This is a genomic window from Streptomyces sp. NPDC008313 (genome assembly GCF_042956125.1).
In the GTDB taxonomy this organism is placed as follows: domain Bacteria; phylum Actinomycetota; class Actinomycetes; order Streptomycetales; family Streptomycetaceae; genus Streptomyces.
Map to the genome: position 1 here is coordinate 1 of NZ_JBIBFR010000015.1, position 55384 is coordinate 55384.

The 55384-nt window shown below is 72.1% G+C and carries 52 protein-coding genes, 1 tRNA gene, 1 pseudogene and 1 riboswitch; of the genes and pseudogenes, 32 read left to right on the forward strand and 22 right to left on the reverse strand.

Annotated features, from left to right (window positions below; translation table 11 throughout):
* Positions 1-42: 42 nt before the first annotated feature.
* Entirely contained in the window at positions 43-225 is a 183-nt protein-coding gene (locus ACFY93_RS20945; RefSeq protein WP_391361112.1) for a hypothetical protein, read from the reverse strand.
* Between the two features lie 129 nt (positions 226-354).
* Between ACFY93_RS20945 and ACFY93_RS20950 the strand changes: the two genes are divergently transcribed.
* The 3 genes from ACFY93_RS20950 (at position 355) to ACFY93_RS20960 (ending at position 2263) form a co-directional block, all read left to right on the forward strand.
* Complete coding sequence (locus tag ACFY93_RS20950) at positions 355-921, forward strand: helix-turn-helix domain-containing protein (protein ID WP_391361114.1); 567 nt, start codon at positions 355-357, stop codon at positions 919-921.
* Between the two features lie 215 nt (positions 922-1136).
* On the forward strand, positions 1137-1778 hold the full coding sequence (locus ACFY93_RS20955) for a hypothetical protein (protein ID WP_391361116.1): 642 nt from the start codon (positions 1137-1139) through the stop codon (positions 1776-1778).
* A gap of 146 nt (positions 1779-1924) precedes the next feature.
* Positions 1925-2263: a DUF2516 family protein gene (locus ACFY93_RS20960; RefSeq protein ID WP_391361119.1), complete on the forward strand. Its 339-nt coding sequence runs from the start codon at positions 1925-1927 to the stop codon at positions 2261-2263.
* A 36-nt stretch (positions 2264-2299) separates the two neighbouring features.
* Here the strand turns inward: ACFY93_RS20960 and ACFY93_RS20965 are convergent, their stop codons facing one another.
* From ACFY93_RS20965 to ACFY93_RS20975, 3 genes are all read right to left on the reverse strand, one after another.
* Positions 2300-3715 (reverse strand): SpoIIE family protein phosphatase, encoded by a 1416-nt coding sequence (locus ACFY93_RS20965; protein WP_391361121.1) that lies wholly within the window; start codon positions 3713-3715, stop codon positions 2300-2302.
* Between the two features lie 280 nt (positions 3716-3995).
* Positions 3996-5096 carry an NlpC/P60 family protein gene (locus ACFY93_RS20970; RefSeq protein ID WP_391361123.1) on the reverse strand — a complete coding sequence of 367 codons (1101 nt, stop codon included), beginning with the start codon at positions 5094-5096 and terminating at the stop codon, positions 3996-3998.
* Between the two features lie 294 nt (positions 5097-5390).
* Positions 5391-6176: a class I SAM-dependent methyltransferase gene (locus ACFY93_RS20975; RefSeq protein WP_391361556.1), complete on the reverse strand. Its 786-nt coding sequence runs from the start codon at positions 6174-6176 to the stop codon at positions 5391-5393.
* Positions 6177-6575: 399 nt separating this feature from the next.
* Here ACFY93_RS20975 and mshA point away from each other — a divergent pair, with 399 nt between their 5' ends.
* Entirely contained in the window at positions 6576-7916 is a 1341-nt protein-coding gene (gene mshA / locus ACFY93_RS20980; RefSeq protein ID WP_391361559.1) for a D-inositol-3-phosphate glycosyltransferase, read from the forward strand.
* Between the two features lie 191 nt (positions 7917-8107).
* Entirely contained in the window at positions 8108-8602 is a 495-nt protein-coding gene (locus ACFY93_RS20985) for a YbjN domain-containing protein (protein ID WP_391361125.1), read from the forward strand.
* Between the two features lie 16 nt (positions 8603-8618).
* Here the strand turns inward: ACFY93_RS20985 and ACFY93_RS20990 are convergent, their stop codons facing one another.
* Entirely contained in the window at positions 8619-9560 is a 942-nt protein-coding gene (locus tag ACFY93_RS20990) for an AraC family ligand binding domain-containing protein (RefSeq protein ID WP_391361127.1), read from the reverse strand.
* Positions 9561-9780: 220 nt separating this feature from the next.
* Here ACFY93_RS20990 and ACFY93_RS20995 point away from each other — a divergent pair.
* Positions 9781-10174 (forward strand): annotated as a pseudogene (locus ACFY93_RS20995) (DUF2000 family protein).
* A gap of 94 nt (positions 10175-10268) precedes the next feature.
* On the opposite strand, the gene ACFY93_RS21000 reads toward ACFY93_RS20995, so the two are convergent.
* Positions 10269-11558 carry an MFS transporter gene (locus tag ACFY93_RS21000; protein WP_391361129.1) on the reverse strand — a complete coding sequence of 430 codons (1290 nt, stop codon included), beginning with the start codon at positions 11556-11558 and terminating at the stop codon, positions 10269-10271.
* Between the two features lie 160 nt (positions 11559-11718).
* Here ACFY93_RS21000 and ACFY93_RS21005 point away from each other — a divergent pair, with 160 nt between their 5' ends.
* Together ACFY93_RS21005 and ACFY93_RS21010 are read left to right on the forward strand one after the other, a co-directional pair.
* Entirely contained in the window at positions 11719-12480 is a 762-nt protein-coding gene (locus ACFY93_RS21005; protein WP_391361132.1) for a phosphoglyceromutase, read from the forward strand.
* A 263-nt stretch (positions 12481-12743) separates the two neighbouring features.
* On the forward strand, positions 12744-12938 hold the full coding sequence (locus ACFY93_RS21010; protein WP_391361135.1) for a hypothetical protein: 195 nt from the start codon (positions 12744-12746) through the stop codon (positions 12936-12938).
* A 75-nt stretch (positions 12939-13013) separates the two neighbouring features.
* On the opposite strand, the gene ACFY93_RS21015 is transcribed toward ACFY93_RS21010, so the two are convergent.
* Complete coding sequence (locus ACFY93_RS21015) at positions 13014-13166, reverse strand: hypothetical protein (protein WP_391361137.1); 153 nt, start codon at positions 13164-13166, stop codon at positions 13014-13016.
* A 336-nt stretch (positions 13167-13502) separates the two neighbouring features.
* Positions 13503-14192, reverse strand: a complete 690-nt coding sequence (phoU, locus tag ACFY93_RS21020; RefSeq protein WP_391361140.1) for a phosphate signaling complex protein PhoU — start codon at positions 14190-14192, stop codon at positions 13503-13505.
* Between the two features lie 203 nt (positions 14193-14395).
* On the opposite strand from phoU, the gene ACFY93_RS21025 reads away from it, so the two are divergent.
* Positions 14396-15670: an ATP-binding protein gene (locus tag ACFY93_RS21025; RefSeq protein WP_391361143.1), complete on the forward strand. Its 1275-nt coding sequence runs from the start codon at positions 14396-14398 to the stop codon at positions 15668-15670.
* Positions 15667-16347 carry a response regulator transcription factor gene (locus tag ACFY93_RS21030; protein WP_362114769.1) on the forward strand — a complete coding sequence of 227 codons (681 nt, stop codon included), beginning with the start codon at positions 15667-15669 and terminating at the stop codon, positions 16345-16347. Before ACFY93_RS21025 ends, ACFY93_RS21030 begins: the two co-directional genes overlap by 4 nt.
* Positions 16348-16482: 135 nt before the next feature.
* Here ACFY93_RS21030 and ACFY93_RS21035 read toward each other — a convergent pair whose 3' ends face one another.
* Positions 16483-17169, reverse strand: a complete 687-nt coding sequence (locus ACFY93_RS21035) for a DUF461 domain-containing protein (RefSeq protein ID WP_391361146.1) — start codon at positions 17167-17169, stop codon at positions 16483-16485.
* A gap of 785 nt (positions 17170-17954) precedes the next feature.
* On the opposite strand from ACFY93_RS21035, the gene ACFY93_RS21040 reads away from it, so the two are divergent.
* From ACFY93_RS21040 to ACFY93_RS21065, 6 genes are all read left to right on the forward strand, one after another.
* Positions 17955-18437: a CarD family transcriptional regulator gene (locus tag ACFY93_RS21040; RefSeq protein ID WP_003953493.1), complete on the forward strand. Its 483-nt coding sequence runs from the start codon at positions 17955-17957 to the stop codon at positions 18435-18437.
* Positions 18438-18892: 455 nt separating this feature from the next.
* A complete protein-coding gene (gene ispD, locus ACFY93_RS21045) occupies positions 18893-19660 on the forward strand; it encodes a 2-C-methyl-D-erythritol 4-phosphate cytidylyltransferase (protein ID WP_391361149.1) in 768 nt (255 codons plus the stop codon).
* 97 nt (positions 19661-19757) lie between these two features.
* Positions 19758-20240 carry a 2-C-methyl-D-erythritol 2,4-cyclodiphosphate synthase gene (gene ispF / locus ACFY93_RS21050; protein WP_391361561.1) on the forward strand — a complete coding sequence of 161 codons (483 nt, stop codon included), beginning with the start codon at positions 19758-19760 and terminating at the stop codon, positions 20238-20240.
* Positions 20241-20315: 75 nt separating this feature from the next.
* Positions 20316-21716 carry a cysteine--tRNA ligase gene (gene cysS, locus ACFY93_RS21055; RefSeq protein ID WP_391361152.1) on the forward strand — a complete coding sequence of 467 codons (1401 nt, stop codon included), beginning with the start codon at positions 20316-20318 and terminating at the stop codon, positions 21714-21716.
* A 123-nt stretch (positions 21717-21839) separates the two neighbouring features.
* A complete protein-coding gene (gene rlmB / locus ACFY93_RS21060) occupies positions 21840-22781 on the forward strand; it encodes a 23S rRNA (guanosine(2251)-2'-O)-methyltransferase RlmB (RefSeq protein ID WP_391361153.1) in 942 nt (313 codons plus the stop codon).
* 200 nt (positions 22782-22981) lie between these two features.
* Positions 22982-24781, forward strand: coding sequence for a DoxX family membrane protein (locus ACFY93_RS21065; protein WP_391361156.1), 1800 nt, complete (start codon positions 22982-22984; stop codon positions 24779-24781).
* A 278-nt stretch (positions 24782-25059) separates the two neighbouring features.
* Here ACFY93_RS21065 and ACFY93_RS21070 read toward each other — a convergent pair whose 3' ends face one another.
* From ACFY93_RS21070 to ACFY93_RS21080, 3 genes are all read right to left on the reverse strand, one after another.
* Entirely contained in the window at positions 25060-25791 is a 732-nt protein-coding gene (locus tag ACFY93_RS21070) for a sugar phosphate nucleotidyltransferase (RefSeq protein ID WP_391361158.1), read from the reverse strand.
* A gap of 81 nt (positions 25792-25872) precedes the next feature.
* Positions 25873-26331 carry a hypothetical protein gene (locus ACFY93_RS21075; protein ID WP_391361160.1) on the reverse strand — a complete coding sequence of 153 codons (459 nt, stop codon included), beginning with the start codon at positions 26329-26331 and terminating at the stop codon, positions 25873-25875.
* Between the two features lie 212 nt (positions 26332-26543).
* Positions 26544-27680, reverse strand: coding sequence for a sn-glycerol-3-phosphate ABC transporter ATP-binding protein UgpC (locus tag ACFY93_RS21080; RefSeq protein ID WP_391361162.1), 1137 nt, complete (start codon positions 27678-27680; stop codon positions 26544-26546).
* A 249-nt stretch (positions 27681-27929) separates the two neighbouring features.
* Between ACFY93_RS21080 and ACFY93_RS21085 the strand changes: the two genes are divergently transcribed.
* The 3 genes from ACFY93_RS21085 (at position 27930) to ACFY93_RS21095 (ending at position 30670) form a co-directional block, all read left to right on the forward strand.
* Positions 27930-28003: transfer RNA gene (locus ACFY93_RS21085), tRNA-Thr, on the forward strand.
* Between the two features lie 454 nt (positions 28004-28457).
* On the forward strand, positions 28458-29906 hold the full coding sequence (locus ACFY93_RS21090) for an FAD-dependent oxidoreductase (protein ID WP_391361165.1): 1449 nt from the start codon (positions 28458-28460) through the stop codon (positions 29904-29906).
* Positions 29907-29965: 59 nt separating this feature from the next.
* Positions 29966-30670, forward strand: coding sequence for a pentapeptide repeat-containing protein (locus ACFY93_RS21095; protein ID WP_391361167.1), 705 nt, complete (start codon positions 29966-29968; stop codon positions 30668-30670).
* 78 nt (positions 30671-30748) lie between these two features.
* On the opposite strand, the gene ACFY93_RS21100 is transcribed toward ACFY93_RS21095, so the two are convergent.
* On the reverse strand, positions 30749-31252 hold the full coding sequence (locus ACFY93_RS21100; protein WP_391361563.1) for a hypothetical protein: 504 nt from the start codon (positions 31250-31252) through the stop codon (positions 30749-30751).
* A gap of 181 nt (positions 31253-31433) precedes the next feature.
* Here ACFY93_RS21100 and ACFY93_RS21105 point away from each other — a divergent pair, with 181 nt between their 5' ends.
* Positions 31434-32861, forward strand: coding sequence for a M1 family aminopeptidase (locus ACFY93_RS21105; RefSeq protein ID WP_391361170.1), 1428 nt, complete (start codon positions 31434-31436; stop codon positions 32859-32861).
* A 35-nt stretch (positions 32862-32896) separates the two neighbouring features.
* Here ACFY93_RS21105 and ACFY93_RS21110 read toward each other — a convergent pair whose 3' ends face one another.
* Together ACFY93_RS21110 and ACFY93_RS21115 are read right to left on the reverse strand one after the other, a co-directional pair.
* Positions 32897-33991, reverse strand: coding sequence for a GNAT family N-acetyltransferase (locus ACFY93_RS21110; protein WP_391361173.1), 1095 nt, complete (start codon positions 33989-33991; stop codon positions 32897-32899).
* A gap of 211 nt (positions 33992-34202) precedes the next feature.
* Entirely contained in the window at positions 34203-34778 is a 576-nt protein-coding gene (locus ACFY93_RS21115; protein ID WP_391361176.1) for a TerD family protein, read from the reverse strand.
* A 205-nt stretch (positions 34779-34983) separates the two neighbouring features.
* Here ACFY93_RS21115 and arfB point away from each other — a divergent pair, with 205 nt between their 5' ends.
* Positions 34984-35412 (forward strand): alternative ribosome rescue aminoacyl-tRNA hydrolase ArfB, encoded by a 429-nt coding sequence (arfB, locus tag ACFY93_RS21120; RefSeq protein ID WP_391361179.1) that lies wholly within the window; start codon positions 34984-34986, stop codon positions 35410-35412.
* 49 nt (positions 35413-35461) lie between these two features.
* Here the strand turns inward: arfB and ACFY93_RS21125 are convergent, their stop codons facing one another.
* The gene (locus ACFY93_RS21125; protein WP_391361182.1) at positions 35462-36070 is read right to left on the reverse strand and encodes a flavin reductase; all 609 of its coding nucleotides are present in this window, start codon (positions 36068-36070) and stop codon (positions 35462-35464) included.
* Positions 36071-36563: 493 nt separating this feature from the next.
* Between ACFY93_RS21125 and cdgB the strand changes: the two genes are divergently transcribed.
* The gene (gene cdgB, locus ACFY93_RS21130; RefSeq protein WP_391361185.1) at positions 36564-38270 is read left to right on the forward strand and encodes a diguanylate cyclase CdgB; all 1707 of its coding nucleotides are present in this window, start codon (positions 36564-36566) and stop codon (positions 38268-38270) included.
* A 118-nt stretch (positions 38271-38388) separates the two neighbouring features.
* Positions 38389-39372: a CBM35 domain-containing protein gene (locus ACFY93_RS21135; RefSeq protein WP_391361188.1), complete on the forward strand. Its 984-nt coding sequence runs from the start codon at positions 38389-38391 to the stop codon at positions 39370-39372.
* A gap of 10 nt (positions 39373-39382) precedes the next feature.
* Here the strand turns inward: ACFY93_RS21135 and ACFY93_RS21140 are convergent, their stop codons facing one another.
* The 3 genes from ACFY93_RS21140 to ACFY93_RS21150 all read right to left on the reverse strand — a co-directional run bounded on the left by ACFY93_RS21140 (position 39383) and on the right by ACFY93_RS21150 (position 42596).
* Positions 39383-40312, reverse strand: coding sequence for a hexose kinase (locus tag ACFY93_RS21140; RefSeq protein ID WP_391361191.1), 930 nt, complete (start codon positions 40310-40312; stop codon positions 39383-39385).
* A 98-nt stretch (positions 40313-40410) separates the two neighbouring features.
* Positions 40411-41556 (reverse strand): N-acetylglucosamine-6-phosphate deacetylase, encoded by a 1146-nt coding sequence (nagA, locus tag ACFY93_RS21145; protein WP_391361194.1) that lies wholly within the window; start codon positions 41554-41556, stop codon positions 40411-40413.
* Positions 41556-42596, reverse strand: a complete 1041-nt coding sequence (locus ACFY93_RS21150; RefSeq protein ID WP_391361196.1) for an ROK family protein — start codon at positions 42594-42596, stop codon at positions 41556-41558. Before ACFY93_RS21150 ends, nagA begins: the two co-directional genes overlap by 1 nt.
* A gap of 177 nt (positions 42597-42773) precedes the next feature.
* On the opposite strand from ACFY93_RS21150, the gene ACFY93_RS21155 reads away from it, so the two are divergent.
* From ACFY93_RS21155 to otsB, 3 genes are all read left to right on the forward strand, one after another.
* Positions 42774-43994, forward strand: a complete 1221-nt coding sequence (locus tag ACFY93_RS21155; RefSeq protein WP_391361199.1) for an extracellular solute-binding protein — start codon at positions 42774-42776, stop codon at positions 43992-43994.
* A 250-nt stretch (positions 43995-44244) separates the two neighbouring features.
* Positions 44245-44466: a DUF3263 domain-containing protein gene (locus tag ACFY93_RS21160; RefSeq protein ID WP_391361565.1), complete on the forward strand. Its 222-nt coding sequence runs from the start codon at positions 44245-44247 to the stop codon at positions 44464-44466.
* Positions 44467-44516: 50 nt separating this feature from the next.
* On the forward strand, positions 44517-45383 hold the full coding sequence (gene otsB, locus ACFY93_RS21165; RefSeq protein ID WP_391361201.1) for a trehalose-phosphatase: 867 nt from the start codon (positions 44517-44519) through the stop codon (positions 45381-45383).
* Positions 45384-45456: 73 nt separating this feature from the next.
* On the opposite strand, the gene ACFY93_RS21170 is transcribed toward otsB, so the two are convergent.
* On the reverse strand, positions 45457-46851 hold the full coding sequence (locus ACFY93_RS21170; RefSeq protein ID WP_391361567.1) for a trehalose-6-phosphate synthase: 1395 nt from the start codon (positions 46849-46851) through the stop codon (positions 45457-45459).
* A gap of 188 nt (positions 46852-47039) precedes the next feature.
* Positions 47040-47984: a glucosyl-3-phosphoglycerate synthase gene (locus ACFY93_RS21175; RefSeq protein WP_391361204.1), complete on the reverse strand. Its 945-nt coding sequence runs from the start codon at positions 47982-47984 to the stop codon at positions 47040-47042.
* Positions 47985-48216: 232 nt separating this feature from the next.
* Positions 48217-48364, forward strand: a riboswitch (SAM riboswitch).
* Positions 48365-48381: 17 nt separating this feature from the next.
* Between ACFY93_RS21175 and thrC the strand changes: the two genes are divergently transcribed.
* The 4 genes from thrC (at position 48382) to groL (ending at position 52763) form a co-directional block, all read left to right on the forward strand.
* Entirely contained in the window at positions 48382-49728 is a 1347-nt protein-coding gene (thrC, locus tag ACFY93_RS21180; RefSeq protein ID WP_391361206.1) for a threonine synthase, read from the forward strand.
* A gap of 92 nt (positions 49729-49820) precedes the next feature.
* Positions 49821-50096: a MoaD/ThiS family protein gene (locus ACFY93_RS21185; protein ID WP_363247721.1), complete on the forward strand. Its 276-nt coding sequence runs from the start codon at positions 49821-49823 to the stop codon at positions 50094-50096.
* 448 nt (positions 50097-50544) lie between these two features.
* Entirely contained in the window at positions 50545-50751 is a 207-nt protein-coding gene (locus tag ACFY93_RS21190) for a cold-shock protein (protein ID WP_005486335.1), read from the forward strand.
* Positions 50752-51137: 386 nt separating this feature from the next.
* Positions 51138-52763 carry a chaperonin GroEL gene (gene groL / locus ACFY93_RS21195; protein WP_391361210.1) on the forward strand — a complete coding sequence of 542 codons (1626 nt, stop codon included), beginning with the start codon at positions 51138-51140 and terminating at the stop codon, positions 52761-52763.
* Between the two features lie 158 nt (positions 52764-52921).
* On the opposite strand, the gene ACFY93_RS21200 is transcribed toward groL, so the two are convergent.
* Positions 52922-53368: an anthrone oxygenase family protein gene (locus ACFY93_RS21200; protein WP_391361212.1), complete on the reverse strand. Its 447-nt coding sequence runs from the start codon at positions 53366-53368 to the stop codon at positions 52922-52924.
* A gap of 92 nt (positions 53369-53460) precedes the next feature.
* On the opposite strand from ACFY93_RS21200, the gene ACFY93_RS21205 reads away from it, so the two are divergent.
* Entirely contained in the window at positions 53461-54039 is a 579-nt protein-coding gene (locus ACFY93_RS21205) for a WHG domain-containing protein (protein ID WP_391361215.1), read from the forward strand.
* Positions 54040-54227: 188 nt separating this feature from the next.
* Entirely contained in the window at positions 54228-55352 is a 1125-nt protein-coding gene (locus tag ACFY93_RS21210) for an NADH:flavin oxidoreductase (protein ID WP_391361218.1), read from the forward strand.
* Positions 55353-55384 lie beyond the last annotated feature (32 nt).

Below are 55384 nucleotides of genomic sequence, written 5' to 3' on the forward strand. Positions count from 1 at the left end.
ACACCTCCACCAACGGCACGGGAGCCTTGTGCGTTGCGGTCCTCACCTCGACCTGACCGGCGTCACCCGATCAGTGGTCCCGTTGAAAACGCTCACTGCCTCGTGTTCGCGGAGGAAGTCGATGCCGCCCACTCCGGAGGCCGTCCTGTCGCGGGCGGCCAGCAACTGGTCGATGACGTCGAGAGAACGCCGGGCCGTGGCCTCGTTATGCGCAAAATCGGGCATAGCGCCAATCTGTGGCGCCGCAGACCGAAACCGCCCCACAATTTCCGACTGGACCCGGAAGGCGTGGCGTGGCGCACTTTTGCAAGCGGGTGCTTGCAAAAGTTAGCGAGGGTGAGGCAGGGTGGAGGCATGGCATCGCTCAACGTCGGCAATCTCGGTGAGTATCTGCGTGAACAGCGGCGCACGGCGCAGCTGTCCCTGCGGCAGCTCGCCGACGCCGCCGGGGTGTCCAATCCGTATCTGAGCCAGATCGAGCGCGGGCTGCGCAAGCCGAGCGCGGAGGTGCTGCAGCAGGTCGCCAAGGCGCTGCGGATCTCCGCCGAGACGCTGTACGTGCGGGCCGGCATCCTCGATGCGGAGCGGGACCGGGACGAGGTCGAGACGCGCGCCGTCCTCCTCGCCGATCCCACGCTCAACGAGCGGCAGAAGCAGGTGCTGCTCCAGATCTACGAGTCCTTCCGCAAGGAGAACGGATTCGGGGAGCACGGGCTCGGAGAGGCCGGGCCCGACGACGCTCCGGACGCGACGGACGCCCGGGACGCCGGCTCCGACGCCGTACGCGGCGGAGGCATACGCCCGGCCGGTGGCGCGTACACCGGCGACGGCGACGGCTTCGACGACGGCGGTGCTGACGGTTCCGGCGGCGACGACGGCGTCGGCGGGGAACCGTCCGAACGACCCGATCGACCCGCATGACCTGCCGTGAACCCGAATGACACGCGTGACCCGCGGTACACACACCCCCGCGGTACAAGAAGGACCGAACGACCAGTGGTCCACGAGCCGGTCGGCCGACGCTCGCGCCGGTCCGGCCCGGCGGCTGAACGCGAACCAGTCAGCCGTGCCGCGGACCGCTGAAAACCGCTGAACCCACCCTCATAGTGCAAAGCGATTCCGGGAGGACCCTCGCCATGGCCATCACCGACGACCTGCGCAAGACCCTCAGCGACCCGACCCCGCTGTACTTCGCCGCCGGCACCGCCGACCTCGCCCTTCAGCAGGCGCGGAAGGTTCCCGGCCTGGTCGAGCAGCTCCGCGCCGAGGCCCCGGCCCGTATGGAGGCCGTCCGCAACATCGATCCGAACGCCGTCCAGGAGAAGGCCGCCACCCGCGCCAAGGAGGCGCAGGTGACGCTCCAGACCAAGGTGACGGAGCTCATCGGCACCCTCGACACCGACTTCAAGAAGCTCGGCGAGTCCGCCCAGGACCTCGCTCTGCGGGGCGTCGGTGTCGCCGCCGAATACGCCGTGAAGGCCCGCGAGACCTACGAGAGGGTCGCCGAGCACGGCGAGCAGGCCGTGCGCGGCTGGCGTGGCGAGGCGGCCGAGGGCATCGAGGACCTGGCCGTCGCCGTCGAGCCGAAGGGCGAGCCGGTCGAGGTCAGGAGCGAGAAGCCCGCCGTGGTGAAGCCCGCCCCGACGCCCGTCACGAAGTCGGCCCCGGTGCCGAAGCCGGCCGCCGAGTCGAAGCCCGCCGCGCAGGCGAAGCCCGTCGCGAAGAAGGCTCCGGCCAAGAAGACCACCGCGAGGAAGACGACTCCGCCCGCCAAGTAGGCAGGGGCCGAGGACGTGGCGCGTACCGCCGGAAGGGCGGCTCGCGTGCCGAGTGAGCGGGCCGGGGCACTCTCGGAGTTCCCGGCCCGTTCTCCGGGTACGGTGGCCGTAGAGACGACTCGACCCGGGCGGTGGGCATTGTGCTGATGACGGCATTCGGCGGCTTCATGTGGCTGCTCTTCACTGCCATGCTGGTGTTCGCGGTGGTGGCACTGGTGATGGCCGCGGTCGCCCGCGAGGACGCCTACCGCGCCGCCGACAAGCAGAACAAGATGTTCTGGCTGATCATCCTGGGCATCACGGTCGCGGTGAACCTGCTGGTGCCGATGCTCTTCCTGCAGATCGCCGGCCTGATCGCCACCATCGTCTTCTTCGTGGACGTACGGCCCGCGCTCAAGCAGGTCTCCGGCGGTGGCGGCGGCTGGGGCCGTCGCGGCGGAAGCAGCAGCGACGGCCCGTACGGGCCCTACAACGGCGGCCGTTAGACACCGGCGGCCGGTTGGCGGGCCCGGCGGCGGTGGCTAGGCGGGCCTGAGGCCCGGACCCGCTGCGCGGTCGAGCAGCAGCACCGCGACGTCGTCCGTCAGCTCGCCGCCGTTGAGTTCCCGCACCTCGTTCACCGCTGCCTGGAGCAGTTCCTCGCCCTCCAGGCCCTCGGCCAGCTGGCGGCGGACCATGTCGACCATGCCGTCCTGGCCCAGCCGCTCCTTGCCCCGGCCGATGTGGCCCTCTATCAGGCCGTCCGTGTAGAGCATCAGGCTCCACGCCGCGCCCAGCTCCACCTGCATCCGCGGCCAGCGGGCGCCCGGCAGCAGGCCGAGCGCCGGGCCGCCGTTCTCGTACGGAAGCAGCTCGGCGGGGCGGCCGGGGCGGGCTATCAGCGGGGACGGGTGGCCGGCCAGGCAGAGGCCCGCGCGGCGGCCGTCGGGCGAGATGTCCACGGTGCAGAGCGTCGCGAAGATCTCGTCGTTCTCCCGCTCGTGCTCGAGGACCCGCTGGAGCGTGGAGAGCAGCTGGTCGCCGCAGAGGCCGGCGAAGGTCAGCGCGCGCCACGCGATCCGCAGCTCCACGCCCAGCGCCGCCTCGTCGGGCCCGTGCCCGCAGACGTCACCGATCATGGCGTGCACGGTGCCGTCGGGCGTACGGACCGTGTCGTAGAAGTCGCCGCCGAGCAGGGCGCGGGAACGGCCCGGGCGGTAGCGGGCGGCGAAGCGCAGGGGCGAGCCGTCGAGGAGGGGCGTCGGCAGCAGGCCGCGCTCCAGCCGGGCGTTCTCCTGGGCGCGCAGCCGGGACTCGGTCAGCCGCCGCTCGGCCGTCTCGGAACGCTTGCGCTCCACCGCGTAACGGATCGCCCGGCTCAGCAGCCGGTCGTCCAGCTCGTCACGGAAGAGGTAGTCCTGGGCGCCCACGCGCACCGCCTCGGCGCCCCGCTCGGCGTCCGTGGACGCGGTGAGCGCCAGCACGGCGTGCCGGGGCGCGAGCCGCAGCACGTGCTTGAGCGTGGCCAGCTCGTCGTCGTTCCCGGCGGCGGCGCGGCTGCCCGGGGCGGGCAGCGCGAGGTCCAGCAGGATGCAGTGGACGTCGTCGGTGAGCAGCCGCTCGGCCTCGGTGAGGTTGCGGGCGCTGCGGATCCGGATCGGCCTGCCCGCCGCGTCGAGCATCTCGGGCACCCTGAACGAACCCGCCGGGTCGTCCTCGATGACCAGCAGGGTCAGATGGGTGGCCGCGGGCGTGGCCGGGGTGGTGCCTCCCGGGGCGGCCGCGTCGCGCGCGGCGGTGCCGTGGGTTTCGGCGTCACGGGAGGTGGCGCTGTCGGCCGGGGCCGCGGCGCCCGGCGCCGATCCTGCTCCGGATGGGGCGCCGGGTGAGAACGCGGCTTGAGCCTGACCACTCTCCGCGGCCGGGATCGCTCTCTGCCGCGGTACGGGTACGGGCATCGTCTGGGTTCCTTCCCTCCCCCCGAGGGCGTGGCGGGGCGAAGGTCCTCGCACCACCGACGGGGACCATAGCGTTAGCCGAGGCCACAACGGAATGGTGTGCGGCAATCGGCCACTGGCATATGCCGCATCCCCTACCGGATTTGGGCACGGCCGGTCTCACCTCTGGATGACGAACGTCACGCCCGGCGGGTTGCCCGGCACCGCCGACGTGCCGAGCGTCACGTGCGCCCCGTCACGCGTCCTGGCCACGCCGGAGGCACACCCCGGACGGCATACCTCACTTGTCGGGACGAACGACCCCGAGGATCGGCATCGAACCGGCTCCCGCGATCGTCACCGTCCGGCCGGGCCGCGGCGCGTGCACGATGGAACCGTCGCCTATGTACATCCCGACGTGGCTGGCGTCGGAGTTGTAGATGATCAGGTCGCCGGGGCGCATGTCCCTCACGTCGATGTGGGCGAGCTGTCTCCACTGCTCCTGTGAGGTGCGCGGAATGCCCCGGCCGGCGGCCGCCCAGGCCTGCGAGGTCAGGCCCGAGCAGTCGTAGGTCGTCGGACCCTCGGCGCCCCATTCGTAGGGCTTGCCAATCTGGTGCGTCGCGTACTTCACGGCCTCCTTGCCCTGTGCGGAGGCCTTGCTGTCGATCTCGTCGAGTATGCCGGAGCTGAGCCAGGCGGCCTGGGCCCTGAAGGCGGCCTGCTGCTCCAGCTTCGCCAGCCGCTTCTTCTCCTCCTTCTCGAGCCGGGACTCCAGCTCCTCGGCGGAGGCGATCTTCTTCTTGATCTTCTTCTTGGCCTCGGCCTTGGCCTTGCGGTTGGCCTTCAGCTTCTTCCACTGATCCGCGGCGTCCCGCGCGTACTGCTCCAAGTCGTCCTGGGTGCGGGCCATTTCCCCGAGCAGGCCCTTCGTCGCGTGCTGGCCCTGGCGGACCCGGCTCGCGCCGTCGAGGTACTCCTGCGGGTCGTCGCTCAGCCACAGCCGCGCCTCGGGCGGCAGGCCGCCGCCGCGGTACTGCGCGCGGGCCGCGGCGCCCGCCCGGTCCCGCAGCTTCTCCAGCCTGGCCCGTCCCTTGACGATGTCCCGGGCCAGCTCCACGACCTCCGTGGACTGCTTCTCGGTCTTCTCCTCGGCCGCGTTGTACGCCTCCGTGGCGACCGCCGCGTCGTGGTAGAGCTTGTCCAGCTTCTCGCGGACCTTCTCCAGCTCCGGGTCGGTGGCGTCCGTCACCGCGGAGGAAGGAGGCGCCGACGCGGAGGGGGTCGGCCCGGGTGTCGGCTCGGCCGGGTTCGCGTACGCCGTGCAGGGCGCGCCCAGTACGGTCACCGCGCAGACCAGGGCCACCGCCGCCATGGTCAGGCTCCGCTTGCCCGTCGCCATTCCCCGCCCCTCACAGCTGATTAACCGTCAGTAACATAAGGACACCTGGGGGATCGTGCCATGCCGCTGCGCGATGCGACAGAGGCGGGCGAGAACTCCCTTCCCGCCCCGGCCGCGGCATTCGATCTCCCGAGCGTGTGACGAACGACTCATCGGGATCGTTCCCGACCGTGACCGGCGGTGCGCCTCGCGTCATGGCGGTGTGCTGCGCATTGCGGCGCTGCACCTCGCCTCATGGCGGTGCGCCTCGCGCCATGGCGGTGCGGGCGAGCGGAGCGGGCGCGCCGCCGCGCGTCACCGGCGTGGCGCCAACGCCTCCCAGCTCACGGTCACTTCACCCTGCCGCCGACGCGACACCCCGTCCGTGAGCGGCCAGTCGGATCCCAGGTCGCGGACCGCACGTATCCAGCGCTGCCGGGCGCCGTACGAGGCGTACGGGGCGGCGGCCGCCCAGGCGCGGTCGAAGTCGCGCAGGAACGCGTGCACCGGCTCGCCCGGCACATTGCGGTGGATGAGCGCCTTCGGCAGCCGCTCGGCGAGGTCCGAGGGCCGGCCGAGCGACCCCAGCCGGGTCGCGAAGGTGACCGTCCGGGGCCCCTCGGGTCCGAGGGCGACCCAGACGTGCCGGCGGCCTATCTCGTCGCAGGTCCCCTCCACCAGCAGTCCGCCCCCGCTGTGCGGGCCGGCCGGCGCGAGGCGTGCGCACAGCCGCTCCCAGACCGCGGCGACCTGCTCCTCGTCGTACTGCCGCAGGACGTTCGCCGCCCTGATCAGGGTCGGCCGGCCCGGCACCGGGACCTCGAAGCCGCCGTGCCGGAAGACGAGACCCTCCCGCTCGTAGGGCCGCGCCGCCGCGACGCGCGCCGGTTCGATCTCGACGCCCACCACGCGGGTGCGGGGTGCGGCGGCGCGCAGCCGCAGCAGCAGCTCCACCGCGGTCCAGGGTGCGGCGCCGTACCCGAGGTCGACCGCCACCGGGTCGGGCGACCTGCGCAGCTCGGCGCCGTGCACGGCCGCGATCCAGCGGTCCATGCGGCGCAGCCGGTTCGGATTGGTCGTCCCGCGCGTCACCGATCCCACGATGGGGGTGCCCCCGCTCGAGCGAAGCCGAGAGTGGGGGAGGGGCGCGGCACGGGTGGTCATGCGTACGAGAGTAGGCGCGGCGCGACCGTGCGGGCACGGGCCTGTGGGCGACCCGGTCCCTGTGGACAACTCCGTCACCCGGACCGGGGCCGGGCCGGCGCCGGACCGCGGACCGCACGCACACGTCACTCGAACGGTTGAGCGATCTCGGGCAATGATTCGGCAAAGAGGAAGAATCAGGAAATGGAGCAGGCCGCTTCGGCGTTCCCCCTGTTCGGAGGGTCCGTGTGCGCGGTGACGCGCGGAGACGTGCGCACCCCCCGACGCCATGCCAGAGCGGCACGACCACGCGAACGCGCCAACGCCCTGCCCCGCAGCAAGGAGGAGGAACGCCAGGTGAGCCAGTACGTCAGCAGGCTCGGGCGTCGCTCCCCGGCGGCGGCCTCGCGGCTCCGGCTGCCCCACCGCAGACCACGGCGGGTCGCCATGCTCTCCGTCCACACCTCACCGCTGCACCAGCCGGGCACAGGCGACGCCGGCGGCATGAACGTGTACATCGTGGAGCTGGCGCAGCGCCTCGCGGCGATCAACATCGAGGTCGAGATCTTCACTCGCGCGACGACGGCGGCGCTGGAGCCCGCCGTCGAACTCGCCCCCGGTGTCCTCGTCCGCCACGTCGACGCCGGACCCTACGAAGGACTCGCCAAGGAGGAGCTGCCGGCGCAACTGTGCGCCTTCACGCACGGCGTGATGCAGGCCTGGGCCGGCCACCGGCCCGGCTACTACGACCTCGTGCACTCGCACTACTGGCTCTCCGGCCACGTCGGCTGGCTCGCCGCCGAACGCTGGGGCGCCCCCCTCGTGCACGCCATGCACACCATGGCCAAGGTCAAGAACGCCGCCCTGGCCGAAGGCGACACCCCCGAGCCCGCCGCCCGCGTCATCGGGGAGACGCAGATCGTGCGGGCCGCCGACCGCCTGATCGCCAACACCGACGAAGAGGCCGACGAACTCGTACGCCACTACGAGGCGGCCCGGCACAAGGTCGCCGTCGTCCACCCGGGCGTGAACCTCGAACGCTTCCGCCCGGCCGACGGCCGCGCCGCCGCCCGCGCGCGCCTCGGTCTCCCGCAGGACGCGTTCATCCCCCTCTTCGCGGGCCGCATACAGCCCCTCAAGGCCCCCGACGTACTGCTCCGCGCGGTCGCCGTCCTGCTCGACGAGTGTCCCGGACTGCGCCGCAACATCGTCGTCCCCGTGGTGGGCGGCCCCAGCGGCAGCGGTCTGGCCAAGCCCGAAGGACTGCAGAAGCTCGCCGCGCGGCTCGGTATCGCCGACGTCGTACGGTTCAGGCCGCCCGTCGGCCAGGACCAGCTCGCGGACTGGTTCCGGGCCGCGTCGGTGCTGGTCATGCCCTCCTACAGCGAGTCCTTCGGGCTGGTCGCCATAGAGGCGCAGGCTGCCGGTACGCCGGTCCTCGCGGCGTCGGTCGGCGGTCTCCCCGTCGCCGTACGCGACGAGGAGACCGGATTCCTGGTCCGGGGCCACGAACCCGCCGCCTACGCGCGCGTGCTGCGCGCGTTCGCCGACGCACCGGAGCTCACCGGCCGGATGGGCGCGGCGGCCGCACGGCACGCCCAGTCCTTCGGCTGGGCCACGGCGGCCTCGGCCACGGCGGACGTGTACTCGGCGGCGGTGCAGGAACACCGGCGTCGGCTCCGCGCCCACCACGGCTGAACCGGCGCCGCGCCACTCGGCCGGCCGCCGTGCCCGGCCCGACGCCGCCGCCGGCCTTCATGCCCGTCCGCCATGGCCGGCCCGACGCCCACGCGCCCGCCCGCCACGGCTGCCCCCGGCGTCCCCGGCGCGCGCCCGCCTGGGGGCGAGCCCGCGGCCGCTTCGCGCGGGCGCTGACGTACGCTCGCCCCATGGCTGACGCAGCGTCGATCATCGAGCAGGTCCTCACCGAGGCCGAGCTGGAGTGGGAGAGTCCGCAGGCGGGCTCGTACGTGCTGAAGCTCCCGGGCACGCGCAAACTCGCGACGACGGTCTCGCTGATCGTCGGCAAGCACTCCCTGTCGCTGAACGCGTTCGTGATCCGCCACCCCGACGAGAACCACGCGGACGTGCACCGCTGGCTGCTGGAGCGCAACCTCAAGCTGTACGGCGTGAGTTACGCGGTCGACCCCCTCGGAGACGTGTACCTGGTGGGCAAGCTGCCGCTGAGTGCCATCACCCCGGACGAGATCGACCGCATCCTCGGGTCCGTCCTGGAGGCCGCCGACGGCGCGTTCAACACCCTCCTCGAACTCGGCTTCGCCTCCGCGATCCGCAAGGAGTACGCCTGGCGCGTGTCCCGGGGCGAGTCCACCCGCAACCTGGACGCCTTCGCCCACCTGACCCGGCCCCCCGCGGCGGGCTGACCGTACGGCGGGCGGATCAGCGCACGGCGGAGGCGCCGCGTCCGGCACCGGCTTCCGCACGCCTTCCCGCGCCGGCTTCCGCACGCCTTCCGGCGTCGGCTCCCGCGCCGCGTCCGGCACCGGCAGCTCCCGCTCCCGCCGCGTAGCGCCCGGGAGGCACCCCTACCAGCCGCTTGAAGTGCCGCGTCAGGTGCGACTGGTCGTAGAACCCGGTCACGGCGGCCACCTCCCCGGGCCTCCCGCCCTCCAGAAGCAGCCGGCGCGCCCGGTCGACCCGGCGCGACATCAAGTACTGGTGCGGCGCGATCCCGAAGGCCGCGCCGAACGCCCGTACGAGATGGGCGGGGTGCGCGTGCACGAGCCGCGCGGCTTCGTCCAGGGCGACGCCCTCCACGATCCGTTCGTCGAGGAGTTCGCGCATCCGGCGGGCGAGGGTGCGGTCGGGCCGTACCGCGCCCGTCGTGCCCGTCCGGCCGGGGGCGGCGGCGGTGGTGGCCGCGAGCCTGGGCCGCAGGTGGCCGCGCAGCCGCTCGCCGATCAGCGTCAGCCTGCTCTCCGCCTCCAGCTCGTCGCCGGGGTGCGCGAGAGCGGCGTGCAGCTGCCCGACCCGGTGCCGCAGCACGGGATCGGCCAGGTCGGGGCTGTCCACCGCCGGTCCGATCAGGGACTCGTCGAGGCGGCTGACGTCGAGATACAGGACGCGCTTGCGGAAGCCGTCCTCCGTCGCCGGGGCGCCGTTGTGCGGGACGTGGGGCGGCAGCAGCGTGACCGTGTCGAGCGGGGTGCCGTGTTCGTGCCGGTCGAGGTCGTAGCGCACGGCGCCGTCGTCGACGATCAGCAGGGTCCACGCGTCGTGCACGTGCATCGGGTACGCGTACCCGGTGTAGTGCGCGTGGAAGACCTCCACGACACCCGGGACTCGCGGGCGCCACGCGGAGATCTCGCGCCGGGCCACCATGCAAACAACGTACAAGACGGTCCCGTACGCCGATCGGCAGTCTCACTGCATGAACAGCGAGAACGACGAGACCACCGAGAACGACACGACCACCGAGAACGACACGACCGCGGGCAGCGCCCCGAACACCCGTAGCGCCCCGAACGCCCATAGCGCCCCGAACACCACGAGCGCCCCGGCCGCCGGGGACGACTTCGCGCCCGTCCGCTTCGACACCAAGATCGCCGTCCTGCTCCGCGACGACCTGGAGACCTGGCAGCGGCTCAACGTGACCGCGTTCCTCGTCAGCGGCCTCGGACCGTCGGTCCCGGAGGTGGTCGGCGAGCCGTACGAGGACGCCGACGGCACCGCCTACCTGCCGATGTTCCGCCAGCCCGTCCTGGTCTTCGAGGGAACGAAGGAGACCTTGACGGCCGCCCACACCCCGGGCGCTGTCCCGCTCCCTGCCCCGTGCCGTGTTCACCTCCGACCTGTTCTCCACCGGCAACGACCGTGACAACCGGGCGGCCGTACGAGCCGTGCCGACCGCGGACCTGGACCTGGTCGGTCTCGCGGTGTACGGCCCGCGCAACGCGGTGGACAAGGTGCTCAAGGGCGCGCGGATGCACCCTTGAGCCCGCGGGGCCGATGAGCCCGCGCGGCCGGCCTTGACGTCCGGCACGCGCGCGTGCCGGACGAGGCGACGCCGCGGGGATTCGCCGACAGGCCCTAGACCGCCCCCTCGGGCGCCGCCCCGGCACGCTGCGCGGGGACGCCGTCGCCCGCCGACGCCGCGTCGTGGACCGGTGCGGTGTCGTGGGCCGGGACCCGGCGTATCAGCGCCCCGTACCCCAGGGCCGCCACCGTGCCCACGGCCGCGCACATGCCCCACAGCCACTCGGCGCCGAAGCGGTCGATCACGGCGCCGGACATCAGCGGGGCGACGAGCGCGGCGAGTGACCAGGAGAGGGTGTACATGCCCTGGTAGCGGCCTCGGCCGTGCGTCGGGGAGAGCTGCACGACGAGCCCGGTCTGCGTGGGCGCGTTGACGATCTCGGCCAGCGTCCAGACGCACACCGTCAGGGCGAAGACGCCGACCGAACCGGCGAACGCGGTGAGCCCGAAGCCGAACCCGGCGAGGAGCGCCGAGAGCACCAGCAGCCGGCGCGGGTCCCGGTGCTGGATGAAGCGGGTGACCGGGATCTGCAGGACGACGATCAGGAAGCCGTTGACGGCGATCGCCATGCCGTAGTCGGCCGGGGTGAACCCCGCGGTACCCATCGCGACGGGCAGACCCACGGACCCCTGCTGGAAGACGACGGCGATCAGGAACGACAGGCCGACCACGCTCATGTACCGGCCGTCGCGCAGCACGGTCCTCAGGCTCACCTCGGCCTCGGCCCGGCTCTCCTTCTCCGTACGCACCGGCCGGGACTCGGGCAGCTTCGCGAAGACGACGACGGCGCAGACCAGGGTCATCCCGGCCTCGATCAGGAATCCGGCGAGGTAGCTGAACCCGGCGATGAAACCGGCGGCGACGGAGGAGACCGCGAAACCGAGGTTGATGGCCCAGTAGTTGAGGGAGAAGGCGCGGACGCGGTCCTCGGGCCGGACGATGTCGGCCATCATCGCCTGGACGGCGGGCCGGGAGGCGTTGGAGGCCATGCCGACGAGGAAGGCCACGGCGGCGATGGCGACGGGGTCGCTCATGAAACCGAGCAGGGCGACGGAGAGCGCGGTCGCGACCTGGGCGACGAGCAGCGTGGGCCGCCGCCCGAGCCGGTCGGTCATCACACCGGCGCCGAGCGAGGAGACGACGCCGCCGAGGCCGTGCAGCGAGGCGACGAGACCGGCGTACGAGGCGGAGTAGCCGCGCTCGATCGTCAGATAGAGGGCCATGAACGTGGCGACGAACGCGCCCAGCCGGTTGATCAGCGTGCTGGTCCACAGCCACCAGAAGGCGCGGGGCAGCCCCGAGACGGTCTCTCGGGTGGCACGCCTCATGGTGGCGAGTGACATCGGAATCCCCCGTACGTAAGCGGCTCATACGGCCAGCACGACTTACGCAGAAGTTACGGTGCAGGGGCTCCGATGAGCCACTCGATTAACAGATGCCGTCAACTGTCCGGCTCCCGGGCAGTTGCGCGAGGGGGCGACCCGTTCGTCTACGCTCGGAGGCATGGCCGACGCACCGTACAAGCTGATCCTCCTCCGCCACGGCGAGAGCGAATGGAACGCGAAGAACCTGTTCACCGGCTGGGTGGACGTCAACCTCAACGAGAAGGGCGAGAAGGAGGCAGTCCGCGGCGGTGAGCTGCTCAAGGACGCCGGCCTGCTGCCCGATGTGGTCCACACGTCCCTCCAGAAGCGCGCGATCCGCACCGCGCAGCTCGCCCTCGAGGCCGCGGACCGTCACTGGATCCCCGTCCACCGCAGCTGGCGGCTGAACGAGCGGCACTACGGCGCCCTCCAGGGCAAGGACAAGGCGCAGACCCTGGCCGAGTTCGGCGAGGAGCAGTTCATGCTCTGGCGCCGCTCGTACGACACGCCTCCGCCGCCGCTGGACCGCGACGCCGAGTACTCCCAGTTCTCCGACGCCCGCTACGCCACGCTCCCGCCGGAGCTGCGCCCGCAGACGGAGTGCCTGAAGGACGTCGTCGTCCGCATGCTCCCGTACTGGTTCGACGGCATCGTCCCCGACCTGCTCACCGGCCGTACGGTCCTGGTCGCGGCCCACGGCAACAGCCTCCGCGCCCTGGTGAAGCACCTCGACGGCATCTCCGACGCCGAGATCGCCGGCCTCAACATCCCCACCGGCATCCCCCTCTCCTACGAACTCGACGCCGCCTTCAAGCCCCTCAACCCGGGCGGCACCTACCTCGACCCGGACGCGGCGGCGGCCGCGATCGAAGCGGTGAAGAATCAGGGCAAGAAGAAGTAGGCGCCCGCGAACAAGCCCCCTGCCTGCGGTTTTCCCGTGAGCAGGGGGCTTGTTGCTGCCCCTTGGCCTGTTTTGACCCGTCAGGCGCTGAACAGCCCTGGCCGTTTCGTGTCGACGTCCCGGCGCGCTCAGGGTGAAGGCCAGTCCGTTGCGACGCTGCCGCAACGACCAGCATGTGGCCGGCTCCCTGCCGGCAAGCGGCGTGCTCACGTGGCTTTCGGGTCGATGTGACGGACGGTGTGGCGGAATGGGCTGGGCGGGACGTGCCGACGAGGCAGGAGTGCTCGGACCTGATCTCCACCCAGTCCGTCTCGAGGATGGAGGTCAAGAAAGGCACGATCGTCTGCGTCAGGACTCACGGCGGGCGCATCGCAGTGCTGACCGTCACCTCGACGAGCAACAACTTCAACACGGGCGTCATGGCGCAGGCGACCGTGTGGTCGGAGATCTCTGACTGACGACGACTCCGCGTGACTCCCTGGAAAGGGCCCCGTCGTGGATGCGGGGCCCCTTCGGTGTGTCCGGTGGTGGTGTCAGCCGCACTGGCACGGGTTGCCGGACTGGCAGCCGCAGGTGCAGCCGGAGCCGCAGCCGCAGGCGCCGAGCAGGGGGAGGGACGTGATCTCGGCGGGCTGCTCGGTGTCGCGGTCCTGGGTCGGGTCGGGCGTGCGGGGGGATTCGGCCATGGGTCCTCCTCGTCGAGGCCATGCCGCGGGCCCGAAGAGGCCTGCGGGCACGGCCTGCCTGCGTGCCTGCGTCCATTGGACGCCCGGCTCCCTGGGCGCATCAACGGCGCACTGGGGCTTTTCGCACGCCCCGGAGGGCACCGGAGAACCCCCAAGGGCCCCGGAGCCCGGCCTGGATCGGCCCGGAACGCCCACCAGCGGCCTGGAGCCCCGCCCAGAGCGGCCCCCGCGGCCCGGAGCCCGGCCCCGAACGGTCCCGCAGCGTGGCCGGAGGTGTCGCAGCGGCGTCCGGGCCGGAGGGTCCGGGGGCCCGCCGCCCCCTGGGCGGGCCGTGCCTCAGGTGGATTCAGGGCCCGTCGCCGGCTGGACGTCCGTCTGGAGTTCGTCGGCGTGTTCGCCCGTGACCAGGTAGACGACGCGCTTGGCGACCGAGACGGCGTGGTCGGCGAAGCGTTCGTAGTAGCGGCCGAGCAGGGTCACGTCGACGGCGGTCTCGATGCCGTGCTTCCACTTGTCGTCCAGCAGGTGCTGGAAGAGGGTCCGGTGCAGCAGGTCCATCTCGTCGTCGTCCTGCTCCAGCTGGAGCGCGAGGTCGACGTCCTTGGTGATGATGACCTCCGCCGCCTTGGCCATCAGACGCTGGGCGAGCTGGCCCATCTCCAGGATGGTGGCGTGCAGGTCGTGGGGGATGGCCCGCTCGGGGAAGCGCAGCCGGGCCAGCTTGGCGACGTGCTGCGCCAGGTCGCCCGAGCGCTCCAGGTCGGCGGACATCCGCAGGGACGTGACGACGATCCGCAGGTCCGTGGCGACGGGCTGCTGCCGGGCCAGCAGGGCTATCGCCCGGGCCTCCAGCTGGTGCTGCAGGTCGTCGACCTTCTCGTCGGCGGCGATCACGCTCTCGGCGAGCTTCAGGTCGGAGTCGAGGATGGCCGTCGTGGCGCGTCCGATCGCCGACCCGACCAGCCGGGCCATCTCGACCAGGCCGTCGCCGATCGAGTCCAGTTCCTCGTGGTACGCGTCCCGCATCTGGGTGTCCCTCTCTTACGTCGGGCTTCGGGGGTTCCGAGGGGCTCGTGAACCCCACGCTCCCACGTTCCGGCCCGTACGCGTCCGTTTCCGTCACCCCGAATGAACCGCCCCTGGCCCCAAGGTGAACTCTGGGCGACGAGTGTTCGAGGTCGCACACGGATGGCTGTGGCCTGGCCCGATGACGTGCCTAACCTGGACACATGGACGTGAACGCGGCGGTCGCCGCAGCGGCAGCGATCGCCGGAGTGCTCACCGGTGTGATCGCGATGCTCGCGTTCCGCTGGAGCGAGCGCGAGCAGAAGCGCCCCACCAGGACCTCCCTGCACACCGACCCCGTACTGCCGCCGGGCGTCGACACGGTGCTGTCGGTCCTGCGGTCGTCCGCCGTCGTGCTCGACGAGGCCGACGCCGTCGTCAAGGCCAGCTCGGCCGCGTACGCGCTCGGCCTGGTCCGGGGCGGCAAGCTGGCCGTGGAACCGATGCTCCAGATGGCCCGCGACACCCGCCGCGACGGGGAGATACGCCAGGTCGAGCTGGACCTCCCGCGCAGGGGGACCGGCCGGGGCGACGCCCTCGCCGTCTCCGCACGCGTGGCCCCGCTCGGCTCCCGCCTCGTCCTCCTCCTCGTCGAGGACCTCACCGAGGCCCGCAGGATCGAGGCCGTACGACGCGACTTCGTCGCCAACGTCAGCCACGAGCTCAAGACCCCCGTCGGCGCGCTCTCCCTGCTCTCCGAGGCCGTCATGGACGCCTCCGACGACCCCGAGGCCGTCACCCGCTTCGCCGGACGCATGCAGATCGAGGCGACCCGCCTCACCAACCTCGTCCAGGAACTCATCGACCTCTCCCGGGTGCAGAACGACGACCCGCTGGAGGACTCCGAGCCCGTACGTGTCGACGAACTCGTCGCCGAGGCGATCGACCGCTGCCGCCACCAGGCCGGCGCGAAGCAGATCACCATGGCCTCCGGGGGCACCGCCGACCTGAGCATCTGGGGCAGCCGGGGCCAGCTCGCCGCGGCCCTCGGCAACCTCGTCGAGAACGCCGTCAACTACAGTCCGGCCCGTACCCGGGTCGGGATCGCCGCGCGGCGTGTGACCGCGCCCGGCGGAGACCTCATCGAGATCGCCGTGACCGACCAGGGCATCGGCATCTCCGACAAGGACAAGGAGCGCGTCTTCGAGCGCTTCTACCGCGTCGACCCGGCCCGCTCCCGTGCCACCGGCGGTACCGGCCTGGGTCTCGCGATCGTCAAACACGTGGCCGCCTCGCACGGCGGGGAGGTCACGGTGTGGAGCTCCGAGGGTCAGGGCTCCACGTTCACCCTGCGGCTGCCGGAGGCGGGCGCGGCCCGCGACCGTGTGACCGGCCACATGCACGGACTCGACGAAGACGACGAGGACGAGCAGCTTGACGGGACGGCCACCGTCTCTTCCCCGTACGAACCGCTTCCTGCCCCGGAGGTCCTTCCGTGACCCGTGTGCTCGTCGTCGAGGACGAGGAGTCCTTCTCCGACGCCCTGTCGTACATGCTCCGCAAGGAGGGTTTCGAAGTCGCCATCGCGGCGACCGGGCCCGACGGACTCGACGAGTTCGAGCGCAACGGCGCCGACCTCGTCCTCCTCGACCTGATGCTGCCGGGCCTGCCCGGTACGGAGGTCTGCCGCCAGCTGCGCGGCCGCTCCAACGTCCCGGTGATCATGGTGACCGCCAAGGACAGCGAGATCGACAAGGTCGTCGGCCTGGAGATAGGCGCCGACGACTACGTCACCAAGCCGTTCTCCTCGCGCGAGCTGGTCGCGCGGATCCGTGCCGTGCTGCGGCGCCGGGGGGAGCCGGAGGAGGTCGCTCCGGCCGCTCTGGAGGCGGGCCCGGTGCGGATGGACGTCGACCGTCACGTGGTCACCGTCGCCGGTTCCAAGGTCGACCTCCCGCTCAAGGAGTTCGACCTCCTGGAGATGCTCCTGCGCAACGCCGGGCGTGTCCTCACCCGGATGCAGCTCATCGACCGGGTGTGGGGCGCCGACTACGTGGGCGACACCAAGACCCTCGACGTCCACGTGAAGCGGCTGCGCGCCAAGATCGAGCCGGACCCGGGGGCGCCGCGCTATCTGGTGACGGTGCGCGGTCTCGGGTACAAGTTCGAGCCGTAGACCGGCCCGGCCCGGCCCCGTCCGCGGGGACGTGGACGTACGGAAAGGGCGGGACTCCTCTGCCGAGGGGTCCCGCCCTTTCCGTGTGTGCTGCCCGGCGCCGCGGGCCTCGCGCGGCCCGCCGTGCGCCGGAGGTCAGTTGCCGGCGGCAGCGCCCGACGCGCTGGCCGAGGCGGCGTCCGTGGGCGTGCCCGACGAGTCGGCCGCCGCGCCGGAGGCCGACTCCGACGCCGTGCCCGCGGGGGACCCGGACGCCGACGACGACGGCTTGGCGGACGCGCTCGCGCTCGCACCCGGAGCGGTGGGGACCTCGCTCGGGCCCCACTTGGTGAAGTAGCTCTCGGCCGGGACGACGAGCGCCTTCAGGGAGACGTCACCGGTCTTGCTCAGGCTGAACGTGACCTTCTGGACGTTGCCGGCCTTCACGTTCTGGCCCGCGCTCGCCAGGGAGGCGGCGGCGTTGTCCTTGCCGCCCAGGACGATGTAGCCGTGGGCCGGGACGGTCACCTTGCCCGAGCCCTTGGCGGGCTTGAGCTCGGCGGGACCGCCGGCGCCGTCGACGGTGACCGAGTCCAGCGTCTGCGCGGTGTCGCCGTTGTTGTAGATGGTCGCGGAGACCACGGCCGGGCCCTCGGCGGTGCCGTCGGGCTCGGTGATGACCAGGGCGTTCTGCACCTTGACGTCCCCGACGGAGGTCGCCGCGTTGTCCGGCTTGATCTGGAGTGTCTGGGCGTTGCTGCCGGCGCCGCACGCGGCGAGCGAGGCGATCGAGAACGCGATGGCGGCGGCGGCGAGAGCGCCGCGTCGAAGGCTGCTGCTCACGGCGGCGGCAACTCCTTGAACGTGGGCGGTACGGGGTGTCGGCCCCACGGATGGGGTGTCGGCCCCCTTGACGAGGCGGGCGGCGCGGAACCGCCCTAAGGATCAGTCAGCGGGCCTAGGTTACCGAGCCGTTCCCCCGCCGCCGCACCCGACCCTCCCCTCCGGGCGGACTTCCCCCGACTGCGCCGGGCGGCCCTGGCGCCGGACCGCCCCGTCCACGCCCCCGGCGGGCTCCGTCCACGCCTCCTGTGCGCCCCGCCCGCCGCCTGGCCGCGGCCGGACGTCTCGGCTACTTTGGCCGCGCCGCGTCCGCCATTCACATATGAGGGGCTTGCGTAAGAGGGGCTCGCGCGGACTATGCGCGTGAGGGCATGCGGGGCTATGCGCGTCGGGGCACACGGTCTTCGCTCACGATTTTCACGTAAGGAATGCGGGGCACCGCGGGGAGCCGTACGGGAAATTGATCACCGGGCGCGTTGATCAATTCCGGATTCGCCCCGTACCCGGCTCCCGTCACCGAACGGAGTAGCGTAAGTCGATCACCTGGGTGCGGACAAAAGGGGACGTTTCGCCGTTGGCAAGCGGGCTGGGATGTGTGTAACGTACGCGTTTCTCGTCGCCCGGACAGCCGCTCCGACCTGCGAATACCCCCTTCCGCTCGCCGTGCGCAGCACGTCCCTGTTGCTGTTGTCAAGCCCCGAGATATGCCCTGACCTGCGAAAACGCCATTCAGAAGACGCCGTTTCCGTGTTACCCTGGATAGCCACGGAAGGGGTACCTGTCACATGACGTTCAAGGTTGGCGACACCGTGGTCTATCCCCATCACGGGGCCGCGCTGATCGAGGCTATCGAAACTCGTCAGATCAAAGGCGTGGACAAGACCTACTTGGTGCTGAAGGTCGCCCAGGGTGACCTGACAGTGCGTGTGCCAGCGGACAATGCGGAGTTCGTCGGCGTGCGTGATGTGGTCGGTCAGGACGGGCTGGACCGGGTCTTCGAGGTGCTGCGCGCGCCGTATGCCGAGGAGCCCACGAACTGGTCGCGTCGTTACAAGGCAAATCTGGAGAAGCTCGCCTCCGGCGATGTCATCAAGGTCGCGGAAGTCGTGCGTGACCTGTGGCGTCGCGAGCGTGAGCGTGGCCTCTCCGCAGGTGAGAAGCGCATGCTCGCCAAGGCCCGGCAGATCCTGGTGAGCGAGCTCGCCCTGGCGGAGAACACCAACGAGGACAAGGCCGAGGCCCTGCTCGACGAGGTCCTCGCGTCCTGACGCAGGCGCCGCCCGCTCAGCTCGCTGAGCAGGAACCCGCCCGCTGCTCAGCGCATTGAAATGCCGCGGTGCCCGATGACGCACGGAAGTGCTGTCGCCGGGCGCTGCGGCATGTCCGTTTCCCCTCGGACGTGCCCGCGGATCTGCCCATGGCACCCATGAGCGGTGCCGTAGGTGAGGCGGTGGATCCGCGAGCGGTCGCCGCACGGGGTGCGGTGTGTTCGACGCCCATGAGGCGCCCATGAGGCGGTGTGTCCGACGCCCGTAAGCCGACAAGTCGGCGGTCGTGGCGCCCTCGCGTCCCGCTCCGGTCACAGCGGGCCCCGATACTAGGTGTGCCGGGCCCGGGCAGCCGACTCGACCAGATGTCACGGAAGGGTCCGGTCAAGTCGTCGCGCCCGGCACTCCCCGTGGCCTACCCACGTCGGCCGAGCCAACAAACCTGACAGGAACCGATGTCTGACGATTCGCGCCCCCCGCAGGCGGGAGCCACCATCGCGGTCGTGATTCCGGCCGCCGGACGGGGTGTACGCCTCGGTCCGGGCGCCCCCAAAGCGCTTCGCACGCTGAACGGCACGCCCATGCTCATCCACGCGGTGCGTGCGATGGCCGCGTCCCGCGCCGTCTCCCTGGTCGTCGTCGTGGCCCCGCCGGACGGCGCCGCCGAGGTCAAGACGCTGCTCGACGCGCACGCGCTGCCCGGCGGATCCCCCGCGGGCGGCACGGACTTCCTCGTCGTCCCCGGCGGTGACACCCGCCAGGAGTCCGTCCGGCTCGGCCTCGACGCCCTGCCGCCCGGCATCGACCTCGTCCTCGTGCACGATGCGGCCCGCCCGCTCGTCCCCGTCGACACCGTCGACGCCGTCATCGGGGCCGTCCGCGCCGGCGCCCCCGCCGTCGTACCGGCGATGCCCCTCGCGGACACCGTCAAGCAGGTCGGTCCCGCCGGGGAGCCCGGCGCGCCCGAGCCGGTCGTCGCCACTCCCGAGCGGGCCCTCCTGCGCGCCGTGCAGACGCCGCAGGGCTTCGACCGCGCCACCCTCGTACGGGCCCACGAGACCGTGACCGACGACGTGACCGACGACGCCGGCATGGTCGAGCGGCTCGGCGTCCCGGTGGTGGTGGTCCCCGGGCACGAGGAGGCGTTCAAGGTGACCCGGCCGCTGGACCTCGTCCTCGCCGAGGCGGTCCTCGCACGCAGGAGGGCGAACGATGGCTTCTGAGACCCCCGGCACCCCGCAGCCCCGCGCCACCCCGGAGCACGCGGCCCCGCCACCCAAGGCCACCCCGGAGTCCGACACGCCCCCGCCCCCGCCGGGCATGCCGCCGCTGCCACGGGTCGGTATCGGCACCGACATCCACGCCTTCGAGGAGGGGCGCGAGCTGTGGTGCGCCGGGCTGCGCTGGGAGGGCGCGGGCCCCGGGCTGGCCGGCCACTCCGACGCCGACGTGGTCGCGCACGCCGCCTGCAACGCGCTCTTCTCCGCGGCGGGACTCGGCGACCTCGGTGCCCACTTCGGCACCGGGCGGCCCGAGTGGTCCGGCGCGTCCGGCGTCGCGCTGCTGACCGAGGCGGCGCGCATCGTGCGGGAGGCCGGGTTCCACATCGGGAACGTCGCCGTGCAGGTCGTCGGCGCGCGCCCCAAGATCGGCAAGCGGCGGGACGAGGCGCAGAAGGTGCTGTCCGAGGCGGCCGGGGCGGAGGTGTCCGTGTCCGGGGCGACGACGGACGGGCTGGGCTTCCCGGGACGCGGCGAGGGGTTGATGGCGGTGGCCACGGCGCTGGTGGTGCGGGTGGGGTGACACGGGGTGAACCGGACGGGCGTGAACCGGACGGGCTATTCACGCGCACGCGCCCTCGCCCACTACCCTTGTGGGGTGACCATTCGCCTGTACGACACCAGCGCCCGGCAGATCCGTGACTTCACTCCGCTCGTGCCGGGTTGTGTCTCGATCTACCTGTGTGGCGCCACCGTGCAGGCCGCACCCCACATCGGGCACATCCGGTCGGGCCTCAACTTCGACATCATGCGCCGCTGGTTCGAGTACCGCGGCTACGACGTCACGTTCGTGCGGAACGTGACGGACATCGACGACAAGATCATCACCAAGTCGGCCGAGCAGGACCGCCCCTGGTGGGCCATCGGTTACGCCAACGAGCGTGCCTTCAACGACGGTTACGACGTGCTCGGCTGCCTGCCGCCCACGTACGAGCCGCGTGCCACCGGCCATGTCACCGAGATGGTCGAGATGATGCGCGGCCTCATCGAGCGCGGCCACGCCTACGAGGCCGACGGCAACGTGTACTTCGACGTGCGCTCGTTCCCGGGCTACCTCCAGCTGTCCAACCAGGAGCTGGACAATCTGCTGCAGCCGTCCGGCGAGGGCGAGACCGGCAAGCGGGACCCGCGGGACTTCGCCATGTGGAAGGCCGCCAAGCCCGGTGAGCCGACGTGGGAGACGCCGTGGGGGAGGGGCCGGCCGGGCTGGCACCTCGAGTGCAGCGCGATGGCCCACAAGTACCTGGGCACCGCCTTCGACGTCCACGGCGGCGGCCTCGACCTGATCTTCCCGCACCACGAGAACGAGATCGCCCAGGCCAAGGCCTTCGGCGACGAGTTCGCCCGGTACTGGGTGCACAACGCCTGGGTCACCATGAGCGGCGAGAAGATGTCGAAGTCGCTCGGCAACTCGGTTCTCGTCAGCGAGATGGTCAAGAACTGGCGCCCGATCGTGCTCCGCTACTACCTGGGCACCCCGCACTACCGTTCGATGATCGAGTACAGCGAGGAGGCCCTGCGCGAGGCCGAGTCGGCGTTCGCGCGGATCGAGGGCTTCCTCCAGCGCGTCGTCGAGAAGGCCGGGGGAGCCGTCGAGCCCGCCGACCGGGTGCCGCCCGCCTTCGCCGAGGCGATGGACGACGACCTGGGCGTGCCCCAGGCGCTCGCCATCGTGCACACGACGGTCCGCCAGGGGAACTCCGCGCTCGCGGCCGACGACAAGGAAGCCGCCGTGGCCCGGTTCGCCGAGGTCCGTGCCATGCTCGGCGTCCTCGGGCTCGACCCGCTCGACCCGCGCTGGGCCGGCGAGGGCGACCGCGGCGAGGACCTTCACGGGGTCGTCGACACCCTCGTCCGCATGGTCCTGGACCAGCGGGAGGCGGCGCGCGGGCGCAAGGACTGGGCCACCGCGGACGCCATCCGCGACCAGCTCAACCAGTCCGGGCTCGTCATCGAGGACGGTCCGCAGGGGCCGCGCTGGTCCCTCGGGCCGCGCTGACGTTCCTTGATCGATTGTGCCGCCCGGGTCTCCGGGCGGCACACTGCACATACATACGTTTTCATGCTTCCGCCGCGGGCGCGGGTTCTCGCCCCGCCCCGGCTTCGTAGAGACAGGTAGGTCATGGCCGCTAACAACCGCCGCATGTCCGGCAAGAAGGGCGCGCAGGTCGGCAGTGGCGGCCAGCGGCGCCGGGGCCTGGAGGGCAAGGGCCCCACCCCGCCCGCCGAGATGCGCAAGGGTCACAAGAAGAACCGCGTCGCGAACGCCAAGGCCAAGCAGGCCGTGCGCCGCCCCGTGCCCCGGGGCCGCGGCGGCAAGGGCACCTCAGAGATGGTCGTCGGGCGCAACCCCGTCGTCGAGGCGCTGCGCGAGGGCGTCCCGGCCGTGACGCTGTACGTGCAGCAGTTCATCGACAACGACGAGCGGGTGCGCGAGGCGCTCCAGCTCGCCGGGGAGCGCGGCGGCATCCACCTCATGGAGGCGCCCCGCCCCGAGCTCGACCGGATGACCAACGGGCTCAACCACCAGGGCCTGGTCCTCCAGGTGCCGCCGTACGAGTACGCGCATCCCGAGGACCTCGTGGCCGCCGCGTACGACGAGGGCAAGGACCCGCTGATCGTCGCCCTCGACGGCGTGACCGACCCGCGCAACCTGGGTGCCGTGGTCAGGTCCGTCTCCGCCTTCGGCGGGCACGGTGTCGTCGTGCCCGAGCGGCGCGCCGCCGGTATGACCGCCGGTGCCTGGAAGACGTCCGCCGGCACCGCCGCCCGTACGCCCGTCGCCCGCGCCACCAACCTGACGCGCGCGCTGGAGGCGTACAAGAAGGCCGGGATCGCCGTCGTCGGACTCGCCGCGGACGGCGAGCGGGAGATCGGTGACCTGGAGGCGCTGGGCGGCCCGGTCGTCATCGTCGTCGGCAGCGAGGGCAAGGGCCTGTCCCGGCTCGTCGGCGAGACCTGCGACTACCGGGTCCGGATCCCGATGCCCGGCGGCGCCGAGTCGCTGAACGCCGGTGTCGCCGCCGGAGTCGTGCTGTACGAGGCGTCCCGGCGCCGCGCCTGAGCGTCCGGGGAGCCGTCCGCACCCGCCCCGGCGGCGGGTGCGGACCCCTGTGGATACCGGGGTGGGGCGTGCCCCGGAGGAGCGAAAGCCGCGTCCGGGAGGCAACCGTGACGAACCGGACGGCACCCGGACGACCTTGACGCGGTCCGGACAGATCGGCGCGGTCAAAGCAGTGTCCTAACGACTTGTCACTCGGTTAGATGAGTGTGGACACCAGAACACCCCGCACACCCACGGGGGACCGCTCGTCTGGATTCGACGACGTTCCCGCGCTGAGCATGGTGAAGGTGCCGAGCGATCCGGCGCAGGTCATCGTCAATCATGCGAGCTTCCGCGTGCAGCTCAACGCCTCCGCGCGGGCCAAGTCCCCGCGTGCCGCAGGGCACTTGAGCGCCGCCCAGAACGCCGCCCGCATCCCGTCCGCCGCCGCCCCCGGAGCGCGCCGCCGCGCGCCCGTCGTCTGGAGCGGCAGGTCCGCGCCCGACGACACGGGCGCCTCGCGGCTGCTCCAGGCCGTCCGGCACACGAGCGTGCGGCACGGCGAGGACCCGGCCGCCGACGCGGGCGCGACCCAGGTCATCCCGCGCGTCGGCGCGGACGGGCACGACCGCTACGACGGTGACCACGGCGCCGGTTACGCCGCGGGCTACGGCGACTCCCACGACGACGCGGGCGCGACCGTCCCGACCCCCACGGTCGGCGTCCCGCACCTCCCCGAGGGCGCGGGCACCCGGCTGCTGCCGCGGATGCGCACGGTGGGCAGCGCCTACGACGAACCCGCCTACGGAGGCGGCGGGTTCACCGGCGGCCAGGACACCTACGGGCGCGACGGGCACGACGGCTACCGCCGCGACGGCTACGGGCGCGACGGCTACGACGAGGGCGCCCACGACGCGTACGACGACGGATTCGAGGGCGACGGGTTCGAGGACGAAGGGTTCGAGGACGACGGGCAGGACGGGAGCGGGACGCGGGGCAGGCGGCAGGGCGCGGACGCCGTCCGTCACGCGTACTACCCCGGCCGCCGGATGAACCTCGGCGTCGTCCTCCTCCCGCTCCGCGTCTTCCTCGGCTTCATCTCCATCTACGCCGGCATGGGCAAGCTCTGCGACCCCGTCTTCTTCGACGGCGGCGAGCGCGGCTCGATGGTCAAGTGGCTGAACTCGCTGCACCCTTGGGCGATCGCCGAGCCGCTGCGCGAGTTCGGGCTGCAGCACCCGGTCGGCTCCGGGCTCGCCATCGCGTTCTTCCAGGTCGCCGTCGGCGTGCTCACGGTCCTCGGACTGTGGCAGCGGGTCGCCGCCGTCGTCGGCGCGACGCTGTCGGCCGCGCTGATCGTCACGGTCAGCTGGAAGACGGTGCCCGCCTACGACGCGCCGGACATCATCTACCTCGCCGCCTGGTCCCCGCTGATCATCGCGGGTGCCCCCGTCTACTCCGTCGACGGGCGTCTCGCGGGCGAGGCCTGGCGGACGCTCGGCCCGCGCGCCGCGATCTGGGACCTGCGGCGGCGCGTGCTGCGCCGCGGTGCACTGGTCTCCACGGTCGTCGTCGGGCTCACCCTGCTCGTCGGCTCCCTCCTCGGCGGCGCCGTCCGCGACGCCGACCGGGTCGTCGTCCCCGGCCCCGGTGAGGCCCCGCGCAACGAACTGCCCGGCTCCCCGCTCCCCGACGAGCCCGGCAAGCGCCGCCACAGCGCCGACCCGTCCTCGTCCGGTTCCCCCACCCGGGGCAGCTCCTCGTCCCCGTCCGGGGCGGCCACCACGCCCGGTGCGACCCGGCAGACCGGCGGGGCGGCCACGACCGGCCGGCCCAGCCAGACGGCGGGCAGCGGCCAGGCACCGCCCCGGCAGTCCTCCCCGGCGCAGGCGCCGAGCACCAGTTCGGGACCGGCCTCGGGCGGTGGCTCGGGCGGATCCGGCTCGGGAGGCACCTCGGGCGGCGGCGGCAGCTCGGGCGGGTCCGGCGGCTCCGGACTCGTGGGCGGGCTGCTGGGCTAGCCCACCGGGCAGACGGAAGGGCCCGTACACCGAAGGCGTGTCACGCACCGGTGTACGGGCCCCTCTTGTGTCCGGGTGGGCGGGGCGGCGCGGTGGCCGCGACAGTGCCGGGGCCGCGCCGGGGCCGTTCCTGAGGCGGCCGTACACGAGCGGTCGCCGAGGGCGGCCGGTTCACGGGCCGCTGTTCACGACCACCGCTCACGGCCGCCCGGTTCACGGGCCACTGTTCACGGCCGACCGGCCGGTTCACGGGTCGCCGTTCACGACCGGCCGACGGCTCAACGGCTCAGTGCCGCCAGCTCCTTGGCCGCCTCCGTCAGGTCCTTCGCCGTGTCGATGGCACGCCAGTACGCGCCTTGCGGGATCGGGAAGCCGGCCAGCCGGTTCTCCCGGGCCAGCCGGGGGAACGTGGTGCGCTCGTGGTCGCCGCGCTCCGGGAGCAGCCCGGTGAACTCGGGGGAGAAGACGTACACGCCCGCGTTGACCTCGAAGGTGGTCGGCGGGGACTCGATGAAGTCGGTGATGTGCCCGAAGCCGTCCGTCTGGACGGCGCCCCACGGGATGCGCGGGCGGGCCAGCGCGAGGGTCGCGACCGCGTCGCGCTCGCTGTGGAAGTCCGCCATGTCGCGCAGCGAGAAGCGGGTCCAGATGTCGCCGTTCGTCGCGTACCAGGGGCGGTCGGGGTGCGGCAGGTGCGCCGCCGCGTGGCGGAGGCCGCCACCGCGCCCGAGGGGCTCCGTCTCGACGACGGTCGTGACGGAGACGGGCAGGTCGGCCGAGTCCAGCCACTTCTGCAGGACCTCGGCGAGATGGCCGCAGCTGACGACCACGTCGGTCACGCCCTCTTCGGCCAGCCAGGACAGCTGATGGCCGATGATCGGAGTCCCGGTGCCGGGGATCTCGACCATCGGCTTGGGCCGGTCGTCGGTGTAGGGGCGCAGCCGGGAACCCTGGCCACCCGCGAGGACGACGGCTTGAACGGGGCGCGAGGCGGCGTTCGGATCGGTCATGCCCGAACTGTACGTGGCGCCCCGAAAGGGCAGGCTCCGGGCCCCGGGGGCCTGCCGCGGCGGGGCCCGGAGCCTGTCGGCTCAGCTGTACTGGGCCGCGACCCCCGAGGCGAAGGCGGTGTCGCAGACGGGGCGTGCGTACGACTGGGCGCGGGCGGGTCCGTACGTCCGGACCGCGGCGCGGCCGAGCGCGCGGGCGATGGACACGCAGTGCTTGGCCAGCGACGGGCGGTCGTTCACCGCCTGCTGGAGGTGGGTGAGGGCGACCCCCGGGTCCTTCTCCTGCAGTTCGAGCAGGAGCCGGTCGCGCAGGACGTCCTGCGGGGCGCGGGACCTGGCGTGCGTGGAGGCGCCCGTCGACAGGGCCTCGGAGGCGGTGAGCACCGAGTTCGAGGAGTTCCCCGACCAGTCGACTCGGGTGACCGCGAGAGTCCCGGAGAGCACCAGGACGACAGGCAGAACGAGGGCGAGGGTGCGGCCGATCCGGCGGGCGGGGCCACGGCCGTGCCGGGTCCGTTGGTTAGTGGTGGAGTGCTTCACGCGAGTGAGGGTAGCGCGGGGTGATGTTTTGGCGACATTTAGTCACCGATTCGAGTGACGGAATTTCCTGGCTTTACGGGCGTGAGGTTGACGCACACGGGTCGAAATGTCCGGCCTGCTGGGGTATTTGTCGACAACGGGAAAGGCCCCGCAGCAGGCTGCGGGGCCTTTCCCTGCCAAGTCGGCGAATTCACCCGATCCAGGGAGCGGGTTCAGTCGGAGAGGCGCGCGCCCGTCGACGTGGAGAAGACGTGCAGCTCGCCCGGACGCGGCACGACGTGCAGCGTGGCGCCCTTGTCCGGGACGGCGCGGCCGCTGACGCGGACGACCAGGTCCTTGAGTTCGTCGCCCACCTTGGCGCTGCCGTAGACGTAACCGTCGGCGCCGAGCTCCTCGACCACGTTCACCGAGACGGCGAGGCCGGCCGGGGCGTCCGCGCTGTCCTTCGACAGGGTCTTCGCGACGCTGCCGTTCTGCTCGACGATGTCGAAGTGCTCGGGGCGGACGCCGACGGTGACCGTGCGGTCGCCCTTGTCGGTGGCGGCCTGGAGGGCCTCACGGTTGACCGGGACGACGCTGTTGCCGAACTTCACGCCGCCGTCGGTGATCGGGACCTCGACGAGGTTCATCGCGGGCGAGCCGATGAACCCGGCGACGAACAGGTTCGCGGGGCGGTCGTACATGTTGCGCGGGGAGTCGACCTGCTGGAGCAGACCGTCCTTGAGCACGGCCACCCGGTCGCCCATGGTCATGGCCTCGACCTGGTCGTGGGTGACGTACACGGTGGTGATGCCGAGACGGCGCTGGAGGGACGCGATCTGCGTACGCGTGGAGACGCGGAGCTTGGCGTCGAGGTTCGACAGCGGCTCGTCCATGAGGAACACCTGGGGCTCACGCACGATGGCGCGGCCCATGGCGACACGCTGGCGCTGACCGCCGGAGAGGGCCTTCGGCTTGCGGCCCAGGTACTCGGTGAGGTCGAGGATCTTCGCCGCGTCCTCGACCTTCTGGCGGATCTCGGCCTTGTTGACGCCGGCGATCTTGAGCGCGAAGCCCATGTTGTCGGCGACGGTCATGTGCGGGTAGAGCGCGTAGTTCTGGAACACCATGGCGATGTCCCGGTCCTTGGGCGGCAGGTGCGTGACGTCGCGGTCACCGATGCGGATGGCGCCGCCGTTCACGTCCTCGAGCCCCGCGAGCATGCGGAGCGAGGTGGACTTGCCGCAGCCGGAGGGACCGACGAGGACGAGGAACTCGCCGTCCGCGATGTCGATCTCCAGGGCGTCGACGGCGGGCTTCTCGGAACCCGGGTAGATCCGGGTCGCCTTGTCGAAAGAAACAGTGGCCATGGTGAGGGCCCCCTTCACCGGCAGGAACGTGCCGGACGATCCGTTGTAAAGGTGGTGATCCACTACGGAACAGCCCATAGTGGTGTAGTCCACAAGAGTGAACCGAGACAGGACGCTACCCGGCGTTCACCGGATCTGTCAGTACCTCCGGGGCCATGAACTTCGCGGAAATTCTCACCGGGCCACCCGCGTGACGTGGGTACACTGCACGAGCACGCCCGCGACAGCACCACACCGCGCGCGCGTCCCGCCCCCTTAGCTCAGTTGGCCAGAGCGCCGCTCTTGTAAAGCGAAGGTCGTCGGTTCGAATCCGACAGGGGGCTCTGTCGCTGAACAGCGAGAACGCCCCGGCCGGTGATCGGTCCGGGGCGTTCGGCGTCCACGGGTGACATGGGCCGGGACGGTCACCCGCGTTCGGGGGGCGAAGCGGTCCTTGAGCGGGTAGCCTCTGTGGCCCGTATGCCCGGGTTTGGCTTCTATCGCCCAGGTCTCGAAAATGCCCGACTCTCTCCCGAGGCGGAGCGCTACCGAAGCGGGAACCAGCAGGAGAATGCCGATGCCGCCCAGCACGTAGGGCGCCACCGGCGCCGCTTTGGGGAAGCGGTGGAAGTGGTCATGGGGTCGGCGCCCCGGATCATGGTCTGGACTGCGTCAATCCGTGCCGTCGAACGCGTGCCCGGTGCGTGCCCGGCCGGCTGGTGGGGCGCGTCGCGGGGCGGAAAAGAGTGCGGAATCCGAAGGAGACATCCAGGGTCCCCGAGGGTTAACGTCCCCGTCATGAGCAGTGCGGGAAGCAGTGCGGGCGGCGGCTCGGGCGCCGTCGGCGGGCCGGTCGGCGGGGTCGTCAACGGCGGGGTGTCGTTCTGGTACGCACAGGACGGGCTGCCCGGTGTGCGGGAGCCGCTGGCGGGGGACACGTCGGCCGATGTCGTGATCGTCGGGGGCGGCTACACGGGACTGTGGACCGCGTACTACCTGAAGAAGGCGGCCCCCTTCCTGCGGATCACCGTCCTGGAGCAGAAGTTCTGCGGCTACGGCGCCTCGGGGCGCAACGGCGGCTGGCTCTACAACGGGGTCGCGGGCCGGGACCGATACGCGAAGTTGCACGGGCACGAGGCCGCCGTCCGCCTCCAGCGGGCGATGAACGACACCGTCGGCGAGGTCGTCCGGGTCGCCGGGCTGGAGGGCATCGACGCGGACATCCACCAGGGCGGCGTCCTCGAAGTCGCCCGCACACCCGCGCAGTTGGCGCGGCTCAAGGCGTTCCACGCGACGGAACTCTCGTACGGGGAGAAGGACCGCGAGCTGTACGGCGCCCGGGAGACCGCCGAGCGGATCAGGGTCGCGGACGCCGTCGGCTCGGCCTGGACCCCGCACGGCGCCCGCCTCCACCCGGTGAAGCTGGTCAAGGGCCTCGCCGCGGTCGTCGAGGCGCTGGGCGTCACCGTCCACGAGCGGACGCCGGTCACCGAGATCCGCCCCGGCCACGCGGTCACCCCGTACGGCACGGTCCGCGCGCCCTATGTCCTGCGCTGCACCGAGGGGTTCACGGCCTCCCTGAAGGGACAGCGGCGCACCTGGCTGCCCATGAACTCCTCCATGATCGCGACCCGGCCGCTGAGCGCCGAGGAGTGGGAGTCCGTCGGCTGGGAGGGGCGCGAGACCCTCGGCGACATGGCGCACGCCTACATGTACGCCCAGCGCACCGCCGACGACCGCATCGCGCTCGGCGGCCGCGGAATCCCCTACCGCTTCGGCTCGCGCACCGACAATGACGGGCGCACCCAGCAGGCCACCATCGAGGCGCTGTACGAGATCCTCATCGGCTTCTTCCCGTCCCTGACCGGCGTCGGCGTGGACCACGCCTGGTCCGGTGTCCTCGGCGTCCCCCGCGACTGGTGTGCCACGGTGACCCTGGACCGGACGACGGGGCTCGGCTGGGCCGGCGGTTACGTCGGGTCCGGTGTCGCCACCGCCAACCTCGCCGCCCGCACCCTCCGCGACCTCGTCCAGCACGACTCCGGCCAGTCCGGCCCCACCGAGCTGACCGCCCTGCCCTGGGCCGGGCACCGGGTCCGCAAGTGGGAGCCGGAACCCTTCCGCTGGCTCGGCGTCCACGCCATGTACGCCACCTACCGCACGGCCGACCGACGCGAACTCACCACCCACAGCGCCCAGTCGTCCCGGCTGGCCCGCGTCGCCGACCGGGTGGCGGGCCGGCACTGACACCGGCCCCCCCCCGCTCGCCGCCGGGCGATGTCAGTGGCGGCGGGCAGGATGGGGGCATGGTGCGGAAAGCGGCGGGTGGCCCGGGCAGGGCCGGGAGAGCGGTGACGGGGGCGCGGCGCCCGGAGGTGCGGCTGCCCCGGCTCGTGCCGTACGGCGGCGCGGAGCTGGAGCCCGACGGTGACTACGACGGCCTGGAGTTCACGGAGGCGGACCTCGCGGGCCAGGACGGCGGAGGCGCGCGTTTCATGGACTGCGCGCTCACGGGCTGCGCGCTGGACGAGACGCGACTGCGCCACGCCCGGCTGCTGGACTCGGTGCTCACCGGCATACGGGGCGTGGGCACGGATCTCGCCGAGGCGACCCTGCGGGACGTCGAGCTCGTCGACGCCCGGCTCGGCGGTGTGCAGCTGCACGGATCCGTGCTCGAGCGGGTCCTGGTGCGCGGCGGGAAGATCGACTACCTGAACCTGCGCAGAGCCCGGCTGAAGGATGTCGTCTTCGAGGGCTGCGTGCTGGTCGAGCCGGACTTCGGGGGCGCCCGGCTGGAGCGCGTGGAGTTCGTGGAGTGCGTCCTGAAGGGGGCCGACCTCAGCGCGGCGGCCCTCACGGACGTGGACCTGCGGGGCGCCGCCGAACTCGACATCGCCCGGGGCGTGGACCGGCTCGCGGGGGCGGTGATCTCCCCGGCCCAGCTGCTGGACCTGGCGCCGGTGCTGGCGGGAGAGCTGGGGATCAGGGTGATGGGGGACGCGGAGGGATAGGGGACGCGGAGGAGAGAGGGCAGGCGGGGACAGCGAGGGAAGGGCGGGGGCGGAGGGGCCGGGGTCGCGTGCGGGCGGTCAGGACGGGGTGCGGGGGAAGCGGGCCTGAAGGGTCCAGATCGCCGGGTTGTCGGCCAGGTCCTCGTGCATGTCCGTGAGGTCGGCGATCAGGTCGTGCAGGAAGTCCCGTGCCTCGCGGCGCAGTTCGGAGTGGGAGAAGGTCAGCGGGTCCTCGTCGCCGGGCATCCAGTCGGCCTCGATGTCCACCCATCCGAAGCGCCGCTCGAAGAGCATGCGGTCGGTCGACTCGGTGAAGTCGAGCTCCGCGTGCTGGGGCCGGGAGGCCCTGCTGCCGCGCGGGTCCTGGTCGATCCGCTCCACGATGTCGCACAGCGCCCACGCGAAGTCCAGCACCGGTACCCATCCCCATGCCGTGGACAGCTCCCGGTCCGCCTTGGTGTCGGCGAGGTACACGTCCCCGCAGAACAGGTCGTGCCGCAGCGCGTGGACGTCCGCACGGCGGTAGTCCGTCTGCGGAGGGTCGGGGAAGCGGGAGGAGAGGGCGTAGCCGATGTCGAGCACGTAGCCGATGGTGTCACGGAGGGGCACCCCGGCCGTACGCGGCCGAGCGGGCCGGCGGGGCACCTCGGCCGGACGTGACCAGGCGCCCCGGTGGAGCACCTCGGCCGGACGCGACCCGGCGGCCCCGCATCCGTCTGGACAACCCGCGCAAACCGCCCTCCCGCCCGCATAGGATCGGGCCGTGCCCCGCTCCGCCCCCGCCCTGCCCTCCCCGGCCGTACGTCTTGCCCTCGCCGCGCTCCTGGTGCTCGGACTCGCCGCCTGCGGCGGTGCCGGTCGCGGCGGCCGCCCCGGGGCGGACGGCGCGGGGGACCCGTACTTCCCGCGCATGGGCAACGGCGGCTATGACGTCACGCACTACGGACTGACCCTCTCCTACGACCCGGAGTCCCGGCACCTCTCCGGTACGGCGGAGATCACCGCGCGCGCCACCCAGGACCTCAGCGCCTTCCGTCTGGACCTGAAGGGGCTCGGCGTCCGGAGCGTCACCGTCGACGGCGCGGCCGCCCGGACGCACCGGGACGGACAGGAGCTGACCGTGCGCCCGCACGACGGCCCGGCCGAGGGCGACACCTTCCGCACGACCGTCCGCTACGCGGGCACCCCGCAGACCATCACCGACCCGGACGGCTCGAAGGAGGGCTGGCTGCGGACCGAGGACGGCGCCCTCGCCCTCGGGGAACCGAACGGCTCGATGGCGTGGTTCCCCGGCAACCACCACCCGTCCGACAAGGCCGCCTACGACGTCACGATCACCGTGCCGAAGGGGCTGCGGGCCGTCTCCAACGGGGAGTTGCGGAGCGAGACGACCAGGAAGGGCCGTACCACCTTCCGCTGGCACACCGCCCCGCCGATGGCGAGCTACGTCGCCGTGCTCGCGATCGGCCGGTTCGACATCAGCCGGTCCACGACCAGCGGTGGTCTGCCGGTGTACAGCGCCGTCGACCCGGCGCAGGCCGGGGCGAGCCGGGCGGTGGCCGACCGCGTCCCCGAGATCGTCGAGTGGGAGGAGCGGGTCTTCGGGCCGTACCCCTTTCTCTCCACCGGCGTGATCGTCGACCGCGACGGCGACGCGGGCTACGCCCTGGAGACCCAGAACCGCCCCGTCTTCCCCGGCGCCCCCGGCCTGGACACGGTCGTCCACGAGCTGGCCCACCAGTGGTACGGCGACTCCGTCACCCCGGAGACCTGGCGGGACATGTGGCTCAACGAGGGCTTCGCCACGTACGCCGAGTGGATGTGGGAGGAGGACCACGGCGGCGACAGCGCGCAGGACGTGTTCGACGCGCTCTACTCCGGCGAGTACTACGACAGCCCCAGCGACGACGAGGCCCTGTGGGCCTTCCCGCCCGCGAAGCCGTCCGGTGCCGCGCACATCTCCGACAGCCCCGTCTACGAGCGCGGTGCGATGGTCCTCCACAAGATCCGCGAAACGGTCGGCGACGACACGTTCCGCGGGATCCTGCGCGGCTGGGCCGAGGAGCACCGGCACGGCAACGCGGACACCCACGACTTCACGGCGTACGTGGAGCGGCGGGCGCCCGGCAAGGACCTCGGCCCGGTCTGGAAGGACTGGCTGTACGGAGAGGGCAAGCCGGCCCGCCCCTGAACAGGCGCGCGCCCGCTCCCCGTACGCCGCCCCCGCTACCCCGCCGGCCGCGGGCCGGCCGCCTCCGCCAGCAGGCGCGCGAGGTCGGGCGGCCAGAGGGCCTCCTTCGTCGCGGCCAGTTCCTCCGGCGTCCACCAGCGCCACGCCAGGATGCCCTCCTCGCTGTGCGTCCCGCGTACGTGGTCGCCGCCGAGCGGCTCGCGGCGGGGACCGTGGGCCACGTAGATCACCTCGTGCTGCCGGACCGGCACCCCGGCCCGGGTGAAGTCGTGTTCCCACGTGCACAGCCGCGGTCCCGGCTCCAGGTCGGTCCAGCCGGTCTCCTCCCGCAGTTCGCGCAGGGCGCCTTCGCGTCTGCTCTCGCCAGGTTCGATCCCGCCGCCGGGCATGGCCCAGTGCACGCCGACCTCCTCGTTGTCGTACCGGAAGAGGAAGACGGCGCCGCCGGGGTCGAGGACGGCGACGCGGGCGGCGCGGCGCGGGGTGCGCAGCGCCTTCCGCAGCACCGTGCAGGGGCGGCCGAGCCGGAGGTCGCCGCGGTGGCCGACGGCCTCGTAGCCGAGGGAGGTCCAGAAGGCGAGGGCGTCCGGGTTGTTGTCGAGGGCGGCGAGGCGCAGCGCGGTCCGGCCGGCCGCCCTGAACCTCGCCTCGACCCGCTCGGCCAGCTCCCTCCCGTACCCCTCGCGCTGCCGGCCCGCGTCGATGAGCAGCAGCCCGAGCCACGGGTCGGGGTCCGCCGGGTCGGGGTGGCGGGCGAGGGTGATCGCGAGCCCGAGCAGCGGCCCTCCGCCGCCGCTCCCGTCCTCGCCGTCGGTCCCGGTCGCGCCGTCGGGCACCTTCCCGGTCGCGCCGTCGTTCCGGCCCTGGGTCCCGTGTCCGCGCTCGGTCCCTTGCCCGCCCCCGGTCCCGGCCCCGTCCTCGCTCCGGGCCAGCAGGATCTCGACGTCCGGGTGCGCCGACTCCCGCGCCAGCGCCTTCGCCACCTGCTCGGCGGTGATGCCGTCGGGGTCCGGGAAGTCGCCGCTCAGCGCGTGGAAGGCGCGGTTGGACGCGTAGAGCGCGGTGAGTTCGGCGAGGAGGGCCGCTGGTATGCCCTGCTCCGAGTCGATCCGAAGTGTCTCGATACGCATCCCGGCAGGCTATTCACCAGCCGTCACCTGTGAACCCGTCACCCGTGAATCCGGCACCCGTGAACCCATCGCCCATCGACGGTGACCTATCGACGCGTAACCCGTCGACGCGTGACCCATCGACGCGTGACCCGTGCACGAGTCGCCCGTGGACGCACCCGAGCCCCCGGTCGCGGGTGCGGCCGGGGGCTCGACGGTGGGCGGGGCGGAATCAGATGCTCACGCCGAAGTCCTGGGCGATGCCCGCGAGGCCCGAGGCGTAGCCCTGGCCCACGGCACGGAACTTCCACTCGGCGCCGTTGCGGTAGAGCTCGCCGAAGACCATGGCCGTCTCCGTGGCCGCGTCCTCGGACAGGTCGTAGCGGGCGATCTCGGCGCCGCCGGCCTGGTTGACGATGCGGATGTAGGCGTTGCGGACCTGGCCGAAGTTCTGCGAGCGGGTCTCGGCGTCGTAGATCGAGACCGGGAAGACGATCTTGTCGACGTCGGCGGGCAGGCCCGCGAGGTTGACGTTGATCGCCTCGTCGTCGCCGGCGCCCTCACCCGTGCGGTTGTCGCCGGTGTGGACGATGGTCTGGTCCGGCGTCTGCTTGTTGTTGAAGAAGACGAAGTGACCGTCCGAGTACACCTTGCCCTGCGGGTTGACCGCGATCGCCGAGGCGTCGAGGTCGAAGTCGGTTCCGGTGGTGGTGCGGACGTCCCAGCCGAGGCCCACGGTGACGGCGGTCAGGCCCGGAGCCTCCTTGGTGAGCGAGACGTTGCCACCCTTGGACAGGCTTACTGCCATTGTCGGGAGTCCCTTCCCTCGTTATACGTGCGTACGGGCTTCGTACTGAGGACGAAGCTACCGTCACCCCTCTAAACGCCGAGGGGGGTCCCAGAGGTTCCGGCTCCCTTTACTTTCTTTACCCGGCAACCGGGTGGACCCGCCGTGCGGACGCGGACGCGAAAACGGGGTGACGTGGACGGGACGGGCAGGGGACCATGGACGCATGTCCGGTCCCCACGTCATCCGCGGCTCCGTCTCCCTGCCCGAGGCCGAGCTGATGTGGCGTTTCTCGCGCTCGGGCGGGCCCGGCGGCCAGCACGTCAACACGAGCGACACGCAGGTCGAGCTCCGCTTCGACCTCGCGGCGACCGAGGCACTGCCCGAGGTGTGGAAGCAGCGGGCGCTGGAGAAGCTGGCCGGGCGGCTCGTCGACGGAGTCGTCAGCGTGCGCGCGTCCGAGCACCGGTCCCAGTGGCGCAACCGTGAGGCGGCCGCCGTCCGGCTCACCGCGCTGCTCGCCGAGGCCACCGCCCCGCCTCCGCGGCCCCGCCGCGCCACCCGGATCCCCCGGGGCATCAACGAGCGCCGCCTGCGGGAGAAGAAGCAGCGCTCCGACACGAAGCGCGGCCGTTCGGGACGCGACTGGGGATAGGCCCCCGGATTCGCTTGACCGGCCCGTTCGCCGCCGGTGGGCCCGGGGTCTAACCCATCCGCCGGTACTTGCCCTTGAAGTGCAGCAGTGGGCGGCCGTCCGGGCTCGGCAGGCCGGCCTTCAGGACGCGGCCGATGACCAGCGTGTGGTCCCCCGCCGTCACCCGCTGCTCGGTGCGGCACTCCACGGTGGCCAGCGCGCCGCCCACCAGGGGCGCTCCGGCCACCTCGCCGCGTACGCAGGGGATGTCCTCGAAGAGCAGACGGTCGCTGATGCGCCCCTTCATGGCGAAGCGGCCCGCGATGTGGCTCTGGCTCTCGGAGAGCACGGAGACGGCCCAGAGCGGCTGCTCGTCGAGCAGGTCGTCCATCCGGGAGCCCTCGCGCAGGCTGACCATCACCAGTGGCGGGTCGAGGGACACGGACATGAAGGCCGTCGCCGTCATTCCGACGTCCTCGCTGCTCGGTGCCCCCGGGTCGTCGGGGTCGAGCGACGGCTCCTGCGCCGTCACCAGCACCACGCCCGCGGTCAGCCGGGACATCGCCGCCCGGAACTCGTCGTTGCTCACCCCCTCAGCATGCCCGGAGCGGGCGGGGGGAACGGCGGGCGGGGCGGGGCAGGGCGCGGCGGACGGGGCGGCGGGAGAAGAGTTCGGCACGGGAAAACGCTAGTCCGGGGGTCGCGGGCCCCGCATCGGGCCAGGGCCCTAACCGGGGCCTAGGTCCCTGGTACCGGCCGCGCCGGATACCGCGACGCGGTACGTGCCCGGTACCGCGATGCGGTCATCCGGTCCCGCGATGCGCGATCACCGCCCCCGCCCGGCGCGGAAATGGCACACTCGCTGACAGCGCCCGTGCGACCGCGTACCACCGCGCACCACCGGGCACGCGCACGACCTCGTACGGACGTGCGCACCCTGTGTTCGGTGAACGGGCGGTGAAAATGCACAACCCCTTCTCAAATGTTCACGTTTCGCTGTGACTTGAGTCACAGGAAGCATAATTTGTTGACCCTGTGTACCGAGTGGGCAGCGCGCTGTGATTCAGTGGCTGGGACGCTGGAGGAGGCTACGCAAGTAGCCCGGGTGACTACGGAGTGGTAAGCCGAGGACAACCCTGGGAGTTGCTGCCGAGGTCTCGAGGGGAGGGCGAATGGAGGCCGAGTCGGAGCCGTACGTCCGTCTCGCGACCCTGCGTCAGCTGCACCAGGTGATGGCGGACATGAACACCGCCCGCAGCCTGGCCGACACGCTGCAGACGGTCGCCGACGGCGTGGTCAACGGCCTCGGCTACGAGCTGGCGGCCGTCAACCTCGTGCGCCCCGACGGCGATCTCGTCGTCGCCGCCCTCGCGGGCAACTCGGCCGCCGAAGCCCTCATCACCGGCCGCGTCGGCTCCCGTGACTCCTGGGAGCGCCGGCTCACCATGGGCGTGGCCTGGGGCAACCTGCGGTTCATCCCGCACACCGAGGGCTGGGTCCTCGACGACGACGACGTCCCGCAGTGGTACACCGACGGGCCCGCGCCCCGCTTCGAGGACGAGTGGCACCCCTCGGACCGCCTCTTCGCCCCCCTGTACACGCCGGGTGTCTCCGGCGGCAGCAGCGGCGAGCTCATCGGCGTCCTGTCCGTGGACCGGCCGCGCAACGGACGCCGGCCCGGCGCCTGGGGCCGCGAGGCGCTGCAGATGTACGCCTTCCAGGCCGCCATCGCGATCAGCAACGCCCGGCTGCGCGCCAACATGCAGCGCGCGCTGGTCCGCCTGGAGCGCGACCAGCAGGCGCTGAGGGCCAGCGAGGAGAGCTTCCGCCAGGCCTTCGAGTACGCCCCGTCGGGCATGGCCATCGCCGAGATGGGCGGCGACCAGCACGGCCGCATCCTGCGCACCAACGACGCGCTGTGCCGTCTGCTCGGCCGGCCCGCCTCCGCGATGCGCCGCTACGCCTTCTCCGACCTCGTGCACCCCGAGGACATCGGCACCCTGCTGCGCACCTCCGCCGAGGGCGGCCGCGCCGAGCTGCGGCTCGCCCGCCGCGACGGGACGTACGTGTGGGTGTCGCTGCGCAACTCCGTGGTCGCCGACGCCGCCGACGGCCCCCGGTTCCTGCTCACGCACGTCGAGGACATCGAGGAGCGCAAGCGCCGTGAGCTGCAGCTCGCCCACCGCGCCTCGCACGACTCCCTCACCGGCCTGCCGAACTCGGCCGAGCTGCGCTCCCGGCTCGGTTCGCGGCTCTGCCAGCGCCCCCAGTCCCTGATACCGGGCGTGGTCGACTCGCTGGACGCCGCGTACGGGCACGGGCAGTACGCGGTGACGGACGGGCCCGGCGGCGCGTCCGACCCCGTTGCGGGCCACGACGGGGGCGGGCACGGCTTCGACTTCCGGCCCGGTTCCGAGGGCGTCGACGCCTACGACCACCATGTGCACACCATCGCTCCCGAGGGTGAGACGGACGACGGTGCCAAGGGGCTCGCGGTGCTCTTCTGCGACCTCGACGGCTTCAAGTCGATCAACGACCGGTTCGGCCACCACACCGGCGACGCCGTCCTCATCGAGGTCGCCCGCCGGCTGACCAGCGTGGTGCGCGACGGGGACACGGTCGCCCGGCTCGGCGGCGACGAGTTCGTCGTCCTGGCCGACGGGCTCGGCCGCGCCGACGCCCAGGATCTCGCCGTACGGCTGCGGAGCGCGATCATCCCCCCGATCCGGGTCGACGGCCGGGCGGTCAGGGTCGGTGCGAGTTTCGGCATCGGATGGGCACATTGCGGGATGACGGCGGACGAGGTGTTGAAATCCGCTGACGAACGGATGTACGTCGAGAAACGGTCTCGTCCCAAAGCGCACAGGCGGGCGGGCTGAGTCGCAGGTCAGCGTGATGATGCGACATATGCCACCCGTCCGGGGCGGCAGGAGCGGGTAGGCTCGGGCCTTCACCCGTGTACCGCATCCGAACCGCACCTGCTGAGGAGACCAAGGGATGACGCCCGGCAACAACGGCGCGAGCACGCCCGAGGACGACGACCCGTTCGGCTATCTCTACGCCGACGGTCAGGCCAACGGAGCCACCCCGCCCAGTGGGGGCGGCGGCTACGGCTATCCGGGGTCGGTCAACCGGGTGCGCGCGGTCGGCGAGCGCCAGTACGGCCAGCCGCAGGCGCAGCAGGCCCCGTACGGCCAGCAGGCCCCGGCCGCCCCGTACGGCCAGCAGCCGCAGGCCGCTCCGTACGGTCAGCAGGGCGCCTACGGCCGGCCGAGCGCCCACTACGCGGCTCCCGAGACCCTGCCGGGCGGTGGCGACGCGGGCACGACCCGGCAGACGCCGGCCGACGGCGGCGGGCGCGGGCGCGGCCCCAACACCAGGGGGCTGCTGATCGGCGCGATCGCCGTGGTCGCGGCCGTGGTGATCGGCATCGCCATCGCCATGACGGGCGGCGACTCGGACGACGACAAGGGCGGAGCCGAGGCGGGTTCCACCGCGACGGCCTCCCGGAGCGCCGGGCCGACCCCGTCGAAGTCGGGCGGCGCCGAGGACGACGCGGAGCTGCCCAAGGTCGACGCGAAGGCACTGCGCCTGGACGGCGGCGCGGCCACGGCCTCCGACGTCGAGGGCGCGGACTCGGCCGGCGGGGTGTACGTCGGCGGCTTCAACCAGGTCGGCGCGTCCGTGACGTGGAATGTGAACGCCCCCGAGAAGGGCAAGTACACGCTGTACGTCACCTACGGCGTGCCCGGCAAGGACGCCGACGCGACGCTCACGGTCAACGCCGACGCGCAGACCCGCCCGCTGAACCTGGGCAACTTCGCGAAGGCCGCCGAGGGCGACTACGTGAAGGGCTGGACGAACACGTACGCGTCCATCCAGCTCAACAAGGGGACGAACACCATCAAGATCTCGTGCGAGCAGGGCAACCAGTGCGACGCCAACCTGGACCAGCTCTGGCTGGAGAAGGGCTGGAAGTAGCCCGCGTCGCTCACGCCGCCGGAGTGTCCTCCGTCACCGTGACGCGGTCCAGCAGCTCCTCGTAGGCCGGGCGGTCGAACTCGCCCGCGACCGGAGACAGGACGGTCGCCGCCGACAGGGCGACGGCCCGGGTCAGCCGGTCCGGCCAGGGCAGGTTCTCCACGGTGCCCGACAGCAGCCCCGCCACCGCCGAGTCCCCGGCGCCGGTCGGGTTGCCCGCGACGCGCCGGGGCGGGGCCGCCCGCCAGCGGCCCTCGGCGGTCAGGGCGAGCAGCCCGTCGGCGCCGAGGGAGGCGACGACGGCGTGGGCTCCCCGGCGCCGGGCGTCCCGGGTGGCGCGCAGAGGTTCGTGGGAGCCGGTGAGCTCGGCCAGTTCGCCGGCGTTCGGCTTGACGATGTCGGGGCGGGCGGCGACCCCACGGCGCAGCGGTTCGCCGCTGGTGTCGAGGAGGACGGGGACGGCCGAGGCACGGGCGGCGCGCACCAGTCCGGCGTACGCGCCCACCGGGACGCCCGGCGGCAGGCTGCCGCAGAGCGCGACCGCCGAGGCGGAGCGCAGCAGCCGGGTGTAGGCGTCCAGGAAGGCGGACCACTCGGCGGGGGTGACGGCCGGTCCGGGTTCGTTGAGCTGGGTGGTGTCCCCGGTCGCCGTGTCGACGACGGCTATGGTGCGGCGCGTGGTGCCCGCCACCGGGAGCAGCGCGTCCAGCACGCCGGGGGTGCCCGCGAGCCGGGCCCGCAGCGAGCGCCCGGTCGCGCCGCCGGCGAAGCCCGTCACGGTGACCTCGTGTCCGAGGGCGGCGAGGACGCGGGCCACGTTCAGGCCCTTGCCGCCGGGCCGCTCGGACACCTCGGTCACCTGGTGCGAGGCATGCGGCCGCAACGCCCGTACGCGGTACGTGATGTCGAGAGCGGTGTTGAGCGTGACCGTGAGGATCACCAGGTCCGACCTCCCCCCGATGTATGCGCGTGGCATCTGTTTCGAGGTGTGATCATGCCAAACGGACGGCGGTCGGCCCAGACCCGGAGGTCCCCCGGTCAGCCCTGTCGCGGATCGACCACCCACGCGCCCCGGCGCATCACGCCCACCAGCGTGAACGCGGCGTCCAGGACGACGAGGTCGGCGTCCTTGCCCGGTTCCAGGGAGCCGACCCGGTCGTACATCCCGAGCAGCTTCGCGGGGTTGGCGGAGATCGCGGCGACGATGTCCTCGACGGGGAGCCGGTCGACGGTGGCCGCCCGCTGGAAGGCGCGGTCCAGGGTGAGGGTGGAGCCGGCGATCGAGCCGCCCTCCACCAGCCGGGCGACGCCGTCGGCGACCTCGACCTCCAGCGGGCCGAGCATGTAGCGCCCGTCGCCGAAGCCCGCCGCGTCCATCGCGTCGGTGATGAACGCGACGCGGCCCGCGCCCGCGTGATGGAACGCCAGTTGCAGGGAAGCGGGGTGCAGATGCGTGCCGTCGTCGATCAGTTCGACGGTGATCCGCTCGTCCTCCAGCAGGGCGGCGATCGGGCCGGGGGTGCGGTGGCCGAGCGGCGGCATGGCATTGAACAGGTGGGTGGCCACGGTGGCGCCCGCCTCGATCGCCTCGACGGTCTGCTCGTACGTGGCGTCGGTGTGCCCGATGGCGGCGATCACCCCGTGCTCGGCCAGCAGGCGTACGGAGTCGATGCCGCCGGGCAGTTCGGTGGCGAGGGTGACCATGCGGGCGTGTCCGCGTGCCGCGTCGACCAGCTTGCGGACCTCGGCCGGGTCCGGGTCGCGCAGCAGTTCCTCGGAGTGCGCGCCCTTGCGGCACGGCGAGATGAACGGGCCCTCGAAGTGGATGCCCGCGAGGTCGCCCTGCTCGGCCAGTTCGGAGAGCATTCCGGCGCGCTGGGCGAGGAAGTCCATGTCACCGGTGACGGTGGAGGCGACGACCGTGGTGGTGCCGTGCAGCCGGTGCGTGCGGATGCCCGTGAGGACGTCGTCGACGGTTCCGGAGGTGAAGGACGCGCCGCCGCCGCCGTGGTTGTGCATGTCGACGAAACCGGGGACCAGCCAGTGGCCGGACAGGTCGACGGTCTCGGCGCCCTCGGGGGCGCTGCCCGTGATCCGGGTGCCGTCGACGATCACGCGGCCGCCGTCCACGGTCCCGGTGGGCAGTACCACCCGGGCACCGGCGAGAACCTTGCTAGTGGCCATCAGGTGGTTACCTCCGGGGCGTCGGTGAAGTCGGGTCGTGCGGGATCGGGTCGTGCGGAGCCGGGTCGTGCGGAGCCGGACCGGGGGATACCGGTTCGTGCGGGGCCGGGCGGCGCGGTGCCGGCGTCGAGCAGGTCCCAGGCCATCAGCCCGGCACCCAGGCATCCCGCGCTGTCCCCGAGGGCGGCGGGGACGATGGACGGCAGTCTCTGGAAGGTGACGCGCAGTTCCACGGCGGCGCGCAGCGGTGCGAAGAGGGTTTCCCCCGCCTCGGCGAGTCCGCCGCCGATGATCAGGGTGCGCGGGTCCAGCAGGGTGAGCGCGGTGACGAGGCCGTCGGCGAGCGCGTCGACGGCGTCCAGCCAGACCCGTACGGCCCGCTTGTCGCCGTCCTCCACGGCCTTCGCGCAGTCGGCGGCGTCGGCCTCCGGATCGCCGCACGCGGCGGCCCAGGCCCGGCTGACGGCCGACGCGGACGCGTACCGCTCCAGGCAGCCGTGCTGTCCGCAGGGGCACGGAAGGCCGCCGGGCCGCACGACCACGTGGCCGATCTCGCCCGCGTTGCCGTGCGCGCCCGCCTCGACGGCCCCGTCGATGCCGATCGCGCCCGCGATCCCGGTGCCCAGGGGCACGAACAGGAAGCGGTCGGCGCCCTGGCCGGCCCCGATCCGCCCCTCCGCGAGGCCGCCGGTGCGCACGTCGTGCCCGAGGGCCACCGGGACGCCGTCGAGGCGGTCGCTGAGCAGCGCGCGCAGCGGGAGGTCCCGCCAGCCGAGGTTGGCCGAGTAGACGGCCACGCCCCGCTCGGCGTCGACCGTGCCGGGGACGGCGACCCCGGCGGCCGCCGGGGCCCCGCCGAAGTGCCGTACGCCGTGTGCGCGCAGTTCGGCGGCGAAGTCGAGGATCGTGGCGACGACGGCGTCCGGACCGCGTTCGCGGCCGGTGGCGCGGCGGGCGCGGTGCAGCAGCTCGCCGTCCGCCCCGACGAGGGCGGCCTTCATCCCGGTGCCGCCCACATCGAGGGCGATGACATGTCTCACGGGGGACAGTGTCGCCCCTTACCCCAGGAGAGGTCTAGTCCACTCACGTGGTGTAGACCTGTATCCGAACTTTCGAAGAACGCGACCGGATACCGGTCGGTGAACAGCAGGGGTTGGGCAAGAGCGGTGCGGCGGCGAACGACAGGACGACTGATCGCGGGAATCTCCGTACTGGGCATGACGGCGACGCTCGCGGGCTGCGGCGGACCGGACTCCGGCTCCGGGGACGTCACCCTGCGGCTGGTGGCCGCCGACTACGGGGACTCCGACGCCAACAGCTCCCGGAAGTACTGGGACAAGCTGGCCGACGCGTACGAGGCCGACCACCCGGGGACGAGGATCGACGTCACCGTGTACTCCTGGAACGACGTCGACCGCAAGGTCAAGGCCATGGTCGACGCCGGTCACCCCCCGGACATGGCGCACATCGGCGCCTTCGCGGACTACGCGGCGGCCGGGCAGCTCTACAAGGCCGAGGAACTGCTCTCCATCCCCGTCCAGGCGGACTTCGTCCAGAAGCTGAGCATGGCGGGCCGGGTGGGGCGGATCCAGTACGGGATGCCCTTCGCGGCGTCCACGCGGCTGCTGTTCTACAACAAGAAGATGTTCTCCGGGGCCGGGCTGACCCCGCCGAAGAGCTGGGCCCAGCTCAAGGCCGACGCCGAGGCGCTCAAGGCCAAGGGCGTCGAGATCCCGTACGCGCTGCCGCTCGGGCCCGAGGAGGCGCAGGCCGAGACCATGCAGTGGCTGCTCAGCGGCGGCGACGGGTACACCGCCAGCGTCGGCGGGTACAGCATCGACTCCGACCCGAACATCAAGACGTTCACCTGGCTCAAGGACGAGCTGGTCGGCGAGGGCCTGACCGGGCCGAAGGCGCCGGGCAAGCTGAACCGCGCCGACGCGTTCGACGCGTTCGCGCGCGGCGAGGTCGGGATGCTGAACGGGCACCCGTCGCTGATGAAGACGGCCGCCGAGAAGGGCGTGAAGTTCGGCATGGTGCCGATGCCCGGCGTCGACGGCGAACCCAAGGCGACCATGGGCGTCGCCGACTGGATGATGGCGTTCCGCGAGAACGGCCACGCCGAGCAGGTCGGCGACTTCCTTGACTTCGTCTACAGCGAGAAGAACGTCCTGGCCTTCTCCCACGAGTACAACCTGCTCCCGGTCACCAACTCCGCGTCCGAGGCCATGGCCGCGGACAAGGACGACAAGGACCTGGCCCCCTTCCTGGAGCAGCTCTCCACGTCCGAGCTGTACCCGGTCGGCCGGACCTCCTGGGCGGCGGTCAGCGCCGCGATCAAGAAGCGGATCGGCGAGGCGGTCGCGCCCAACGGCAGCCCGTCCGGGGTGCTGGGCCGCCTCCAGCGGGAGGCGACGGCGGCGGACGGCCCGTCCTAGGGCCTGTATCGAGTTCCCCGTCTGCCTCGCGGGCGACGACGGGGAACTCGATACAGGCCCCAGCACCGCCCCCGCGCCCCCTGTCGGTGCCGGGAGCTACGGTTTCCCCATGAACGCCTCGGACGCCTCGGACGCCTCGGACGGCCTGGACCGCCAGGACGGCCTGGACGGCTCGGACGCCGTGGGGACCTCGGACGAGCCGGACACCCCGGATGCCTCCGACGGTCCGGACGCCTCGGGCGGTCCCGGTGTGCTGGGGGCGCGGGAGCGGGCCGTGCTCGCGATGGAGCGGCGTGGATTCTCCGGCCCGGGGGCCAAGGAGCGGGAGATACGCGAGCGGCTGGGCCTCGCCCCGGTGCGGTACTACCAACTGCTCAACGCCCTGCTCGACGATCGCCGGGCCCTGGCCCACGACCCGGTGACGGTCAACCGCCTGCGCCGGGTGCGGGAGGCCCGCCGCGCCGAGCGGTGAGTCCGCGGACCGAGGCGTAAGGCGGCACCCACGCGGATAGGGTCGACGTCATGGGCAGCCATACGGACTCCACGGAACCCCTGCCGACCCCCGCGACCCCGGCCGGGCGCCGAGGTCTCGACGCCATCCTCGCGGACCCCGGACGATCCGTGATCGCCCTCGACTTCGACGGGACGCTCGCCCCGATCGTCGCCGACCCCGAACAGGCGCGCGCCCACCCGGAGGCGGTCCCCGCCCTGGCGGAGCTCGCCCCGAGGGTCGCCTCCGTGGCCGTGGTCACCGGCCGCCCGGCCGGGGTCGCGGTGCGCCACGGCGGCTTCGCGGGCGTGCCGGGCCTGGACCACCTGGTCGTCCTCGGCCATTACGGCGCCGAGCGCTGGGACGCCGTCAGCGGCACCGTCCAGGCGCCCGCCCCGCACCCCGGGGTCGCGGCGGTCCGCGCCGAGCTCCCCGGGTTCCTCGACACGATCGGCGCCTGGCAGGGCACGTGGATCGAGGAGAAGGGCCGTGCCGTCGCCGTGCACACCCGGCGGGCCCGGGACCCGCAGGCCGCGTTCGACGCGCTGCGCGAACCGCTCGCCGCCCTGGCGGCCCGCCACGGCCTGATCGTCGAGCCCGGCCGCATGGTCCTCGAACTGCGACCGCCGGGCATGGACAAGGGCGTGGCCCTGCTGGACTACGTACGCGAGACCGGCGCCGGAGCCGTGCTGTACGCCGGGGACGACCTCGGCGATTTGCCGGCCTTCGCCGCCGTCGAGAAGCTCCGCTCCGACGGCGTCCCCGGCCTTCTCGTCTGCAGCGGCAACGAGGAGGTGGCGGAGCTGTCGAAGAAGGCGGACCTGGTGGTCGACGGCCCGGCGGGAGTGGTCCGCCTGCTCCGTTCCCTGGCGGTGCGCTCCAGCCCCTCCGGTACCTGAGGGCCGGGGCGCCCGCCCGCGCCCCGCCGCCCTCGCGCCCCGGCCCTGCCGCGCCCCGCCGCCCCGCCGCCCGCTACCCCCGCCCCCGCAACGCCTCCAGCTGCTCCAGGAACCACCGCGCCGGAGGCAGCGCCGTCGCCGCCTCCGCCAGCCGCTTGTTGCGCCCCGCCCGCTCCTCCGGAGCCATCTCCAGCGCCTCGTGCAGCGCCCGCGCCGTGCCCACCACGTCGTACGGGTTCACGACGACCGCGTCCGCGCCCAGCTCCTCGTACGCCCCCGCCTCCCGCGACAGCACCAGCGCGCAGCCCGCGTCGGAGACGACCGGCACCTCCTTGGCGACCAGGTTCATGCCGTCGCGGATGGGGTTGACCAGCGCCACGTCGGCGAGCCGGTAGGCCGCCAGCGAGCGGGCGAAGTCGTCCTTGACGTGCAGCACGACCGGCGTCCAGCCGGGCGTCCCGTACGCGGAGTTGATCTCGTCGGCCAGCCGCCGCACCTCGGCCGTGTAGTCGCGGTAGACGGCCAGGTCCTGCCGGGACGGGTAGGCGAAGGCGACGTGCACCACGCGCTCGCGCCATTCGGGCCGGTCGTCGAGCAGCTGCCGGTAGGCCAGCAGCCCGCGCACGATGTTCTTGGACAGCTCGGTGCGGTCGACGCGGACGATCGTCCGGCGGCCCTCGCCGATCTGCTCCCGCAGCGCGGCCATCCGCTCCTCGACGTCCGCCTCGTGCGAGCGGGCGCGCAGGAAGTCCGCGTCCGCGCCCAGCCCGTACACCCCGGTCCGGGTCCCGCCGAGCCCGCCGACGAGCTGCTCGGCGCAGGCGGTGAACGCGTCCGCCCACCGGTGGGTGAGGAAGCCGAGCCGGTCCGCGCCGAGCATCCCGCGCAGCACCTGCTCGGCGATGTCGTCCGGCAGCATCCGGAAGTAGTCGGCCGGGGCCCACGGGGTGTGCGAGAAATGGCTGATCAGCAGGTCGGGGCGGAGTTCGCGGAGCATCCCGGGGACCAGGGTCAGGTGGTAGTCCTGCACCAGCACCGCCGCGCCCTCGGCCGCCTCCTCGGCCAGGGCCTCGGCGAAGGCGCGGTTGTACGTCTCGTACGCCGCCCACTGACGGCGGAACTCCGTGCCGAAGACGGGTTCCAGGGGCGTCTGGTACAGCATGTGGTGGACGAACCAGAGCACCGAGTTCGCGATGCCGTTGTACGCGTCCGCGTGCACCCCGGCGTCGATGTCCAGCATCCGTACGCCGTCCTCGCCGACCCCGCGCCCGACCGCCTCGCGGTCGCCGTCGCCCAGCGCCGCGCACACCCACAGCGCCCCCGCGTCCGGCCCGATCGCGGAGAGCCCCGAGACCAGCCCGCCGCCGCCGCGCCGGGCGTGCAGCGAACCGTCGTCGCGGACGTCGTACGAGACGGGGCCGCGGTTGGACGCGACCAGGATCTGATGGGCACCTCGCGCGGAGGCCACATGGGGGGAGTCGGTGGAATCGGGAGAAGCCGTCGAAGCCGTCGAATCCGTGGAAGCCATACGCCTCAACCTAGCCCGGCCCGGAAAACCTCAAACGTACGGACGTCCCGCCCCCGGCCGCGTGCACCGGGGTCCGGCCATCCGCACGCCGGCCGGGTCCGTCCGTGCACGGCTTCCGTCCGGCCCGGTCACGCCACCTCCCGCGAGCGGTACTCCTCGATGTCCGCGACCGGCGGCCGTTCCGTCGTGTCCACCGGGTGCACCCGTGGCTCGAAGCCGTGCTCGCCCCGCTCGAACTGGGTGAGCACGGGACGGACGAGGTGGGCGCGGGCCAGCCGGACCTGCGCCGTGCGGTAGATCGTGGTGGCCATCCGGCCCAGCGCCTGCCCGTCCTGGTGCCGGTGCAGGCGGACGCCGACGTCGACCTGGGCGAGCGCGTCCAGACCGACCGTGTGCAGGGCGTCGATGAGCAGGCCCAGCTCGACCCCGTACCCGACCGGGAACGGCAGCCGTTCCAGCAGTGACCGGCGGGCCGCGTACTCGCCGCCGAGCGGCTGGACGAAGCCCGCGAGCTGCGGCCAGTGCATGTTCAGCAGCGGCCGGGCCATCAGCTCCGTCACGCGGCCTCCCTGGCCCGCTGCGGTGCCGAGCGGCCGGTCGTACATCGCCTTGACGAGCTGGACGCCCGGATCGGTGAGCAGCGGCCCCACGATCCCGGAGACGAAGTCCGAGGAGAACTCCCGCAGGTCGGCGTCGACGAAACAGACGATGTCGCCGCTGGTCACGAAGAGGGACCGCCACAGCACCTCGCCCTTGCCGGGCACGGCGGGTATGCGCGGGAGTATCGCGTCCCGGTGCACGACCCGGGCGCCCGCGGCGGCGGCGACCTCGGAGGTCCGGTCGGTCGAGCCCGAGTCGATCACCACCACCTCGTCGACGAGCGGGACCCGTTCCACCAGGTCGCGGCGGATGACGGTGACGATGTCGCCGACCGTCGCCTCCTCGTTGAGTGCGGGCAGCACCACGCTGACCGTCGAGCCCGAGGCCCGTTTCGCGGCGACGAGCCCGCGCAGCGGACGGTCGGCGACGGCCCAGGAGCGGGTGCCCAGCCAGCGTTCGACGTCTTCCAGCACAGTCCGCGCTCCTCACTGCTCCGTTGGCTGCCAGGCGGCTCCCGCCGGCAGCTCCTGCCTCACGATTCGGCCACACCCGGGACCCGGATCCGGCCCTGTGTGATCCATCTCGCGGTTCGGACGACTCCCTCGACTGTCCTGGCCTTCGGTTACAGTCTTGAGCAACGCGGATGACCATCGCATCTCGGGGGTCGTACCGCGCAGACGAAAAACAAGATCAACAATCGAATACCGCTCATCCAGAGGGGCAGAGGGATACGGCCCGTTGAAGCCCCGGCAACCCTCCAGTCGGTACTTGTCACGCGGACGTGGCGAGGCTCCCGGCTAGGGAAGGTGCCAAATCCGTCTCACGGCGAAGTGCGCCGTGAGGAAGATGAGGAGAAAGGGCCTCGCCTCCATGGCTGCGCAGACTGTCGCGAACACCGACGCACCCACCACGAACTCCGCGAACCCCGCCGCGAGCGCCGACAGCGCCCCGGGCACCGCGAACTCCCCCGTCGACCTCGGCCCCGCCGCCGCCCTCTCCTGCCGTGAGTGCGGCCACCGCGTGCCGCTCGGCCCGGTCTTCGCCTGCGAGGAGTGTTTCGGCCCGCTGGAGATCGCCTACGACTTCTCGGCGTACGACACCGAGGAGCTGCGCCGGCGCATCGAGGCGGGCCCCGCGAACATCTGGCGGTACGCGCCGCTGCTGCCCGTCCCCGCGGACGTGGCCGGGAAGCCGAACATCAACCCCGGCTGGACCAAGCTCGTCCAGGCCGACAACCTCGCCCGTGAGCTGGGCGTCGAGCCCGGCAAGCTGTTCGTGAAGGACGACTCGGGCAACCCGACGCACTCCTTCAAGGACCGGGTCGTCGCCCAGGCCATCGAAGCCGCCCGCGCCTTCGGCTTCACCACCCTCTCCTGCTCCTCCACGGGCAACCTGGCCGGCGCGGTCGGTGCCGCCGCCGCCCGCGCCGGCTTCCGCTCCTGCGTGTTCATCCCGCACGACCTGGAGCAGGGCAAGGTCGTCATGGCCGCCGTCTACGGCGGCGAACTCGTCGGCATCGAGGGCAACTACGACGACGTGAACCGCTTCTGCTCCGAGCTGATCGGCGACCCGGCCGGCGAGGGCTGGGGCTTCGTCAACGTCAACCTGCGGCCGTACTACGCGGAGGGCTCCAAGACCCTCGCGTACGAGATCTGCGAGCAGCTCGGCTGGCGCCTTCCCGACCAGCTCGTCGTGCCGATCGCCTCGGGCTCCCAGCTCACGAAGATCGACAAGGGGCTCCAGGAGCTGATCAGGCTGGGACTGGTCGAGGACAGGCCGTACAAGATCTTCGGCGCCCAGGCGGAGGGCTGCTCCCCGGTGTCCGTGGCCTACAAGGCGGGCCACGACGTCGTACGGCCGCAGAAGCCGGACACCATCGCCAAGTCGCTGGCCATCGGCAACCCGGCCGACGGGCCGTACGTGCTCGACATCGCACGGCGGACCGGCGGCGCGGTGGAGGATGTGAACGACGAGCAGATCGTCGACGCGATCAAGCTGCTGGCGCGCACCGAGGGCATCTTCGCGGAGACCGCGGGCGGTGTGACGGTCGGCGTGACGAAGAAGCTGATCGAGTCCGGCCTGCTCGACCCGGCGCTGACGACGGTCGTCCTGAACACCGGGGACGGCCTCAAGACGCTGGACGCCGTGGCGGGCACCGGCCTGACCGCGACGATCCGCCCGAACCTGGATTCGTTCCGCGAGGCCGGACTCGTCTGACGGGCCGGACCCGCCCGACGGGCCGACGCGGCCGTCTCGCGTACCCGGCCGCCCGCCACCATCCGCCGTTACCCGACCGGAGGTCACACCGCATGAGCGTCAACGTCCGCATCCCCACCATTCTGCGCACCTACACGGGTGGCCGGGCCGAGGTGGCCGCCGAGGGCGCGAACCTCGGTGAGGTCATCGCCGACCTGGAGAAGAACCACACGGGCATCGCCGCGCGCGTCCTCGACGACCAGGGCAAGCTGCGCCGCTTCGTCAACGTGTACGTGAACGACGACGACGTCCGCTTCGAGCAGGGCCTGGAGACGGCCACGCCCGACGGCGCCGGCGTCTCGATCATCCCGGCGGTCGCCGGCGGCTGACGGGTGACCGGCCCTGCCGACAATTACCGTCGGTAAGATCGGTCACGGTGTGTTCATCGAATTGCCCCTGTCGTGGAGAAACGGCCGGGGCAATTCGCATGGTTGAGCGCGGTACAGTTGGGGAAGCTGCTCGGCCTTATCCGGCGGACGTATATCGGTTCTCGCCCGGCACCCGTCAAGAAGTAGCCAAAGTGCCCCACCCTTTCAAGCCTTTCGCGGCATATATGGGGCCCGACTTGCCCTGAAACTTCACCAATTCTCCCCACATTCCGGATCGGGTGCTCCCAGAATTCTCGTCCGATTGACCTGTTGCAGACGGCAGTTGGGCAGATACATTCAGCCGCGGTCGACGCGTTCCGGCGCACACCCCCAACCGTTGGGGGGTGAGGTCTGACCCGGGTCCGCGAAGTGCGGTCCTGTGCAAGGGCCAGTAATAGGGGAGTTAGGCATGGCTCAGGGCACCGTCAAGTGGTTCAACGCGGAGAAGGGGTACGGCTTCATCGCGGTCGACGGTGGTGCGGATGTTTTCGTCCACTACAGCGCGATTCAGATGGACGGCTACCGCACCCTTGAAGAGGGCCAGCGGGTCGAGTTCGAGATCTCGCAGGGCCAGAAGGGGCCGCAGGCGGACATGGTCCGGCTGGCGGCCGGCTGAAGCACGCGCCGACTGACTGTTCGACGTGTCGAGGGGCTCGTACCCACCGGGTACGGGCCCTTCGGTCTGCCCGGACGGCGCCTTCCGGGGCGTACGGGGCCGCACGCGCCCCCTCCCGTCCGCCCGTCCGCGCCCCCTCCGGCCCGCCCCGACCCGGCCCCGGGCACCCCGGCGGAGACGTCCGCCGCGCGGGCGCTTCTTGCACTCGACGGGGTCGAGTGCTAATCATTGGCGTTAGCACTCTGAAGGTGAGAGTGACAACGAGGACCGGGTCGGTGAGGCCCGCAGGCCAAGTGGGGCAAGGAACCACGAGGCCGGCAGGCCGTCCGTCGCGGGCGCGGGCGCGGTCCTGGAGATTCCACCCCAGTCCGGGAGGACCACTTCACATGGCCAAGATCATCGCGTTCGACGAGGAGGCACGGCGCGGTCTCGAGCGCGGGATGAACCAGCTCGCCGACGCCGTCAAGGTCACCCTTGGCCCCAAGGGCCGGAACGTCGTCCTCGAGAAGAAGTGGGGCGCCCCCACGATCACCAACGATGGTGTGTCCATCGCCAAGGAGATCGAGCTCGAGGACCCGTACGAGAAGATCGGCGCCGAGCTGGTCAAGGAAGTCGCCAAGAAGACGGACGACGTCGCCGGTGACGGTACGACCACCGCGACCGTCCTCGCCCAGGCGCTGGTCCGCGAGGGCCTGCGCAACGTGGCGGCCGGCGCCAACCCGATGGCCCTCAAGCGCGGTATCGAGAAGGCCGTCGAGGCCGTCTCCGGTGCCCTGCTGGAGCAGGCGAAGGATGTCGAGACCAAGGAGCAGATCGCTTCCACGGCCTCCATCTCCGCCGCCGACACCCAGATCGGCGAGCTCATCGCCGAGGCCATGGACAAGGTCGGCAAGGAAGGCGTCATCACCGTCGAGGAGTCCCAGACCTTCGGTCTGGAGCTGGAGCTCACCGAGGGTATGCGCTTCGACAAGGGCTACATCTCGGCGTACTTCGCCACCGACATGGAGCGTATGGAGGCCGTCCTCGACGACCCGTACATCCTGATCGCCAACTCCAAGATCTCCAACGTCAAGGACCTGCTCCCGCTCCTCGAGAAGGTCATGCAGTCGGGCAAGCCGCTGCTGATCATCGCTGAGGACGTCGAGGGCGAGGCACTGTCGACGCTGGTCGTCAACAAGATCCGCGGCACCTTCAAGTCCGTCGCCGTCAAGGCCCCGGGCTTCGGCGACCGCCGCAAGGCCATGCTCGGCGACATCGCCATCCTGACGGGCGGCGAGGTCATCTCCGAGGAGGTCGGCCTCAAGCTGGAGAACGCGGGTCTGGAACTGCTGGGCCGCGCCCGCAAGGTCGTCATCACCAAGGACGAGACGACGATCGTCGACGGCTCGGGCTCGGCGGACCAGGTTGCCGGTCGCGTCAACCAGATCCGTGCCGAGATCGAGAACTCCGACTCGGACTACGACCGCGAGAAGCTCCAGGAGCGTCTCGCGAAGCTGGCCGGCGGCGTGGCCGTCATCAAGGCCGGTGCCGCGACCGAGGTGGAGCTCAAGGAGCGCAAGCACCGCATCGAGGACGCCGTCCGCAACGCGAAGGCGGCCGTCGAGGAGGGCATCGTCGCCGGTGGTGGCGTGGCCCTGCTGCAGGCCTCCTCGGTCTTCGAGAAGCTGGAGCTCTCGGGTGACGAGGCGACCGGCGCCAACGCCGTGAAGCTCGCCCTGGAGGCCCCCCTCAAGCAGATCGCCGTCAACGGCGGTCTCGAGGGCGGCGTCATCGTCGAGAAGGTGCGCAACCTTCCCGTCGGCCACGGCCTGAACGCCGCGACCGGTGAGTACGTCGACATGATCGCCGAAGGCATCATCGACCCGGCGAAGGTGACGCGCTCTGCCCTGCAGAACGCCGCCTCCATCGCCGCGCTGTTCCTGACCACCGAGGCCGTCATCGCCGACAAGCCGGAGAAGGCCGCCGCCGGCGGCGCTCCGGGCGGCATGCCGGGCGGTGACATGGACTTCTGAGCCTGACGGCTCGGACCCGGTCCACCTGTACCGAGGGCGGCACCCCCTTCCACCGAGGGGGGTGCCGCCCTCGGGCGTTTTCGGGGTCGCCGGAATCCTCCGGGATGCCCCGGCCTCCGGGCCGGCTCCCGCTGGGGCGAGCGGTGAAGGTCCCGGGCTCAGACGAGGGCGGTGACCAGGAAGGCGAAGGCGGCGACGATGACGGCGACGCGGGCGTAGTGGTAGCGGTCCCACCGGTTCATCTGCTCCTTCCAGTCCGCGGGCCGGTTCTCGGGGGTCCACGTCTTGCCCTGGTTGTTGATCGGGACGAGCAGCAGGAGCGACATGATCACGCTCACGATGAGCAGCGCGGCGGCGATGACGACGCGTCCGGCGCCGGGGCGGTCCCATCCGGCGACGGCCCAGATCGCGCTGAGGACGAGCGAGCCGATGTACCAGAACGGCATGAGGGCGCCGAGCATCCGGCCCCCGTGGGCGCGGGCGAGCTGGTCGCTGTCCTCGGGAAGGGCGTCGAAGATCCGGTTCATGACGAAGGCGACGGAGAACTCCACCCCCACCATCAGGCCGACGATCACGACGGTGAACACCTCGAGTGCGTGGAACATGATGACCCCTCCTGGGATCTAGCGTCGCTAGATGACAGTGCAACGCTAGTACTACTGCCGCTCGATTGTCTAGCGATGCTAGGATCTGTGTCATGTCGGTACAGGAACGCAAGCAGCGCGAACGGGCGGAGCGCGAGCGCCTCATCGTGGCGACCGCCCGCGAACTCGCCGAGCGGCAGGGCTGGGACGCGGTCACGACCCGCCGGCTCGCCGAGCGCATCGAGTACAGCCAGCCCGTCCTCTACAGCCACTTCCGCGGCAAGCGGGAGATCATCGGTGCCGTCGCCCTGGAGGGCGCTGCCGAGCTGGCCGCGGCGGTGCGGGCCGCGACCGCCGCCGCGGACGGCCCGCGCGAGCGGGTCGCCGCGCTCGCCCGCGCCTACCTCGACTTCGCCGCACGCAACCCGGCGGTCTACGACGCCCTGTTCCAGCTCGACGGCGGCCTGGCGTACGCGCAGGAGGACACCCCGGAGCCGCTGAAGGACGCCTTCGCCGCACTGCTGGAGAGCCTGGGCGAGGTCGCCGGGGACGGCGTCCACACGGGACTGTTCACCGAGGTGTTCTGGGCGTCCCTGCACGGCCTCGCGACCCTGACCCGGGCGAGACGGCTGCTGCCCGAGGATGCCGCGCAGAGGGTGGAGCTGCTGGTGGACCGGCTCGCCGTGGTCTGACCTCGGCGCGTTCGCCGTACGCCTCGGCCTGCTCGTCGGTCGGGGAGTTCCACCGGCACGGCCGGACGTTGTTCCCCGAAGCCGGGAATGCGGGCGGGGCGGTTGCGCTTGTACCTAAATGCATGCGCAAGCATCTTCCCTTGTCCCGTCCTCGCGTCACCGCAAGCCGTACCGAAGGAGCCCCCCACGTGACCCTCGCCGCCTCCGCCGAACGCGCGGCCCAGATCCTGTCCCGGCCCGTCTCGCTGAACGGCCTCACCGTCCCGAACCGCATCGTGATGGCCCCCATGACCCGGCAGTTCTCCCCGGGCGGCATCCCGGGCGAGGACGTGGCGTCGTACTACGCCCGCCGCGCCGCCGCGGGCGTCGGCCTCATCGTCACCGAGGGCACGTACGTCGGCCACGCCTCCGCCGGGCAGAGCGACCGCATTCCCCGGTTCCACGGCGAGGAGCAGCTGGCCGGATGGGCGAAGGTCGCCGACGCCGTGCACGCGGCGGGCGGGGCGATCGTGCCGCAGCTGTGGCACATCGGCATGGTCCGCAAGCAGGGTGAGCCGCCCTTCGCCGACGCCCCCGCGGTCGGCCCCTCCGGGCTGCGCATCGGCGAGGACGAGGTCACCGGCCGGGCGATGACCCGCACGGACCTCGACGACGTCATCGGCGCCTTCGCCGAGGCCGCGGCCGCCGCCGAGCGCATCGGCTTCGACGGCGTGGAGATCCACGGCGCCCACGGCTACCTCGTCGACCAGTTCCTGTGGTCCGGCACCAACCGCCGCACCGACGCGTACGGCGGCGGCATCGTCGCCCGCACCCGGTTCGCGGCGGAGATCGTCGCCGCGGTGCGCGCCGCGGTGTCCCCGTCCTTCCCCGTCCTCTTCCGGTACTCGCAGTGGAAGCAGGACGCCTACGACGCCCGGCTCGCCGGGACCCCGGAGGAGCTGGCCGACCTCCTCACCCCGCTGGCCGACGCGGGCGTCGACGCGTTCCACGCCTCCACCCGCCGCTACTGGCTCCCGGAGTTCGACGGCTCCGACCTCAACCTGGCCGGCTGGACGAAGAAGCTCACGGGCAAGCCCGTCATCACCGTCGGCTCGGTCGGCCTGGACGGCGACTTCATCAAGGCGTTCCAGGGCGAGGGCGCCCCGCTCGCGGGCCTCGACAACCTCCTGGACCGCCTGGAGGCCGACGAGTTCGACCTCGTCGCGGTCGGCCGCGCCCTCCTCGCCGACCCGCACTGGGCGGCGAAGGTCCTCGCGGGCCGCTTCGACGAACTGACGGCGTACGACGCGAAGGCGCTGGCGTCGCTGACGTGACGCGCGGACGGAGGGCGGCGCACCCATGTGGG

What these genes read in the sequence shown, in the direction of transcription:
- ACFY93_RS20960 (WP_391361119.1), top strand. Translation starts at nt 1,925, where the DNA reads ATGACGGCATTCGGCGGCTTCATGTGGCTGCTCTTCACTGCCATGCTG.
- ACFY93_RS20990 (WP_391361127.1), bottom strand. Translation starts at nt 9,560, where the DNA reads ATGGTGGCCCGGCGCGAGATCTCCGCGTGGCGCCCGCGAGTCCCGGGT.
- ACFY93_RS21185 (WP_363247721.1), top strand. Translation starts at nt 49,821, where the DNA reads ATGAGCGTCAACGTCCGCATCCCCACCATTCTGCGCACCTACACGGGT.
- ACFY93_RS21005 (WP_391361132.1), top strand. Translation starts at nt 11,719, where the DNA reads ATGGCCGACGCACCGTACAAGCTGATCCTCCTCCGCCACGGCGAGAGC.
- nagA (WP_391361194.1), bottom strand. Translation starts at nt 41,556, where the DNA reads ATGGCCACTAGCAAGGTTCTCGCCGGTGCCCGGGTGGTACTGCCCACC.
- ACFY93_RS20945 (WP_391361112.1), bottom strand. Translation starts at nt 225, where the DNA reads ATGCCCGATTTTGCGCATAACGAGGCCACGGCCCGGCGTTCTCTCGAC.
- cdgB (WP_391361185.1), top strand. Translation starts at nt 36,564, where the DNA reads ATGGAGGCCGAGTCGGAGCCGTACGTCCGTCTCGCGACCCTGCGTCAG.
- ACFY93_RS20970 (WP_391361123.1), bottom strand. Translation starts at nt 5,096, where the DNA reads ATGGCGACGGGCAAGCGGAGCCTGACCATGGCGGCGGTGGCCCTGGTC.
- ACFY93_RS21025 (WP_391361143.1), top strand. Translation starts at nt 14,396, where the DNA reads ATGGACGTGAACGCGGCGGTCGCCGCAGCGGCAGCGATCGCCGGAGTG.
- ACFY93_RS21000 (WP_391361129.1), bottom strand. Translation starts at nt 11,558, where the DNA reads ATGTCACTCGCCACCATGAGGCGTGCCACCCGAGAGACCGTCTCGGGG.
- ACFY93_RS21205 (WP_391361215.1), top strand. Translation starts at nt 53,461, where the DNA reads ATGTCGGTACAGGAACGCAAGCAGCGCGAACGGGCGGAGCGCGAGCGC.
- rlmB (WP_391361153.1), top strand. Translation starts at nt 21,840, where the DNA reads ATGGCCGCTAACAACCGCCGCATGTCCGGCAAGAAGGGCGCGCAGGTC.
- ACFY93_RS21090 (WP_391361165.1), top strand. Translation starts at nt 28,458, where the DNA reads ATGAGCAGTGCGGGAAGCAGTGCGGGCGGCGGCTCGGGCGCCGTCGGC.
- otsB (WP_391361201.1), top strand. Translation starts at nt 44,517, where the DNA reads ATGGGCAGCCATACGGACTCCACGGAACCCCTGCCGACCCCCGCGACC.
- ispD (WP_391361149.1), top strand. Translation starts at nt 18,893, where the DNA reads ATGTCTGACGATTCGCGCCCCCCGCAGGCGGGAGCCACCATCGCGGTC.
- ACFY93_RS21190 (WP_005486335.1), top strand. Translation starts at nt 50,545, where the DNA reads ATGGCTCAGGGCACCGTCAAGTGGTTCAACGCGGAGAAGGGGTACGGC.
- ACFY93_RS21040 (WP_003953493.1), top strand. Translation starts at nt 17,955, where the DNA reads ATGACGTTCAAGGTTGGCGACACCGTGGTCTATCCCCATCACGGGGCC.
- ACFY93_RS20985 (WP_391361125.1), top strand. Translation starts at nt 8,108, where the DNA reads ATGGCTGACGCAGCGTCGATCATCGAGCAGGTCCTCACCGAGGCCGAG.
- ACFY93_RS21065 (WP_391361156.1), top strand. Translation starts at nt 22,982, where the DNA reads ATGAGTGTGGACACCAGAACACCCCGCACACCCACGGGGGACCGCTCG.
- arfB (WP_391361179.1), top strand. Translation starts at nt 34,984, where the DNA reads ATGTCCGGTCCCCACGTCATCCGCGGCTCCGTCTCCCTGCCCGAGGCC.
- ACFY93_RS21200 (WP_391361212.1), bottom strand. Translation starts at nt 53,368, where the DNA reads ATGTTCCACGCACTCGAGGTGTTCACCGTCGTGATCGTCGGCCTGATG.
- ACFY93_RS21135 (WP_391361188.1), top strand. Translation starts at nt 38,389, where the DNA reads ATGACGCCCGGCAACAACGGCGCGAGCACGCCCGAGGACGACGACCCG.
- groL (WP_391361210.1), top strand. Translation starts at nt 51,138, where the DNA reads ATGGCCAAGATCATCGCGTTCGACGAGGAGGCACGGCGCGGTCTCGAG.
- ACFY93_RS21095 (WP_391361167.1), top strand. Translation starts at nt 29,966, where the DNA reads ATGGTGCGGAAAGCGGCGGGTGGCCCGGGCAGGGCCGGGAGAGCGGTG.
- ispF (WP_391361561.1), top strand. Translation starts at nt 19,758, where the DNA reads ATGCCGCCGCTGCCACGGGTCGGTATCGGCACCGACATCCACGCCTTC.
- ACFY93_RS21155 (WP_391361199.1), top strand. Translation starts at nt 42,774, where the DNA reads ATGACGGCGACGCTCGCGGGCTGCGGCGGACCGGACTCCGGCTCCGGG.
- ACFY93_RS21080 (WP_391361162.1), bottom strand. Translation starts at nt 27,680, where the DNA reads ATGGCCACTGTTTCTTTCGACAAGGCGACCCGGATCTACCCGGGTTCC.
- ACFY93_RS21015 (WP_391361137.1), bottom strand. Translation starts at nt 13,166, where the DNA reads ATGGCCGAATCCCCCCGCACGCCCGACCCGACCCAGGACCGCGACACC.
- ACFY93_RS20965 (WP_391361121.1), bottom strand. Translation starts at nt 3,715, where the DNA reads ATGCCCGTACCCGTACCGCGGCAGAGAGCGATCCCGGCCGCGGAGAGT.
- ACFY93_RS20955 (WP_391361116.1), top strand. Translation starts at nt 1,137, where the DNA reads ATGGCCATCACCGACGACCTGCGCAAGACCCTCAGCGACCCGACCCCG.
- ACFY93_RS21110 (WP_391361173.1), bottom strand. Translation starts at nt 33,991, where the DNA reads ATGCGTATCGAGACACTTCGGATCGACTCGGAGCAGGGCATACCAGCG.
- thrC (WP_391361206.1), top strand. Translation starts at nt 48,382, where the DNA reads ATGGCTGCGCAGACTGTCGCGAACACCGACGCACCCACCACGAACTCC.
- ACFY93_RS21115 (WP_391361176.1), bottom strand. Translation starts at nt 34,778, where the DNA reads ATGGCAGTAAGCCTGTCCAAGGGTGGCAACGTCTCGCTCACCAAGGAG.
- ACFY93_RS21070 (WP_391361158.1), bottom strand. Translation starts at nt 25,791, where the DNA reads ATGACCGATCCGAACGCCGCCTCGCGCCCCGTTCAAGCCGTCGTCCTC.
- phoU (WP_391361140.1), bottom strand. Translation starts at nt 14,192, where the DNA reads ATGCGGGACGCGTACCACGAGGAACTGGACTCGATCGGCGACGGCCTG.
- ACFY93_RS20950 (WP_391361114.1), top strand. Translation starts at nt 355, where the DNA reads ATGGCATCGCTCAACGTCGGCAATCTCGGTGAGTATCTGCGTGAACAG.